Origin of the sequence: Erysipelothrix sp. strain 2 (EsS2-7-Brazil) (genome assembly GCF_016617655.1) — a bacterium.
GTDB lineage: Bacteria > Bacillota_I > Bacilli_A > Erysipelotrichales > Erysipelotrichaceae > Erysipelothrix > Erysipelothrix piscisicarius.
Genome location: NZ_SCFT01000010.1, coordinates 1 through 56,758, shown reverse-complemented (window position 1 = coordinate 56,758; position 56,758 = coordinate 1). Strand labels below are relative to the sequence as shown.

Sequence of the window (56,758 nt, the reverse complement as noted above, 5' to 3'; positions counted from 1 at the left end):
TCTAAGGGGGGAAACAGATGTATCATATTGCAATTGTTCATGAGTGTGAAGATGTTAGGCACCAGCTTTTCCAAAGTCTTTTACGGATAAAAAAACGCCATAGCATTAACGAGTGTTTCTTATATAAAAAATTTGTAGATCTTCAAACAGACCCATTATGTTTAAAGATTGATATTCTAATCATCAGTGTAGCCATACCCGATCAATTAGGAATCGAATGTATCCATACGCTTGAACGTTTGAATCCAAATCTTATCGTAATTTTTATATCGTCACTTGATGATGTAATGCATACGGTCTATGGAACTAATATTTATGGATTAATGTTTCAAGAAAATATAGAATCAACTTTAGAGGAAACATTACGGGCTGCGATTTTAAAAATTGAGAACTGTGATCAAAGCATCATCATTAAAACACGAGAGGGTATGGTAAGATTGGTACAAAATCAAATTAAAGCAATCATCTATGAGAAGCGTCATCCCGTTATTTATACCGATACAGAAACATATACGGTCATGAACCAATCTTTAAAATCAATAGAAGTAGTGTTAGATGCCGCACGTTTTGTACGGGCAAATCACGGGACGATTGTAAATGTAAATTATATTTCTCAACTGAATCCAAAAACATTATTTCTAAAGAACGATCCTGAGGCGATTGTTATTTCGCGGGGACGTTATCCAAAGATACTTAAGGTAATGATGAAACGCTAAAAATAGAAAAAACATGCATGGTGCATGTCTTTTAAACGAATGTGAGGGATAAAATAAGTCTGAAAATAAGTGTAAGTAAAAATGTTGGTAAGACACAAAGTTTAGATGTTTTAAAGTATAAAATAATCAGACAACTCGAAACGAATGTGAAGTAAGCGAGGATTGGTAAGACTTGATGGCTCCATAAAAGATTGTAAGATAAGCTTTGTAAGATTAGTAGGAGAAAACTCATCTGTATGACTTCTTGGATCAAACGAATGCAGTAGTATTTTTGAATACGAACTTGAATCATTGCTCGCATTTCAATCATATAAGAAATGTAAGAACTCACTGTCAAAATATGCAAGAGGGTTAACAGGAGTGAAGCAAGTGTGTTGACATAAGGGCTATTTTCAGTTGGCAGTAGACACAGCATACGAAGGTACTCATCTGAATCAATTTTTAGTGAAGATATAAATAATGAAACTAGATTAGTAATGATTAAAAACTTAGATCGTTGTAAGAATCCCATTTTTAAGCTCATAGTGTTGATCAAACTGGATGTTCTGAATCCCTTCGTGGGCACAGATGATGATGGTTCTGTCTTTAAGATCTTGATGTATGAGTTCGATAAAGACATCTACAGATTCTTGGTCTAAGCCTCGTGTAGGTTCATCAAAGAGAATGAGTGACTGACGTTCCATAATTGCTTGAATAATACCTGCTTTCTGACGCATTCCAATACCATAGCTTCGCATGGGTTTAGGATTGGTGATGTCAAGTTGCAGACGGTCACAATATTTTTTAATCGCATCATAGTCATACTTCTGTTTTAATGTATAAAGAAATTTTAGGTTATCTAAGAGGGGTCGCTCTTCAATAAAACTAGGATTTTCGATGAGAGCACCCACGTCTAAACCTGAAACACCTGAAATACTTCCACCATCAGGATTGATCAATCCCGCAATGATTTTAAGCAGAGTTGATTTTCCTGAACCATTTGCGCCTTTGATATAGATGGTTTGACCTTTTTGTATCGTAAGATCAACGGATTTAAGCACATTCTGATCTCGAAATGATTTGGATATATTGTGTAGTTGAATCATAAAAACTCCTTTCAGTTTAAAAAGTTAATAAGTAGTCGGTGAACAGCGATCGGTAGAAAGATTGCTACCGTTGTTAGTAGTAATGTCGTGGTTCGATTTCTAATGATTACAAGATAAGTAACAAGGAATGAATTTAGAATAAAGAGATTCGATATGATGAGCATATAGATTAGAAAACGATTTATATCACTTGTCATGTGAATAAAGAATAAAAATGGACCGATATGTATGGTGATTAAAAGAAAAGCTTTTAAAAGAAAAAAAATCAAGAGTTGTGTCAATAAAGAATCAATCGATATTCGCAATTGAAGAGTATTAAGAAGATTACGAATTTGATTGCTCATTTTTAAAAGTATCACTTGATAGATCAAATAAGTACTAATCCAAAAAAAATTATGACAAATGAGAATTTGAAGTGGATTCTCACTTTTTCGATACAGACTTTGTGCATTTAATATATTGAAGACAGTGATTGCAATATAGCAAAACTGATACCGCCTAGGTATCAAACAATCTAATCTAAATTTCAAATACGACGTTATCAGAATTAAACCACTCCTTTTTTTCTTAGATGATTACTTACATACAAATTAATCACTGTGAGTGCTAAATAGAATATTGAAGATGCAAGACCTGCAAAGATACGTGGTGTACGCATTTGAAACATTCCAGCTGAAAAGACATTTCCAATCATCGTAGTTGATAAAATTTTTGGTAAAATTCCTTCATAGCCAAAGGTGCGTAAACATACAGGACCTAAGACTCCCAAGAAACAGATTAATCCGATAATAAGTGTAGGAATAAGTCCAACATAGAGGTAACGATGTTTAATAAAACGGCTTAGACTAAAGAAGAACAATGAAATAATAATTGAGCCTAGAATTCTTAAACCTGAATAAACCACCTGATTTGATATAGGGTCATTTGTGAAAGGTAAAATTTGTAGGTGGTCATGCTCGATGGGTGCATTCAGTGGAAAAAGTGGCTGTTTGAAAACGTGTAGAAGCACCATCTCAGAAAGCATCATTGTTAATGCAAATAAAAGTGATTTTAAAATAACCCTAAGTATTTGTTTCAATAAGAACGCATTGTTTAATCGGATGCGTGCAAAGTCATCAAAATGATTGTTTATGATCGTGTAATCAAAGTTTGTTGCATAAAGAACAAGCATAAATGCATAGATTGTAATGTAAATAGCATTTCGACCATCAAATACAAAATAGAAATTAAGCAGTCCATTTGGAAATTGAAAGTGCTCTGTAACGCATATATAAAGAACCTGAACAAAAATTGGCACAGAAAAATAGAATACATTTCGTTTAATCATGGTTTCCTCCCCTTCATGAATAAGCGAGCACAATTGAATTGTGCTCTGAAAATTACTATGGTGAAAACTCGATGGTTGCTATATTCCAGTTTGGCTCATAATCTGAGGACGACATCCGTGCTGAAACATAGTATCCATTCCAGTCTTCATTGTTCGGCGAGTAAGAAAAATTCACAATACTTTGTGTTCGTTCACCTGATTTATCATAATAAGGTACAGGATAATATGTTTTGGAAGCTCGATAACCATAATGAGTTCCCCAAAGATCACCATAAGTTGTAAACCAAGTGGATGTACTAATAAAATGAATTTGACCGGACAAATTATCATTCTTTTTCAATCCATGTGTTGGACTGGACCACTTACCCCATGGTGGCATGTGAACATCCAACTTTGAACTCCAGTTTGATGCGTAAGCTACTGTGACAAATACGCTGAGTATAGCTACCGCTAAAAATGATGCTATTAACCGATTTATGGTTTTAAACTGTGACATGTTACACCTCCTTACCTTATTATTAAACCGTCTTAAACACGTAATTTCAACGCTCTTAATATTATTTAAGAAAACAGTATTTAAGGCTTCAAAACACAAAAAAAGCACACGCTTTCGCATGTGCTATATGATAATTATTCTTTATCCAATAATGGAATGTAACGAGGTGTATAGCCAAGATGATCAAGGTAACGTTCAAGATCTTTAAAGGCAATGGTATACGTAATCGAATTATCATTTGGGTGAATTCCAATTGTATCATCACGATCAATGGCTTCATCCACAATCACGGTAATTTCATGATTTTTATCCGCAATTACAGAAGCTGCAGTAAGGCTTCCAAATTCAACGCCAATTAATTCGCGCATCTCTTCACTGGTCGGGAAGGTTAAGCGTTTGGTTCCAAGTTGAGCTTGTAAGTCTTTTAGATCGGGATGTTTTTCATCATGCGCAAGAATTAAATAGAACTCATGTTCCGTTTTTTTCGGTTTCACAAGAAGATATTTAATTTGTGGGCCAGGAAGTTCGGGGATTTCAACTTCTACTGAAAAGATGGGTTCATGATGATCTTCACGATATTCAATATTCAGTTCGTGCAATAAGTCTGTAATCTGTTGTCCGTATTGATTTTTCATTCTATTGCTCCTTTTTCTATTTGTACTTCAATCGTAACGCAAATATAACGTGATTACAAGGAACATTCTTGCTAAGTGGTGTGTCTTGCGATGTAAATAAAATCTGCTATACTTATCATTATGTTTAGAAAATAATAGAGGTTTATGATATGCGTAAAGATTTTTATCGCAATGTGTTACCCGCGATGTTTGCATTCGCATTTTCGGGTTTATATGCCATTGTCGATGGATGGTTTATTGGTCAAAATGTAGGCGATTTAGGCATCGCTGGAATTAATTTAGCTTATCCGATTACGTCCTTTATACAGGCTTTAGGAACGGGAATTGGCCTTGCGGGTGCGATTCAAATAGGGATTGCTCTTGGCTCTCATGATCGACAAGAACAAGAACGGTTTCTCAAAACAACGGTGATCATGCTTTTGGGTGCTTCGATTGTAGCTTTTGTCTTGCTCTTTAAAACCTATCCTCAAATTTTAACGTTTTTTGGTGCGCAAGGACGTCTTCTTGATTATGCTGCAGACTACATTCGCATTATTATTCTGTTTTCGGTATTTCAAATTCTTGCGACCGGTTTGGTTCCCATTATCCGAAATTATGGTGGAACAATGTTTGCGATGGTTGCGATGATTACCGGATTTATCACGAATGTCATCTTGGATGGTTATTTTGTTTCGGTCCTTAAATTAGGAACTGCTGGAGCGGGTTATGCGACGATTATTGGCCAGGCGTTAACGATGCTATTATGTATCGGTTATATGTTTAAACATGTTCCATTTGGTGGTACACAAAAAATAAACATTACACGCGATTCAATCATTCAAGTCCTTAAGGTTTCACTTTCACCTTTTGGGCTCATCTTAGCACCGAATTTAATGATTATAGTATTAAACCAATCCGCCATTCAATATGGAGGGGATGTCGCTGCTGCAAGTTATGGTGTTATTTGTTATGTCGTCTTTAGCGTTCAACTCTTACTTCAAGGCATTGGTGATGGATGCCAACCTTTAATCAGTCGTTATTATGGTAATGACAGCATGGACAAAGTTCATGAGATTGTTTCCATTGCGATTCGATTTGCGTTAGGGGTTGCACTGACCTGTATGGGAATTCTATACAGTTTAAGATTTATGATTCCTGGATTTTTTGGTGCATCAGAAGAAGTTGCCTTGATGATTGCGGAAGTTATGCCTTTATTCTTGCTTGGATTAATCCCGATTGCATTCTTGCGTGTTTCCACATCCTACGCCTATGCGACACGGGATAATCATACTGCTTATCGCCTGATATACAGTGAACCGATTCTTACCACAATACTCTTGTTAGGGGTGCTTCCTCATGCCTTAGGTTTACAGGGGGTTTGGCTCTCGGTTCCCCTTGCGCAATACTGTGTTTTACTTTACTCCATGGTGGTATATTGGAAACAACTAAATCAACACAAACGAGATTTTCACGCATAGTCCAAATGAACTTGATATGATATTAGTGAGGTGAAAGATGAAACTCAAAACACACAAATGTATTATTAGGCCCTTTTGTAGGGAAGATTTTAATTATGCTAAGACATGGCTGAATGATTCCACGGTGATGCAGTTTATTGAACCGGTTATGGATGATGAAACAATAAAAGCGTTTTTAAAGACGTACTGTCTCATTGAAAATCCCCCTTTGTTTGCGATCGAAGATCGGGAAACTCAAGAAGCGATTGGGCATGTTATTTTTCATCAATTGGAGTCTGAGGATGTTGGGGATCATTTAAAGACGTATGAAATGGGCTGGATTTTACGACAGAGTGCTCAAAAGCAAGGGATTGGTCGTGAAGTGAGCGAAGCCCTCATTGAGTATGGTTTTAGAACGTTGGCGTTAAAGCGGATTATTGCCTATGCCATTCCTCACAATACGCCGGCCATTCATCTTTTAACAGATCTTGGTTTTACCGTAAAGATGCAAGATCAAGATCTCATTGAGTTTGAACTTGTATATCATTAAAAAGACCTCCTAGGAGGTCTTTATTTTTGTTTCAATTCAAGATATCGGGGTGTATACCCAAGATGATTGAGGTATTTTTCCACATCACGAACCTGTAAGGTTAAGGTGATGGTGTTGTTGTTGGCGAGAAGACCAATGGTATCATCGCGGTCAATAGCGGTATCAAAAATTGGGGTGACTTTATGATCGGTGTCTGCAATAAGTGAAAGCAATGTAAGTGAACCGAATTCAATCCCTAATAAATCTTTCATCGCTTCATTCGAAGGAAATGAGAGCCGTTTGGTTCCCAAGTCCTGAGCAAGCTGTTTTAAATCAGGATGTGTTTCATCGTGTGCGACGACTAAGTAATATTCATCCGTCTTCTTAGGTTGTAACAATAAATATTTAACTTGTGGACCTGGAATATCGAGATCATCGGATTCAACGGAAAAGATTGGTTTATGATGGTCTTCGCGATAGGGAATGTCAAGTTCATGGAGTAAATGATAGATTTCTTCTTGATATGGTTGTGGATTCATAGAAAACCCTCCTGTTTCTTTACAATCATCATAAGTGATTTTGAAAGAGGTTTCAAGGATTACCTTGAGAAGTATGAGATATGCGTGAACTCATTGCTTTTCATAAGTGTCTAAGCTATTATTTTCATACATATTGGAGGAGCGTTATGAAAAAAGTATATGGAATCATCTTGGTGATGTTAAGTTTTGTGCTGGTGGGGTGTGGCACGCATCCGCAAGGATCGGAACAAAAAGCAATTGACGCTTTTTTTGCGGGAAAAACTTATACAGCCTATATCTCGAACATGGAGTCATCGAGTTAATTGGATTCTTATCTAAATCCCTTGGATTATTCCTATGCGAATATGGATGATCTTAATGGTCGTGTTTACTATAAAGAAAATACAAAGGGTGATTTGGTCGTTGGTACCGTGACCATTTTAAACGGTCAAAATCTTAGAACGGAGAAGGTTCATATGTTGAATCATCGCAACAATACAGGGGGGCTTTTTGTGAAAATATCAAAAAGTCTAATGACATTGCCTTGAAGAAATTGACAGAGCTACCACCATTTTCGACAGGTTATGAGTTTCTTGAGTTAAAGAATGGTAAGCGTGTCTTACTTGAATACGATGAAGATACGAATTATGTTGACTCAATCTATATGTTTGACGAATTGATGGACCACTTATTAAGCATTTCACTGTCAAAGCATGATTTTGAAGACATTATTGATTTATCAAAAACACGAGGGGGTATCATTCGATATTTAGATCGTGATGCTCTGAAAGAACTTCTTCAAGATGAGAACAATCCATTTTGGGATGTTTTAAACAAAAATATTAAAGCAAGCCGTGATGCGTTCACAAGTTCGAATCAAAGTGAAACAAACTCAAATGGTATCCGTCGTTATTTCGTAGCGGATAATGGTAAGACTGCTGAAGCGTGGAAAGAATTTTTAGGCGGTTTTGACGTAAAAAGTATCGACTAGTATCTAAAATAGAAAAGAGGGGTTCTATGAAAAAAAACGGTGTGATGGTCGATGGCACAATCTATTCACCATCATTAGGATTTGATTGGAATTACAGTGTTTACTGTCCATATTTAGACAGTAATGAATCGTTTGGTTCACTCCCTGTTGTTTATCTCTTACATGGGGCAACTGGAAACCATCGTAATATGACGGAGCGGTTTTTATTGCCGGAGTTTCTGGATGAGTGTATGGAACTGGGTGAATGTCGTAAATGTGTTGTGATTTTTGTAGATGGCTTTAACTCGTTTTATCTAAACAGTCGTTGTTTTCAAATGGAGACGGCCGTGATCGAAGATCTTATTCCAACACTTGAAGCGCGTTTAGGACTTCATCCTACCCGAGAAAAACGCTTTATTGGTGGTTTATCTATGGGAGGTTATGGGGCAAGTAATTTAGCTTTACGCTATCCCGAGTATTTTTCAAAGGTAATGGCTTTATCGCCGGCAGTTTGGTATACCATGACACCCACGACCGTAACTTATGAGTGGCATGTATTCCGAAATCAAAATGATGTATTTGATCATGACCTTTGGAATCGTCAACATCCAAGTGCAATGCTTCCGTCATATCAAACCAAAAACCTCCCTGTGTCTTTTCTCGTTATGACGGGAGGTAGGGATGAGGCGGTACCGATTGCGGATGTAAAGCAGTTTGTCGCCGATTTAGAAGCCTATACAGAGGTCGATGTTCATTATCTTGATGATGGAGACCACTCATGGCCTTTTTGGGAGTATGGCACCTATTATGCGTTTAAACATTTTTTCTAAAACAGCTTAGGCTGTTTTTTTAGTGTGTTTAAAAAGGATTGATGAAACGACTAGGGTAAGCAATTCGTACGCTAGGGGAGCAAACCAAATTGAATTCGCACCCAATACGTAGGGAAGACCTACAACACACAGTGCCACTAGAACGTAGCCTCGTGACATGGAAATGATCATGGCTGGACGAATGCGTTCCAAGGCTGTGAAATAACCCGCAAAGACAATATTAATTCCAGAAATTAGAAAACCATAGCTAAAAATTGGTAAGGCTTTGACTGCAAGGGTAAACGGTTCGATGTTTTCCGCATTAATAAACCCACGAACCAGAACCTCTGGAAAAATCTGACAAAGGAGAAAGAAAGCAAATCCACAGACAACACTGACAAAGAGCGCATCGCTTAAAATCCAATCAATCAGTTTTGTTTCTTCTTGACCGTGATAGAAACTAACAAGCGGTTGAATGCCTTGGTTGATTCCAATCATGGTAACCGTAACAAGATTGGTTAGATACATCAAAACACCAAAGGCTGCAAGGCCATTGGAACCAAAATAGAAGGCAATTGCGAGGTTAAAGACAAAGGTAATAAATCCAGAAGAAAGCTCTGTTAAGGCATCTGGAATGCCGATTTGAATCATGGTTTTGATCGTCTTAATATTCCATGTAGGCTTAATGAATTTGAGTGTGGACTTCGAAGATTGGAAATACGATAAGAAGAAGATAAAGCCAAAGACTTGCGCAATACCGGTCGCAATCGCTGCACCTTGAATGCCCCATTGAAATTGAATTACGAAAAGATAATCAAAGATAATGTTCACAAAGGCACTTAAGATGATACCCAGTAACGATAAACCGGGAGCACCATCGGCTTTAACCAATACTTCAAGATAATAGGTCAACATAAAGAATGGACTAAAGAAAATCATGATCCTAAGATATTGAGAAACATAGTTCAGGGTATCGGGTGTGGCCCCTAGCACACGAATGAATGGATTGTGCATAAACCCCATGAATAGGGCTAAGATCAGTGCGAAAATCCCTAAAAACCAAAAACCAAGGGAAAAAATGACATTACTTTCATGAAAGTTTTTTTGACCGAAGTAGTAGGTGATGCGGGTTGATGCCCCAACCGCAATCATTAATGCAAACGCAAAGATCATATTAATGTAGGGCATTGAGAGGTTTACGGAAGCTAAAGCTTGAGGACCGACCCCTTTACCGACAAACATTCCATCAACCATGGTATATAAAGAAAAAAAGATCATCGCTCCAATTGAAGGAAGGATGTAACGGGATAGATTCTGACGTAATTGTTTCCGTGTGGGTATTGTATTCATAAAAGACCTCCAAAAAAGAAAATGTACCAAGAATGGCTCAATTTAAGGTCATCATACCATGTTTAACCTCAATGTATGGTAGAATAAATAGGATTTGGAGGACATTATGACATATACTACATTACTATTTGATATTGATAATACCCTGTTAAATTTTAAGGAATCCGAAACGATTGCACTTAAACAACTCTTTGAAGCGTTAAAGGTGCCGTATACCAAAGAAGTCTTGGATTACTACTACGATGTAAACCATCAGTTATGGGAAGCCCATGAACGTGGCGAGATTGATCAACAAACCATTCTTGACAAGCGCTTTGGTGTATCCCTTGCATCCTTTGATTTACCGTATACAGGTCGTGAGATGGATCAAATGTTTCGAACACTGATTGAAGAAAATAATATCTTTATGCCGGGTGCAATGGAATTGCTTGCGGCAGTGAAGGATGACTATCGTTTAGGCATTGTGACCAATGGGATTACCGATACACAATATAAACGATTGGATCACGCAAACATTCGTGATTGGTTTGGTCATATCTTTATTTCTCAAGAACTTGGGTATGCGAAACCGATGATTGAGTTTTTTGAAATCGTCGCCAAAGAAATGCAACCGTTTAATCCTGCCGAAACAATTGTATTGGGTGATAATATTAAAGCAGATGTTTATGGTGCCATGAATGCCGGACTTACAGGATGTTGGTATAACCCTGAAGGGAAAGCAAACCCCACGGATATTAAACCGGATTTTGAAATTAAGAACCTGCTTGATTTCCTCGATATTATTAAATAAGCGGTAACCGATAAAAAATATATTTACGAAAATAATTTTAATGAAAACTGTTTTCGATGGGATTTAAAATTAGAAAAATAAACCGAAGAACCACTTTATAGTGGTTCTTTTTGTATATGGTAATCATTTACAAAGTTAAAGATAGTATACACAAGTATGAAAGGGCTTACTCCATTGGTATTTGTTTTCAATAAATCATCTTGATTAAAACAATTTTCGATGCTATACTCCAAATGTAAGCGATACCAATAAAGTCGCAGAGGTGGAAAATGAAAAAACTATATTCAGCATTACTGGTTGCCTTTGATGAAAACGGAAATCTTTCCGAACAAGGATTACGTGAAATTGTCCGATACAATATTGATCATAATAACGTCGATGGTCTTTATGTCGGAGGAAGTACGGGGGAAAACTTCTTAATCTCTACTGAAGAGAAAAAACGTATCTTTGAGATTGCCTTTGATGAAACACAAGGGGCATGTGATTTGATTGCGCAAGTAGGTTCCACAAACCTTAAAGAAGCCAAAGAACTTGCACGTTTTGTAACGGATCTCGGATATAAAACAATTTCAGCGGTTACGCCTTTCTATTACAAATTTGATTTTGAGGAAGTTAAAAATTACTACAACCGCATCTTAGAAGATATTGATACAGAGATGATTATTTATTCAATTCCTTATCTAACCGGTGTATCCCTTTCATTGGATCAATTTGCAGAGCTCTTTGAAAACGAGAAAATTAAGGGCGTTAAGTTTACGGCTGCGGATTTCTATCTTCTTGAGCGTATGCGATCAACATTCCCTGAGAAATTAATTTATGCAGGCTTTGATGAGATGTTGTTGCCAGCGTGTGCATTGGGTGTTGATGGTGCGATTGGTTCAACCTTTAATGTGAATGCATTAAAAGCACGTCAAACGATGGATGCTGTGGACGCAGGGGATTTAAAAACCGCATTACAACTTCAAAAAGAGACCAATGACTTAATCAGTGCGGTCTTAGATAATGGCCTCTACAACACATTAAAATTAATCTTAGCGGAGGAAGGGGTTCATGCAGGTATTTGTCGCGAACCCATGAAAGCACCTCAAGATGCACAACGTAAACGTGCTATTGAGATTCACCAAATGTATGTAAAAGCATAAAGGAGGTTTGTCATGAAGCGTTACCGTTGCATTGATATCGGAGGCACTTCGATAAAACATGCATGTTATAACGAGTTGGGTGATGCATTAACTGAAACAGAAACCCTTTCTGTAAAGCAAACATCTGGCAATCATGAAATTGTTGATACCTTGCACCAAATTTTAAAACAGGATTTAGATGTCGATGGTGTTGCGATTTCTACGGCCGGTGTTGTGGATTTAGAAACCGGATCGATTCAATATGCGGGGTATACGATTCCCGATTACACGGGAACCCCGCTTAAAGAAATAATCGAATCAACTTATCACATTCCATGTTTTGTAGAGAATGATGTGAATTGTGCCTGTATGGGTGAATATTGGAAGGGTGCTGCACGCGGTGCATCATCTGTGGTATGCCTCACTATCGGTACAGGGGTTGGTGGTGCATTAATGTTTGAAGGAAATCTTTGGCATGGTGCAAGCGGTACGGCTGGGGAAGTTGGTTACATTCCAATAAAGAACGCATATTTTCAAGATTTAGCGTCCACAACTGCATTGGTTGAAGATGTGATGAGACATCATCCCAGTGATCAAGTTTTTGATGGACGATTGGTAATTGCCAATGCAAAAAGAGGGGATCTTATTTGTCAACAAGCACTTACACGATTTGTAGATCATTTAGTTCAAGGTCTTGCTACGATTCAATACTTAATCAACCCTGAGGTGATCGTCCTTGGTGGGGGAATTATGGCGCAGCAGGATTATCTTGAACCAATGATTCAAGCTGCACTTGAAAACGCCATGATCCCATCCTTTAATACCGCAAACATCCAATTTGCGAAACTTAAAAATGATGCCGGAATGGTTGGTGCACTCTATCATTTTTTAAGAAGAAAGGAAGGATAACATGGATATCCTCGATGAAATACAAAAACAATATGTCAATTTCTCTCAGAAAGAGAAACAAATTGCCATGTACATTCTGCAAAAAAATAATGAAATAAGAAATATTAATATTGGCAAATTGGCGGAACAAACGGGAACTTCCAGTGCAACGATTACACGCTTTTGTCGCAAGATTGGGTGTGAGAGTTTTGTTGATATGAAAATTCAAATTTCTGCTGCAGAACAAGATGGGATACCGCTTGAGTCTTCGGATATCTTTGATAGTGTTTATTCCTACTACAATCGAGTGATTGATCGTACCAAGAAAAACATCAACAAAGAAGAGTTGGAACGTGTGATTACAGCTTTAAAAGATGCTCAGAGAATCTTTATCTATGGCGTTGGGAGTTCAGGGCTCACAGCGATGGAAATGACGCAACGATTATTACGTATGGGGTTCAATGTCTCCGGTATTACCGATTCCCATATGATGTTGATTAATTCAACCATTACCAAAGAAAAAGATCTTGTGATTGGTATCTCCACATCGGGGAAAACCATTGAAGTCCTTAATGCTGTGAAAACAGCGAAGAATAATGGATCTAAAATACTGTCCATGACCAGTTTCTCAGAAAGTGAATTGGCCCATATTAGTGACTATCAAATGTTTGTATACAACAGTTTATTTATCGACAACAAACGTTTTGTGAATTCACAGTTTGCGATTATGTATCTTGTAGATATTATCTCCATGAAATTATTGGAAGATGATCAATACAGTTATGTAATGAGCCAGACGGTTGATGCGATTATTAAGAAAGCCAATGAGAAAACGGAAGAATAGGTTTATTTAAAGGCGTATTTTACGAAAATTTTTTTAATAAAAGTAAAATCCAAAGCGTGAATACGAAAATGAATTTCATAAATTATGAAATTGTAAATAATTTTATGAAAACGCTTGCAAAGATATAAATAGATGCTATTATGAAATTACGCACAGCATATCCAAATGCTTGATATGCATGTTAGAGGAGGAAAAGCATGAAACGATTTACGAAAGGTGTTATTACAACAGCAGCGTTAGCGTTATTGTTAACAGGATGTGGTAAAAAGAATGATTCTGAAGAAGTAACCATTAAATATTGGAACTTCCCAAACTTTACCAATGATCAAGAATTTCCAGATTCAGCAGATTACGATGCAGCACTTATTAAAGCATTTGAGGAAAAGAACCCAACAATTAAAGTTGAGTACCAAAAAATTGACTTTACAGATGGTCCAGCTAAAGTTGAAACCGCAATTCAATCCAAAACAAATCCTGATGTAATCTATGATGCTCCAGGACGTGTCATTGACTGGGCTTCAAAGGGTTACCTCAAAGAATTTGCAGATGTGGATACAAAACAACTGGATGCATCTGCAGTAAAAGCAAGTAGTCTTGATAATAAACTCTATCTTTACCCACAAGGGATTGCACCATTCTTAATGGCTGTAAATACCAATGTAACAGATAAGTTAGGGATTACAGATCTTCTTCCATTAGATAAAGAAGACAATCCAGGACGTAATTGGACTGTTGATGAATTTGAGACATTCCTAAAAGCAGTTAAAGAAAAAGATCCAGAAATGATTCCGACATTGCTTTATGCAAAATCAGCAGCAGGGGATCAAGGTCCTCGTGCCTTTGTTTCAAACTTATACGGATCATGGATTACAGATGAAGCAATCTCAGAATATACCATTAATAACGAACAAGGTGTTAAGGGTCTTGAATGGGTAGCTAAAGCTTCAAAAGAGGGATTACTTGGAAGTGGACAAGGTCTTGAATCAAAAGATGGTCAAGAATACTTCAAATCCAATAAAACCGCAATTTCAATTCTTTCATCTCCAGGACTTCGTACACAACACATGCAAGGTTCCGACATGAATGCACGTTTCTTACCTTATCCAAATGATGCGAAAGCACCTAAATATGAATTCTTAGTTGCGGGTCCTGCTGTATTTGACAACGGTGACGATGCAAAAGCAGCAGCAGCTCAAAAATTCGCAGACTTCATGATTAATGATGAAGTCTGGGGTAAACGTACACTTCTTGCAACAGGAAACTTCTCAGCACAACAAGGTCAAACAGGATTATACGATGATGCAGAACTTAAATTCGCAGAATCACTCACACCTCAATTTGGTCCTTACTACAATACCATTGAAGGTTATGCAAAAATGCGTCCTTACTGGTTCCCAATGTTACAATCTGTAATGAGTGGTGAAGCAGAACCGAAAGCCGCAGCGGATGCATTTGTAGAAAAAGCAAATAATACAATTAAAGAAGCACAATAGGTTATCAATCATAGTATGGGAGATGGATGTTTGTTTCATCTCCCATTTTTATTAGAAGGGGATATGTATGAAGGCATTAAAACAGAAAATTAAAAAGAAGCATATTGATACCAGTGGGTATTTATTCTTACTCCCTGCAATGTTATTCTTCGTGACATTCGTTTTATATCCCATGGTCAAAGGGATCTACTTATCATTTTTCAGATTTAGAGGACGTAACCAGGTCTTCTATGGACTCAATCATTACGCAAACTTAATGCATGATGATATATTCTTAAAATCAATGCGAAATACAGCGGTTATCACCTTAGTGGCGGTACCAATTGTGGTAATGTTGGCACTCTTTATCGCAATCCATATCTATAATAAACACGCTGCAGTTCGATCATTCTTTAGGGGTGTATTCTATATTCCTGCAATCTCTTCGGTTGTTTCCATTACAGTCGTATGGCTATGGATTTATAACCCGGATTTTGGAATCTTGAACTATATCCTAAAAAATGTAGGACTTATTAGTGAAAATGTACAATGGCTTGGAAATTCTAAGACCGCAATCTATGCAATTATTGCAGTCCTTATTACCACAAGTCTTGGACAACCCATTATTCTGTATGTTGCAGCTTTGGGAAACGTTCCAGAAGAGTTATTGGAATCAGCACGCATTGATGGTGCTGGAAACTGGGTTATTTTTAGAAAAATAATCTGGCCACTGATCAAACCAACCACACTCTATATTGTGGTAACAACAACCATCAACAGTTTCCAAATCTTCTCTCTGATTCAATTAATGACAGCCGGAGGACCAAACTACTCTACCTCAACCGTAATGTATCTGGTTTATGAAACGGCGATTATTCTACAAGAATATGGAAAGGCGTCAGCGATGGGAGTTATTCTTGCGGTAATTATCGCAATTATCTCGACCTTACAATTTAAATTCTTGTCCGATGACGTTAATTATTAGGGGGGAACATATATGAAGTTTAAAAAATTTGGACTCTTTAATATCATTTCAATGATATTCTTAGTCGCACTCACCATATTCTTTATCTTTCCATTCTATTGGATTGCATCCGGTTCATTTAAATTACAAGATGTTGCGATTGCCCTGCCACCCGAGTGGTTTCCTTTAAATCCAACATTTGATAACTATAAATTATTACTACAACCACTAACCGCTCGCTGGTTCTTTAACTCAGTGTTTGTGTCCTTAACAACGACATTGTTAGTGTGTACAACTGCTTCGCTTGCTGGATATGCCTTAGCGAAGAAAAAATTCCCTGGGGTTAAGCTGATCTTCGCAATCTTTATTGCTGCGATGGCTTTACCAAAACAGGTAATCTTAATACCGCTTCTACGTTTTATTACCGAACTTGGGTTAATGGATACGTATGCAGCGCTCATTCTTCCAGCAGTTGGATGGCCCTTTGGCGTCTTCTTAATGAAACAATTCTCGCATGCTGTTCCAGATTCTTTGTTAGAATCTGCGGACATCGATGGCTGTGGTGAAATTAAGAAATTCTGGCACATTGTACTTCCAATTGTAAAACCAGGGATTGGAGCGCTTGCAATCTTTACCTTTATTTCAAGTTGGAATGATTACTTCTCACAACTTGTCTTTACAAACTCGGAAGTTATGAAGACACTTCCATTAGGCCTTGCTTCCATGGCACAGTCTGCAGAGTTCTCATTAAACTACGGACTTCTAATGGCAGGGGCATTACTTGCATCCTTACCGATGATTGTTGTGTTCCTCTGTTTCCAAAGCTTCTTTACACAAGGTGTTACAGTAGGTGCTGTGAAAGGATAAGCATATGAAAAAGCATAGTATTTTTAAACAACTCGAGAAGGGTCTTGTCGTTTCATGTCAAGCCCTTCCCGATGAGCCTCTTTATCGTGAAGAGGGTGGGATCATGGTGTTAATGGCTCAAGCAGCAGCACGAGCAGGTGCTGTAGGAATACGAGCACAAGGGGTTACGGATATCAAGCAAATAAAAGCTGCAGTGGATCTTCCAGTGATCGGGCTTATTAAAAAACCTTATCCAAACTACCAACAATATATCACAGTAACCATGACTGAAATTGATGCGCTCGTAGCATCCGGTTGTGATATTATTGCCTTGGATGCAACCTTAAGACCGCGTGGCGATGGTAAAACCATCGAAACATTTATTCATGAAATTAAGACGAAATATCCAGACTGTATTTTAATGGGTGATATTTCAACGTTAGAAGAAGGGATGCATTGTGAAGCGATCGGTATGGACTGTGTGGGTACAACACTCAGTGGCTATACCGATTACTCACCCCAACTGGAAGGACCAGACTATCAACTGATGGTAGACTTAGTTCAAAACGTATCCATACCCGTGATTGCGGAAGGACGAATTCATGCTCCTGAAGCAGCGCGAAAAGCGATTGAATGTGGGGTTCACTGTGTTACTGTAGGGGGTGCGATTACACGACCTCAAGAAATCACAAATCGCTTTGTGAAAGCGATGAACGAAAACTAGAAGGAGTTGGTTTGATGACTTTAAGTCAATTAATTATCGGATGGTTCTATTATGGAATCGTGTTTATGGGTTTATCGGTATTAGCGACATTCCTGTTGAATAAAGTGACCTCCAAACGATGGTTACCACCTCTCATTATTAATGCGGTTTCGATTCTCTTGCTTTTAGCTCTTGCAGCGAAAGGTCTTGTACCATCGAACCAGCAAGCTTATGCACTTTATTTTATTTATATGCCCGTTGTTGCCGCAAGTGTCTTGTATAATGGATCCCTTGTCGCAATGGATCGCATTCGTATTTTTATGAAATAATTCTCCTAAAAAGGCAAAGTCACCACTTGCCTTTTTATTTTTGTAAAAAATACTTGATATTATAAAAACAGTTCATGTATACTCTAATGAAGTGGGAACGAATGGAGAAGGTTATGATTAATTTGTTTTTATATGTTGCCATTCTACATATTCTTGCAGATTTCCATCTACAATCCAATAAAATGTTTGAGAACAAGAGCTCATCATTTTCTTGGTTGATTGCACATATTGGGGTGCATGCAGTTGTATTTGGCGTGTTTGCGTTTATGTTTGATGGCGAAGCCTTAATGTATATTATGGCAATTGTTTTTATTCACTTTATTTTAGAGTTAATGAAAGCAATACTTGTTCAATGTGAATTGAAAGGGGTATGGGGTCGTACCAGTTTTGTGGAAGGTATCAGTCAATTGATTCATTTTGGAATTCTTTATGCATTTTCGGAATATTTCTTTAGACACCAATTCTTTACAGAGATTACGCAAATTCATACGGTCTTTGGAATGAATGCAACAGTATGTTTAAGTGTTGTTCTTGCAATACTTGTGTTGACAAGACCCATCCAAATTTTTGTTAAATTAAATAAAGGTTCTTTGAATCTTATAAATGTCTAACAGGCCAAGGCCTGTTTTTTAAAAGGAGAAATGTGATGATACGAAAAACACAAATGGATGATTTACCTGCGATTTGGCATTTAATGAATGATTTAGAGGATACAGAGTTTCCCTATGAAGCATTTTGTACTGCTTTTGATGCGGTCTATTCCAATCCCTCCATGCACATGTTTGTGTATGAAGATAAACAGGAGGTTGTGGGGTGTTTGAATATGCGAGTGGATGTGCAACTTCATCACAGTGGTTTGATTGCGGAAATTAATGATTTTGTGATGAATCCATCCTGTCGCGGTCAAGGTTATGGAGCGGCTTTACTGAATCATGCGGAATTATTTGCGATTGAAATGGGAGCACTTCAATTAGAGCTTACGACAAATAAAAAACGAAAACGAGCGCATGCATTTTATACAGCGCATGGCTTTGAATCAACCCATTATAAATTTGTGAAAATGCTTTAATCTTAGACGCATTGGTCTCTTGGAAGAGATGTGATACAATGACAGTTAGCGTAACCCGTAAAGGAGTTTTTGGTGATCATATTAATCAGTGCATGGTTGGATGCTTTTCGCAATGGACCCGTCCAACTGAATACCGGCATTTACTTATACATTGCATTGTTTATCATGTGTTATTTTATATACTTTCGAAAACAAGAACGTAGTGACTGTATTATAAACAGTCTGTTTTTTATCTATTTTTGTGGTGTTTTTGAAGTCGCACTGCTACCAATTCCGATGAATGATAAACAGATTATTGCGAATCAAGCACTCAAGTTTGGACTGAATTACAATACCCAGCCATTTTTTGTGGATCTTTTTGTTAGTCAGTATTCCAGTTATATGGATTATTTAATTCCAAATATTGTGATGTTGGTGCCGTTTGGTTTTTTAATGAATTATAAACTTAAAAAACCAAGTTTTATTAAAATTGTGCTATTAAGTATGACCTTCTCACTGTGTATTGAGATGACTCAACTTATGATGCAGTTAACGCTGTATACACGTCGTGTCGCGGATATTAACGATCTCTTATCCAATACCTTTGGTGGCATGATTGGCTGGTCCTTGTACATTCTATGCGCTCCTGCAATTGAAAAAATCTTCGCCCTAATACCCGAACGAAGATCTCATAATATTTAGACGCTTTGCGTCTTTTTTATTGCATGTGATGGAGGTCATTAACAATACCGCGAACACTATGAATTAAACCATCAAGTTTCGAAAGAGCATTGTTTATTTTTGTTTGCACCATATAATCCGCAAAAAAACCATCCATAAAATAATCTGCAAAGGTCCAAAAACCATTCAAATCACCAAGGTCATCAAAGGTACCGTGCACATCCCGTAATTCTTTACTGAATCGTTGTAGGAGAAACTGCGCATCATTCATATGTTGTTTTGCTTCATTAATACGGTTATGTTTGATCATTGTCACAAACATTCCTCCCCCAAACATATCAAACAGGCCCCAATCCGATGCTTTCTTTAATTGAGCACGTGATTGTTCCAATTGATACAAGAGTTGTTCTCCAGCTTGAATTGCTTCTTGAATTTCAACATATTGTTCTGTCATAACGCGACCTCCATCATTTATAGATTGAGTATATCGTAAGGGAAGCCGGAATAACGTAAAAGGTGCTTAACAGTCGTATTTACGTCCTAATTGACCCATTTACGTAAAAAAATGATTTCTGATAAGCGTCCTTCGTGGTTTATAAGCATGGCACCAACGAGTGAAAGCAGCCCTAAATCGAGAAATAAGTCTTTTAAATCAAAAGAGAATTGTGTTAATGATTGCGTGGTATATTGAATCCAATCAAAGGAACCACCCCATAAGGTTTGATCGAGAATGGATGCAAGGGTTGCGCTTAAAATAAGGGCAATGCTGATGCGGTAATGACTATCAAGTCGGCGGTTATCGATACCAACATGGTAAATTAAATACATTACAATCATGAGCAATATGAACACGCGCATCATCAGCATAAAATGAGCTGAAATACTAAGGTTAAATGTATCTTTTAAGAAGTGGTTTATCCAGCTTAAATCGGTGTTTATTTGTGGATGGATTTGCAGTGAATCGCCCCAGAGATAAAGCGTTGATTGATTCAAAGTCGAAGCAACATAATACTTGCTTCCTTGATCAACAAGAAGAAAGCCAAATACCCATAAAACAGTTTTCATAAGAATCCCCCCTATGCATGATAATTATAGGTTGGATGTGTGATATTTAGGTGCAAAAAAAACACTAAAGTGTTGTACTTTAGTGCTTTTAAGCCCCTTTAACTAAATCAAATGCTTTTTGTGTAATGGTATCAACGATCGATCCACGTGTTTCTTCTTTGACGTCTTGTGACGTTAAAGCGTGATTTAAATCGTTAACAACATCAAATGATTTATTACCAATCATGGTTTCCATTAATGATTTTACAACCTTAACACCGGTATCCATACTTAATTGTGATGTAATGGCCTGGATGATTACATCAAAGAATTGATTCCCTTTGTTGCTTTCTGTTTTTGTGAAATGGGAAAGGGCTTGGTTCATAAGATTTTGGACTAAATCTTCTTGACCTGTTTTCTTCAACATTTCAGTAACCATTGCGGAAGGATTGCTTGCAAGCCCCATCAATGATTTCACATCGAAGTTATCCATGAGTGCATCGGTTGTTTCATCTTGTGGTAAAAATTGCTTTACCAAATCTTTTAAATTTGCCATATTTTTCTCCTTGTTTTATCTATTATAACGGATAAAAACATGAACAATGAGTGAAACGCTTGAAAAATCATGAAATTATTACCCACCCTTTGTTTACAATCTGAATGTTAAACAAAAAGTTGCTATCATAAAGCTAATATTTGAGGGGATATTTATGAAGAAAATAACAAATGTTTGGTTTTTTCTTGAAGTGCTTTCCGCTATTATTACGTGGATTACAATACCGTAAGGAAGTGTTCTGGGGCTTTATTGTACAATCGTCGTTGTTAACGCTTTTGATGGAAAACAAGAAGTCTTGCGATGGGATTATCAAATGAGTGCAGTTTTAGATTTATTTGCGAATATGAAAAACCAAGTTTTAAAAAATACGTTTGCGAATGTTTACCAAGTGTCCACCATCGCTTTGGAATGGGCAATGATGATCAAACATTCATCCAAACTGTCTTCTGTCTCGCTTCGAGACTTATTACGGTTTTCTACGACACGTACAACGTTTGAAATTATGTATGCGACCACTTGGGATCAAAACCGACGCAATCCATAAAATATGAGATGATTATCAAAGACGGGTGAAATAAAACTTGATATAATGAGAGCGATTAAGGAGGGCTTATATGCAAAGATTTAAAATTAAATGGCTGTTGTTTGCAAGTGCGATGGCGTATGCGTATTATTCATTTTTCTATAAGTCACCTACTTCAGGGATTCCCATTGCGGTATTTACAATCTTACTTTCTTGGTTTTTTTTGGAATGCTATTTTGATTTTTTATATCAAAAACGTAAATTAACATTTAAGTTTAATGAACGCATGATTATTGGACTTTCGTCAATTTTAATCTTAGTGGGTATTACGGGAGGGGATTTGATGGGATTATCCCGTTTACACCTCTTAATCTTCTCAAGTCTTTGGCTGGGGTTGCTTTTATTCAGTGCGTTGTATTTATTGCGTCATGCTGCCATTGATCCCCGCACACGGGTTTTAAATCAATTTGTGGAGCAGATGCTTCACATGTCAGAATTTGGACTCCAATGCATGCATACGCTTTATCAGGCCATGGTTTTGACGGATTCCACGTTTCCCATTGACAACCTCATCTTAACAATCTATGCGGATTCCTTAAAATATGATCATCTTGATTTTGAAATTCCATCCCAAAAATTAGAACATTTTATGATTCAAAATGTTGCGCCTAATCACATCGAACAGCTTTTAAACCATCATGTGTTAGAGAATCACTTTGAATGGATACAAGCTGAGATTCAGCGTACGTTAAAAGATGTTTTAGAAGATGGAACGTTTGAAGTTACAGGAATCTCGCCGCTTTATCGCATCGTTGTCTTTGCTTATGCGTTTAATCAAATAATAATACTTGACCGATCCCAGATGGATGTTCGTGCTTATCAAATGCGGCGCCTTGATGATGCTCGCAATAAGAAACAGTATCATAGATTAATGCGTCACCGCGATGCCTTTGGTATTTTACAAGCATTCCGCGATACCCACATCTAAACTTATTCACCGCGCGAATCGAAATCGATAAATAAAGCCCTTATTCAAATTCAACTGAATAAGGGCTTTATGTTATGACTTATTTCTGATTATATACGAGAATAATTTCACGGTCATAATGACTTTCCGTCCAACCGATTAAGTGTTGACGGGATGTACGGTTGGCATGGGAGTGACCGAGATACTCAACATCCTCTTGATTAATAAATCGTTCCATTTGTTCTAAAGCATCGAGCGGTGCTTCGTTTTGATGACTATGGTCATGAAAAACTTTCGTCTTAATCATAAAGCCTCCTTAAGATTGAGCATTCACAGTTCTTAAAATATTTTCTGTACAACGAATCATCTCTTTCAGCGCTTCTTTGGCTTCCGTGATGTTGCCTTGAATTAAAAAATCAACGTAAAGATGATCAAAGAAATAATGAGAAATGGTATGAAATGGCGTCGTATCAAGGGTACGGGGGTTGCTTTGATCAAACGCTTCCAGTTCACATTCAAATTGGCGAGCTAAATCTTTTACATGCGCAAGATTTGCTTCTGCAGATTCGATTTTATGATATTTGGTAAATGTCATATAATAATTCCCGCTCAAAAGATCAAGAAGACCCCAATTTGATGCACCATCCATCGTTGCCAGTGCATTTTCAAGTGCCCGTTTTAATTCATTACCCACACGCATTAATTCATCACAATGACGTTGTTGCATGAAAATCACCCCTTGTATCTGTATTATACCATAAGATTTTTGCTGTTATTCACACAAGATTGTGAAGATATTGTTAAAGTAGAAATTAGGAGGATTGTATGGAAAATTTTAAAACAATACGTAATCGTCGCAATGACCGCTCATACAAGTGGATGGAGATGGAACAGAATGCGCCCAACCATGGTGTTGATGCATTTCCTTTTACAGTCGCGGATGTTGATATGTATCATCCCAAAGCCCTCACCGAAGGGTTAAAGGCTTATCTGGATGATATGGTCTTTGGATACACGGCACCAAGCATTTTGTATTATGAGGCCGTCATCAGTTGGTATCAAAGACGCCATCAATGGGAACTCAAACAAGATTGGATCTTTCAAGCACCCGGAGTTGTCGTGGCGATTAATCATGCCCTCAAAGCGTTTACTAAGGAAGGGGATGGGGTGATGATTATGTCACCTGTTTATTATCCTTTTAAACGGAGCATTGAGAATTTAAAACGTAAGGTGGTTGAAACCACGCTTGTCGAAGTGGATGATGTAATCGTCATTGACTTCCAAGATTTTGAAGCGAAAGCAGCAGATGCAAACACAAAAGTATTGTTACTGTGTAGCCCCCATAATCCAGTTGGTCGCGTATGGAGTGAACATGAACTCAAACAAATTGAAGCAATCTGTGATAAATACGATGTACTCGTTTTCTCAGATGAAATTCATGGTGATTTAATCATGCCCGGGTACAGATTTATACCTTATGCAACCTTAAGCAAAACAGCACGTCAACACAGCATCACCTTTGTATCCGCAAGCAAATCGTTTAATCTTGCAGGGCTCCACAATGCACATGTGATCATTCCGTCACAATCACTGCGAAATCAATATCAGGATTCAGTAACGCAAGATGGAGGATCTTTGAATACAAATGTCCTCGGGCTTGCTGCAACTCAAATTGCCTATACACAATGCGAATCATGGTTTGATGAATTTGTTTGTTTGATTGCAGCAAATCATCAACTGGTTAAGTCATTTATCGCGCGTGAAAACATACCAATTCGTGTATGTCCACTTGAAGGAACTTATCTTCAATGGCTCGATTTCCGTGATTCAGGATTGGCGGAAGCGGAGCTTATCGAAAAGCTTCAGGAACACGATGTGTTTTTGAGCCCGGGCTCAAAATTTGGTGAATCGGGTCAAGGGTTTATGCGTATGAATCTAGCCTGTCCCCAATCAATTTTAAAGGCAGGTCTTAAGCGAATCCAATCTGCAATTCAAGAGTGATGAATTCATCACTCTTTTTATGTATAATAAGATAAAGATTGGAGTTTTATATGAAAAATATTGTTGTTGTTGGAGGCGGCCCATCGGGGATGATGGCTGCAATTTCGGCGAAGAAAAATCATCCTCACGCCCATGTTATTTTATTGGAGCGTAATGAACGTTTGGGTAAAAAATTACGTATGACCGGTGGCGGCCGCTGTAATGTTACGGCGAATGTGAGTAATGAAGAAGTAATCAAACATGTTCCTAAAAACGGTAAATTTCTCTTTTCAAGTTTGACGAATTTTAATCCGCAAGATATTCAGTCTTTTTTTCCTGAAAATGGCTGTCCTTTAAAGATTGAAGATCATCACCGTGTTTTTCCAGAAAGTAACAAATCTCAAGATATAGTGGACGCCTTAAATCGAAAACTTCAAAATTCAGATGTGGAAGTACATCTTCATGCATTTGTAACCGGAATTGATACGGATCGGAATGTTGTTTATACGGAAGCAAAAAAATTCCCTTATGATCATCTGATTCTTGCGACGGGAAGCCGTACTTTACCCGGAACGGGTTCAGATGGTAACGGCTATGCCTTATCAGAATCGATTGGGCACTCAATTACGGACTTAGTGCCTGCTGAGGTTCCTTTAGTTTCCAATGATCTATTTGTTCAAGAGAAGACCTTACAAGGGCTGTCCTTCCATGATGTAACCATTCATGTTTATAAGGGTCAAAAAATTAAGCACAGTATTACGCATGATCTTCTGTTTACGCATTTTGGAATATCAGGACCTGCGGCATTACGGGCAAGTTTTTATGTCATGCGCATTCTCGATAAGGAGAGTCCTGTCAATTTAAGTATCGATTTCTTGCCCAATGTTTCACTTGAACAACTACAGCTTCATGAGGATTGGGAAGCATTTGTACAAGAAAAAGGCATTCCAAAGCGCTTAATCGCGTACTTCAAAACATTCTGTAAGAATGATCATGAGATAATTCAAACACTTAAGAAATTCCCAATGACCGTTTATGCTACACGTGGGTTCGCACATGCATTTGTTACGAATGGTGGCGTCAATCTTAAAGAAATTGATCCAAAGACAATGCGATCAAAAATTAATCCAACCATTTCATTTTGTGGTGAGTTGATGGATTATAATGCATATACTGGAGGATTTAATATTACATCCGCTTTTTCAACAGGCTATACAGCAGGGCTTTTTGCGCTCGAAGATTAGTACACTACGGTGTGCTTTTTCTTTGTTCAATAAAAGTATCGTAAAGGACAGTATATAGGTACAATAACAATTCATTCCATGCTATTATTATAGAAAAGGAGGTCCTATGTCACATCATCAGCAAAATCAAAATGATCATTCTGAAACTCTGAGCGCACATGTAAAGACACAAACCTTTTTGCCCAGCGAATCTAATAAGAATCGGACGCGTTGTGTGATTATCTTGTTGATTCTCGGTTTTATTTCTGTTGGCGGTTATTTTCTTTGGGATCATATCTATCGCATTACGAAAATTGATCCATTTGCCAATGTAAGTGTTCGATTTCAAGGGGATGAAGAAGGGGCAAGCGGCTACATTGATATCAATAAAAAATTAATTGAGTCCGATCCACAGCTCAATCGCGTTCACAAAGCGATTAAGTATTCGCTAGAACCAAATGAAAATTTAAAAATTGGCGATCGTGTTGTTTTAAAAGCGCGTGTTCCCGAGTCTACGCAACGTTTTATGGACTCCAATAAACTTGTATTTACAGCTACTGAAAAAGTATTTACCGTTCAAGAAATTCACAATGAGGTCGTGTTTGATCCTTTTGATGGTTTTAAATTGCGATTTAGTGGAACCAATGGTGAAGGCATTGCGGAATTGGATACATCAGGGGTTACGCTGGCTGATGATACGATGAAGGAATTGTTTTCGATGTTAGAGTATGCCATTGTCAATCCATCTGAATTATCAATTGGAGATTCTGTAACTGTTACGGTTAAACCTTCTACAGCAGGGAAAACGTTTATGTTAGAACATCAAATTATGTTGGCACAAACTAGTATGGCTTTTGATGTAGATGCGTTAGCGGTCGTACCTAAAAACATTGAGCACATTAATAATCTGGATGTGCTTCGAAGTGATGCGAAAAAACGTGTCGAGGAAACGGTTAATGCGGACGCGCAAGAAGTATATGTTTGTTATGGAATTCTCCCTAAGAACATCGCAAATGCACGTGATCGTGACTCGCAACAATCTTATGTAAATGGGACATTGATGTTTGTGTATCAGTATGAACATAAACATAAAGCATATGCGATTGCTTCAGGTTATACAAACTTGATGCTGGAAGGGGACCAAATTGATGAGTCGATGCTGATGCCGATGCAACCTGTCTCAAATCAACAATCCTTGGAAATTGTTTTGCTTGAGCTTCAAGATAACAACCTTACCTGTTCTCCAACGTCTTAATGCCTTCGGGCATTTTTTTATACGCAAACGGTTTCGATTTAAGATTGATTAATATATTTCAATGCTATACTTGCGTCGAAAGGAGTTAGCAATGAAATTTAAAGCAATATTACTTACAATAATTGGTTCGTTTTTAATCATGCCTGTGGCAGCGGATAATGCAATGGATGCAGCCGCACGTCAGCACTTACGTGACAAATATACGATTCATGAAGATAGTTTTAGACCTGTTATCCAACTGTTTGAAGATGGTTCGCAAGCGTTTGTCTGTGACAAGGTAGAATTGGACTACTATTTCACACTCTTACAAGATGATTTGGATGAAGGGATTGATAATTATCAGAATTATGCCTATCTCATTGATACAGGACGGGAGGATCCTGTAATTCGTACAAATCGTTATGATATGAGAGGTTTAGTCCGAAAACAAGCAATTTCTATGCCTCAATATGATGCGTCGTTACCGAATCGACTCCCGTTTAAAATTCGAAGTCTTAAAAAAGATGAGGGAACGACACAATGGTATGTGGATGTAAATGATGATTATCGAGGTGTTCAAAAAGATGGTAAAGGGATGGTGGGATATGATTTGTTCCTCAGTCCTTTCCATATTGAAAATGATGATCATAATAATTTGCTGTTTAAGGAACTTGTGGATATCGCGGTGACTGTTATTCGTCCAAGAGCAGGGCAAGAACCGGATGTAAAACGGTATACGCTCTCCAAGTCAAGACCATCGATGAGCTTTGAAGGAGGTCGCATTGAAGTGACTCTCGAGCAAGGAATGAAACACATTCGCCTTGTGGATGATGGCACCTATGGATACGGTCAATTAAAGTTTGAGGTGGAAGGAAGCAGCGCATCCGTTACCAAAGATCCAAGCAAACCTTTGAACGATTTACCCATGGGAATTCGAGCACGTTTTGATTTTTTTGATCAAAAACGTAAAGGGAAAGAATTTGATAAGCTGGATGAAGTTCGAATATTGGAAGAACATCAAACACCGATTGGTCAAATGGTTCATCATGTGTATAGCAATGATCGCAAACCGGGATGCAGTTTATCAGACTTAAAGGAAAAACATGATAAACGTGTGGATGCTCTTGTAAACCGAATGGTAAGTCGATTCAATCAACTTGATGAAAGTACCAAGCAAAGTTTGAGTGAGAAATATTCGGTCAAGACGAGTCAAGCGTTAGCTGATTTAATGGAGCACTATGATTTGAATATCTATCCATTTAATCCAAAGCCTAAAACCCTGATATCAATGACTCCAAAAACAACTGAGGATGTTTTGACTCAACCAACGGATTTAAACGATCCTGTGGGTCAATCCATCGGGGAACCAGATCAATCGAAAACATTACATGTTGAATCATCTACAAGACTTCAAAATGTAGCGCCTGCTCCTCAAGCGGGGGCAAGTGCAGTGGCTAAGCATACGATTCAAGCGCCACGTTATCCCATTAAGTTAACGGAGTCACTACCACCAGTCAATTCGATCATTGAACATCAGGATCACCTTGAAATAAAACCTGTTGAATTGTCCACAGAACTTCAACATGAAAGATTACGTCATCGAGTAGGGCCAAGACATTCTGTAACAGATACGGTGAAAACGACACGTTCACCCCTTAGTTTAGTAGAGCCAGAAAAAGGACAGTCAAGTAATCTTAAAGCAACCATCGCATCTGCAATGGTTGTATTGAAAGATGGGAAAGCAGGGAAGATTGAGCCTTCATCGCATTCGGATATGCATCACTTGGTAACTGAGATGTTAAAGCAAGAACAAAATTTCGAAGCGACTCAGTTGCCATTGGCACAACAAGGCGGTAACGGTGATACACAAACTCAAAATCAATTGGTGTCATTGGAACTTAAGCGTCCACTCGTTCGAAATGCGAATGCGAATCAATCCATTGCATCTCAACCGCATCAAAGTATACCAACAGCCACATTCAACATTTCGGGAGACAAGATGGGTGTTCAAAATCCAATGGAAACCGTTAAATCAGAAACTCATGCGAATCCACAACAGATGTTACCATCGCAATCTAACGCTTCAAAACAACAAGATCCCCTTTACAGTAAACCGAAGCACTTACCCGCTACGGGTGTGACAGAGCAATCTTCTTGGTTTCTAGGCTCCTTACTGTGCGTCCTAGGTATCTTGTTACGATCAAAACGATAAAAAAAAGACCCAGGAAGCAGGGTCTTTTTCATATTATTATATTATTTGTGCTATCGACTAAGACGGGATATAGGCGATAGCATTGCGCTTACTGATAGCAGTGTAATTAAGGAAGAGCGACGTAAACGTCTATCTGCTATCATAACTTAACCTTAACTATATCGGAGAATTAAGATTGAGTTGACCCTCTACGATTGGAAGCCGGTAGAAGGGCACTGAATTGTGATAAAGGAGAAATTACAAGTTGTAAGACACAGATTCAGTGTAATATTTGGAGAAATGTTTATACGAATGATTTGTGGAGCCTTCGTATAAATAATTATTTTACTAAGCAGCTAATACTGATTTAAGGTATTCAGCAATTTCTGCATCTTGACAGCTTTCAAAGAATAATTCTTTGAATTCAGGATAGTCAATTGTTTCTTTTAAGAAGTCTTGATCGATTTCTTTAAGGATTTTAATTAATGGTTGGTGTGTAACTTCTTTAACACCATCTAAGATTTTTTTGTTGCGTTGTTCAGGGATAACGCGATCTTTAGGGTATCCACCACCAAATGATTCTGAGAATAATTTTTCGAATGTGTAGTTAAGGTTTAATTCTCCACCCCAACCGAATCCTTGTGCAAATGGCATTGCAATACAGTTACCATCGTTTACTTGACCGAATAGGTAAGCGTCTAATGGGTTTGTAACGTGTCCACAAAGTACATTTGGGAATGAGTTACATGCTAACATAGCACCTTGACCTGTTCCACATCCTGTAACAACAAAGTCAACTGCTTTTGTTGTTAATAAGATTGAAGCAAGAAGACCGTTTTTAACATATGTTAATTGGTGTTCTTGTTCACCGTTGTACATACCGTAGTTTACAACTGTGTGTCCAGCTTTTTCAGCCTCTTGTGTTAATGATGCTAAGATAATTCCGTTTTTAGCAGCTTGTGAGTTTTCGTTAATTAATGCGATTTTCATATTTAATCCTCTTTCTAATAATCCACGTGATGTGTCCACCACGTGGCGTTCGATACATCGTTTTGGTTTTAAACTATGCTGGTTGTTTACCAATGTAAGCTAAGATACCACCATCAACATAAAGGATGTGTCCGTTTACGAAGTCTGATGCTTCTGAAGCTAAGAATACAGCAGGTCCCATTAAATCTTCTGGTTTACCCCAACGTGCAGCTGGTGTTTTTGAAATAATGAAGCTGTTGAATGGATGTCCATCAACGCGTAATGGAGCTGTTTGAGGTGTCTCAATATAACCAGGTCCAATTCCATTACATTGAATATTGTGTTCACCGTATTCTGATGCAATATTCTTAGTAAGCATTTTTAAACCACCCTTAGCAGCAGCATAAGCACTTACTGTTTCACGTCCAAGCTCACTCATCATTGAACAGATGTTAATGATTTTACCGTGTCCTTTTTCGATCATTGAAGGAAGAACAGCTTTTGACATGATGAATGGTCCATTAAGGTCGATGTCAATAACTTGACGCCAATCTTCTACAGACATTTCGATCATTGGTACACGTTTGATGATTCCAGCGTTATTTACAAGAATATCGATTGTTCCAACTTCTGTTTCAATTTGTTTGATCATTGCTGTAACTTGTTCTTCATTTGTTACGTCACATACATAACCATGAGCTTTAATGCCTTCTGCTTCGTATGCTGCAAGTCCTTTGTTTACAAGGTCTTGATTAATATCGTTAAATACGATTGTTGCGCCTGCTTCAGCATATCCTTGAGCTAAAGCAAAACCAATTCCGTATGATGCTCCTGTTACAAGAGCGATTTTTCCGTCTAAACGGAAGTTTTCCATTTTAAAGTTACTCATATTCAATTCCTTTCCTATCGTTGTACACGACCTGAACCGTCACCTTTAGCAAGTGTTTCCACTTCCTGAACAGTAACACGGTTGTAATCACCCTCTACAGAGTGTTTTAGACAGCTCGCTGCTGTAGCAAACTCAATTGCATCTTGAGGTGCATAATCATTGAGCATGGAGTAAATTAATCCAGCACCAAATGAATCGCCACCACCAACGCGGTCTACAATACGAACGTTATATTTCTTTGAGAAATAAGCTTGATCGCCTGTATAAAGCATTGTTGACCAATTGTTATCACTTGCTGAGATGCTTTCACGTAATGTGATTGCAACTGCTTTAAAGTTAAAGCGCTCGTGAAGTTGTTTTGCAACATCAATATAACCATCATGGTTGATTTCACCTGTTGTGATATCTGTGTTTGAAGCTGAAATTCCAAATACATCGTGTGAATCTTCTTCGTTAGCGATGACAACATCAACATACTCCATTAATTCACCCATTGTTTTATTTGCTTGTTCATTACTCCATAACTTCTTACGGAAGTTAAGATCACAACTTACAGTTAAACCGTGTTTTTTAGCTGCTTTTGCAGCTTGTAGTGTAATCTCGGCTACGTTTTCACCTAAAGCAGGTGTGATTCCTGTTGTATGGAACCAGTCGTATCCTTCAAAAATTGCATCCCAATCAAAATCTTCTGGTGTTGCTTCAGCGATTGCGGAATGTGCACGGTCATAAACAACTTGACTTGCACGTTGTGAAGCACCTTTTTCCAAGAAGTAGATACCAACACGATCGCCACCGCGTGTAATCTTGCTTGTATCGACACCGTAACGACGTAAATCGTTAACAGCGTTTTGTCCAATTGCATGTGTTGGTAATTTTGTTACAAATGCTGCGTCCACTCCAAAGTTTGAAAGTGAAACGGCAACGTTTGCTTCGCCACCACCGTAAGTCGCTTGATATCGATCAGCTTGCGAGAAACGGAGGTAACCTTCTGGAGCAAGACGAAGCATAATTTCTCCAAATGTAATTACTTTTTTCATTTAAATACCCTCTCTACATCTTTACGTCAGGATTAATCAAATGAATGGCAAATCCTGCGATTTCTTTATCTAAGTATGCAAAGTTGATTTTGTTTGTTTTCTTATTGCGAGTAATTGTATCTTCTACAACATGGATGCCTTTTTTCTCTAATTGATAAAGAGCACGTTCTGGGTAAGGTGTGTAAATTCCAAAGTGTCCGTGTTCACCACGTCCAACTGAGTTAAGGAATTCAAAACCGCGACCTGCGAAATGACTCTTAGGTTTTCCATAATACTTAAATCCAAACAAATTACATAATACTTCAGCATTTTCTTTGGCTTCTTCACTAGTGTTGTTATTGAAACCAATATGAATTAATTCATATGATAACAATGCATCCACTGCCTCACGGCTTAGGCGTTCAACAGTATCCCAATCTTTAGCTGCAATCGCATCAGCAGGCAACATGAAGCTACCACCAATAGCATTAATGCAAGGTAAAGCTAAGTAATCATGCATGTTCTTAGCATTAATTCCGCCTGTTGGCATAAATGTAATGTCAGCATACGGTGCACTGAGGTCTTTGATCTTCTTAGCACCACCACTTGATTCTGCAGGGAAGAACTTAACGTTTGTCAATCCATAAGAGATTGCTGTTTCAAGTTCTGATGCTGTAGAAATTCCAGGTAATACAAGAACATCATTTTCAACACACCATTTCACAACGTCATGATTAAATCCAGGTGTTACAATGAACTGTGCCCCAGCCTTGATTGCAGTTTCGGCTTGGGAAACTGATGAGACGGTACCCGCTCCAATTAACATATCTGGTAATTCTTTAGCGATGATTTCGATTCCGGGTAACGCAAATTCACTTCGGAATGTGATTTCCATACAATCGATGCCACCGTTATAAAGTGCTTGTGCCATTGGCAACGCATCTTCGATTTCAGTTATTTTAACTACGGGAACGATACCGATTTTTTCAACTCTATTTAAAACTTCACTCATATAGTAGTCTCCCTTTTATTTTGACCAATGTCCAGTCGGTCTCTAGCAAACCAGCTAAGACAATAATAGGTGAGTAAACCGGTTTTGTCAACTGGTTTACCAAAAAAATAATGTTTCGCCTATATATAAGGACTAAATTGTGAAAAAAATGATAATTTCACATGAAAGCGGTTAGATTTATTAAAAAAAACCGTTGACATGACAAAATTCAAGGGCTATAATGCGTATGTCCAGTAAACCAGTTTATAAACGTTTTTCAAGGAGGTACTTACATGGAAAAGCATATTAAGCAAGTGACCATTGAGCCAATCCGCGATATTGATATTTTCAAGAATGCAACACTGCTTACAAAAGAAGAAGTGAAGCAAGCAATTGAAGATACCATTAAAAAGATTGATCTCAATATGGAGCACATTGGTGAGCGCTTCCCATGGTCAGCAACAAAAGATCTGAAATATCCGATCATCGATAATATCGAATGGACAGACGGATTTTGGACCGGTCTATTGTGGTTGGCGTATGAATACACAGGTGATGAGAAGTATCGTGAGCTCGCAGATAAAAATGTTGATTCTTTCCACCATCGTGTTGTAAATGATATTGAAATTGATCACCATGATCTTGGATTCCTATTTTCATTATCATGTGTGGCAAGTTACAAACTAACAGGTTCTGAAAAAGCAAAAGAAGCTGCTATTTTAGCGGCTGATAAGCTCCTTACCCGTTGGCAAGAAAAGGGAGAATTTATACAAGCCTGGGGCGAGTATAATAATCCTGAGCATTACCGTTTCATTATTGATTGCTTATTGAACATCCCACTATTATATTGGGCAACAGAAGTTACGGGTGATGACAAATATGCGGATATCGCAGAGCGTCATTTCTACACAAGCTGTCAATACGTAATTCGTGATGATGCAAGTGCATTCCACACATTCTACATGGATCCTGAAACAGGTGGTCCAGTACGTGGAGCAACACGTCAAGGTTATAATGATGAATCATCCTGGGCACGAGGCCAAGCTTGGGGTGTATATGGTATTCCATTAAACTATCGTTATACACATGAAGACGAAGTGTTCCCACTGCATGAAGGAATGACAAATTATTTCTTAAACCGTTTACCAAAAGATTTCGTATGTTATTGGGATCTCATCTTTACAGATGGTGATGACCAATCACGCGATTCAAGTGCTGCAGCGATTGCAGTATGTGGTATGCTAGAAATGATCAAATATATGAAAAATGATGAACTTAAAACTGTGTATGAGGGAGCATCACACACAATCTTAAGATCGTTGATCGACAACTATACAAAAACAACACATGAACCAGGAAATCCAGTGCTTTATCACGGTGTCTATTCATGGCACAGTGGAAAAGGTGTGGATGAAGGAAACATCTGGGGCGACTACTATTATCTAGAAGCTCTAATGCGTCTTTATAAAGACTGGGAATTGTATTGGTAAGAAAGAGGTAAAATTATGAGTACTCCAAATATTGTAATGACACGTATCGATGAACGTCTCGTTCACGGTCAAGGTCAGCTTTGGATTAAATCACTTGGCGTTAACACCGTTATCGTGGCAAATGATGAAGCTGCACAAGATGTCATGGCTCAGACACTCATGAAAACTGTAATTCCAAAATCAGTTGCAATGCGTTTCTTCCCCGTTGACAAAGTTATCGAAGTTATTCATAAAGCGTCTCCACAACAATCCATTTTCTTGATTGTGAAAGATACAAAAGATGCTTTACGTTTAGTTGAAGGTGGTGTTCCAATTTCAGAGATCAATATTGGAAACATTCACAATTGTAAAGGCAAAGAAAAAGTTACACGTTCAATCTTCTTAGGTGAAGATGATAAAGACTGCCTAAGAAAAATGGTAGCAAAAGATATTGCTTTCAACACTCAAACAACACCTAATGGTGGAGACGGTGCAGCACCAGTTGACATCCGTAAATATATTTAAGCATTAAGGCAATAACTATTTATTTCTAAAAGGAAAAGAGAGGAATTTAATAATGAATATTACATTATTTCAAGCGATACTAATCGGTCTATGGACTGCATTCTGTTACGCAGGTATGTTATGGGGTATCTACTCAAACCGTGCTTTATTCTTAGCATTTGGTGTTGGGTTAATCTTAAACGGAAGTCACCCAGGTGCACTTCAAACAGCTTTACAAGTAGGTGCTATTTCTGAATTAGCATTTATGGGATTCGGTGTTGGAGCCGGAGGAACTGTTCCACCTAACCCAATCGGTCCTGGTATCATCGGTACATTGATGGCGATTACAAACTCTTCAATTACACCTGAAAGTGCATTAGCATTGTCAATTCCATTTGCTGTTGCAATTCAATTCTTACAAACATTTGTTTACACAATCCGCGCTGGTGCTCCTGAGAGTGCTGCAAAAGCATTAGAAAACAAAGATTTCAAGAAATTCCGTATGACTACAAACTTTACAGTATTACTATTTGCTATCGTAGGTTTCCTATTAGGATTCTTAGGTGCTTACAGTATGGAACTTCTAACACAACTTGTTGGATTAATTCCAGAATGGTTATTAAAAGGCTTAAACGTTGCTGGTGGTATGTTACCTGCAATTGGATTCGCAATGATCTTATCTGTAATGGTTAAGAAAGAATTAATTCCTTTCGTAATCTTAGGTTACGTATGTGCAGCTTACTTCCAATTACCAGTTATCGGTATTGCTCTAGTAGGTGCTATCTTTGCAGTAAAACAATACAATGATTCACAAAACACAGTAAATGTATCAGGAACAGAAGTGGAGGCAGGTAACGATGACTGGATCTAATAAATTAACAAAAAAAGATTATTTTAAAACAACAGCACGTTCATACTTTTTACAAAACGGATTTAACTACAGTAACTACCAAGGTCTTGGTTATGCTTTAGTTCTTTATCCAGCATTAAGAAAAGTACATACAAACGATGATGATTTCGCAGCAGCACTTGGTGCAAACTGTGAATTCTATAACACAAACCCTCAATTACTTCCTTTCATTACTTCATTACACTTAGTAATGGCTGATGAAGGACGTCCTGAGTCAGAAATTCGTCCAATCAAGATGGCTTTAATGGGTCCTCTTGCTGGTATCGGTGATTCCTTATCACAATTTGCGATTGCACCACTTTTCTCAACAATCTTTGCATCACTTGCAATGGATGGTGTTTCAATTGCTCCGCTTCTATTCTTAATCACTATTAACGCTGTATTATTCGGTATTCGTTACGGAATGGGTGTTTATGGTTATAAAGTTGGTACAAGCATTATTGATAAATTAAGTGAAAAGATGGAACAAATCTCAACAGCAGCAAACATTGTTGGTGTTACAGTTATTTCAGGTCTTGCAGCTACATTTGTTAAGATGAAAGTTGATATTTCATTCGCAGCTGGAGAAATCCAAGAAGGTGTTAAACAATCAACCGTTAACATCCAAGGTCTTTTAGACAAAGTTGCTCCTGCATTGTTACCAATGCTTTATACAGGTTTAATGTACTACCTAATTAAGAAAAAAGGTTGGAATACATACAAACTTGTTATTCTTACAGTAATACTTGGTGTTGCCTTAAGCTTCTTCGGAATCTTAGCTTAGTATTTAACTTTAGAGAGCTACTTCGATAAGTAGTTCTCTTTTTTATTCATAAGGAGAACATAAGATGGTAAAGAATTCTTTATATCAAACAATTGAACACAAATCGAACGTCCTTGATCTCAAACGCTTAAAATCAATGTATAATTTTAAGGAAAAAGAAGTGGTCGCTTATGCAGATCAACTGATGATGAATATCTTTACATTCACTCGTGATTGGGATATGGAACCATGTGATACACCTTACACCTTAAATCCATTTGGATGGACAACCACACCAAATGGCGATGATGAGTGGATATTTATGTTGAATCGAATGGATTATCTTCCGTCATTAGTAATGGCGACCGTTTTAACGGACGATTTAAAGTATATAAACCATGCCAAAGATCGAGTGTTGCATTGGATTGATGCACATACACCACTCACTTCAGGACCCTCTACACGTACTCTGGATACTGCGATGCGGATGAATAATTGGTTGGATTTATGCCCTTATTTAAAGGCGTATCATCTTTTAGATGAGGATGTCTTTGCACGCATTCAAACCAGTCTTGAAACACAAGCAAACTATCTTAAAGAACACTATCTAACCAAGTACACATTGAGTAATTGGGGTAGTATTCAAACCTGTGTTTTGGCCAAGTATTTGGGGTGGCTTAAACACGATGCCGATACAGACTTTAAAACATGGGTTCATGAAGAAATACAGACCCAATTTGAGATTCAAGTATATCCAGATGGTATGCATTGGGAACAGTCAACGATGTATCACGTCGAAGTTCTAAATTATGGACTCAAGGCGTTACCGTATGTGAAAGACCAAGAAGGATTTAAGCAAACACTTGATCAAATGGCATACGCGCTTTATTATCAAGCAACCCCACAGGGCGATATTGTGGCATTTGGGGATAGTGATCGAACGGTTTTAGGTGGCATTTTGGGGTATTGCGCTGTAGCGTTACAAAATCCAATGTATAAATCAAAAGCTCATGATGTGCTTGATTTTGAGGTTTGTTATGCGTACGGCGTAATGATGCAGGATGCTTTTGAGGCATTGGAAACGGAAGTTCCAGTTTCCTTAAACTACGATGGCGTGGATAGTGGTATCTTTACCACGCGAAGTGATTGGGGTTCGGATGCGCATTTCACTATGTTTACGAATGGGTCTTTAGGAAGTGGACACGGGCATGCAGATAATCTCCATGTTTCAACATATTTCCAAGGAAAACCTGTATTAGTTGATCCAGGGCGTTTAACTTATCGTGAAGATGACCCACGTCGCATGCACCTTAAAGGCATGGAAAGTCATAATACCGTTATTCTCGATGGAAAGCCTTCCGCAATTCCTGATACCTCATGGACGTATGCTTCTTTTTATAAACCACTTAAAAATTATGTGCGTCATGAGGGAAATTGCCATTACTATGAAGGCGTTGTGGTTTCGGATGCTTCCGTGCACCAACGCAAATTGATTGTTATTGATGATGGTATTTGGATGATTGTCGATGAAGTTAAAGCTGAAGGAAACCATGTTGCTACAACGAAGTATCACTTAGATGAATCATTACTGTATCAAAATGGTATAATAAAGTTTGAAGATGAATCGAAATTAAATGTATTGAGTACAAGTCCGATCACCGTGGCTTCAGATGTAATTTCATATACATACAATAAGGCATCAACACATTCTGTTTTAGTCCAAGAACAGGATTTTGTGGATGCATGTGTAAACGTGACACTCTTTGTAGATCCAAAGTGGACGGTAACACGTCTACCCATTCTTCAAAATGGCGAGACGCCCATCGCTGATGAACGAGGTTGCGCGTATGCTTTTGAAAATGATGATGAAGTGATTGAGGTTTGTGTGCTTCACGAAGAGATTTGGCAAGGGAAAAAAATTATGTACTGTAATGGAAAACCATTCCACGCGAAATGTGTTGTACGCTCAAATCGCTTCGGACAAAAGGTAATGCGCGCTTAAATCAAAGCGCTAACAACTTGTTAATCGGTTTACTTAGTAATATAATAAGTACGTTATGATGTAAAAAAAGAATAAGTTGATGAAAGGAATTAAACATGACTCAGGAAAAGAAGTTAACGATTAAAGAAATCGCTTCGTTGGCGGGTACATCGAAAACCACCATCTCATTTTTCTTGAACGGAAAATTTGATAAAATGAGTGCGGAAACACGCGAACGCATTGAGAAAGTCATTGAGGAAACAAATTACAGTCCCAGTGTGGTCGCGCGCTCATTAAATGCAAAAAGCATGAAACTCATCGGTGTAATTATCGGTGATATCACCAATGCATTTGCAAATCAAATTGTTAAAGGAATTGATGAAGCAGCAAAAGAGGGGAAATATCAACTTATCGTAGGGAATACCAACTACGATATCGAAAACGAAGAGAATTATGTCAATCGAATGCTTGCGATGGGTGTTGATGGGTTTATTGTTCAACCAACAACAAGTTTTCATAAATTGATTAAGAAAATTCGTTCTCAAAATAAGGAGATTGTTTTTATTGATTCACAGACGAATGTTCAAAACAACCCTTGGGTAAAAACGAATAATTATGAAGCTGTTTTAGAAACGACCGAGGAAATGATGAAACTTGGGTATGAAGAGTTTATTCTTCTAACCGCAGATCCAAGTATTCTCTCAACCCGTCAAGAACGTTCACAAGGCTTTATTGATGCACTTGCATTAAATGGCAAACAATGTAATATGCAAATTGTGTCAGACAATGTCACACCCGCAGAAATTACAGAAATTATCAGCAATAATATTATGTTAAACCGTAAAACATTGATCTTTGCAGCCAACTGTTGGCTCTTACCCATTGTTTATATGGGATTGAAAGAATTACGGAATTTGATTCCTACCACAATCGGTTTACTTGGATTTGATAATACAGAGTGGACTAATGTTGCATCACCATCTGTCACGACCATTGTCCAACCTGCATACGATGAGGGCTATCAAGCAGCACGGATTTTGATTGATCGGATCGAAGGTGGCTATATGGAAGCACCAAATCAAATTCTTAAATGTAATATTAACTGGCAAGAATCAACATGCCAAGGAGATCTTCTTTAGAGGTCTCTTTTTTTTACCTTAATTTATATTAAATGAGTTTAATAGCTAAGATTGAAAAGCGTGAGAATGCTATAATAGGAAATAAAGAGGAGGATGTTATGGAAAAATCAAACACTTTAAAATGGATGGTGCTTACCGCAATGATGACTGCACTGATTACTGTGGTCACGATGATGATAAAAATCCCTTCCGCAACCGGAGGTTATCTCAATCTCGGTGATTTTGTAATTATGATTTCAATGGCTGTAGTGCCGTTTCCCTATGCGCTCTTTGCTGCGGGAGTTGGAAGTGCTTTTGCAGATATTTTCGCAGGTTATGCCCTTTATGCGCCTTTTACCTTGGTCATTAAAGCAGGTGAAGTTGTGATTTTGTATGGCTTGAGACATCACCTAGAATCCTCAAGACGTTGGATTCCCTTCTGTTTGGCAGGGCTATGGATGATGGTGATGTATGGCTTTGTGGCTGTATGGATTGCGCAAAGTTGGGGTGCGATGCTTATTGCCTTCAAAGGTGATGTGTTCCAAGGACTTCTTGCGGCGGTCTTAGCGACCCTTTACTATCCAAGAATGGTTAAGCTTGTTTCAACCTTAAATCCTAAAAAAACACCTTGATCGTAAGGTGTTTTTTTTCTAATCTTTTTTAATTTTATTCCGTTTGGAACGAGCTGCAGCCTTCACATCCTCAAAGAATTCACTGAATTGCTCAGATTTCATGGTTGGAAATGAGCGAATCAGACGACGTTCAGTAAATTTGTATTCAGCTTTAAGTTCAGCAATACGTTCTTTGATTTCCTCGATACGCAGGGTGCTTTTTTCATTTAAACTATGAATAAGTTCTGACATTTCGGTATGCAAGACTTCCAATGATTTAAGACGTTTCTTAAGATTCAATACGGATGCAACCGATACAACGAAATCAATCGCAATTACGATGCCTAAGACCGTTGACGCGACACGAATGGTTGTTGGGTTCAATCGATCAACGATTTGCACGACACCCGGGTGAATCCACTCTACAAGAACGACACAAAGAATACCAAATAACGTGCTGTTTAAAAGACAAACACGTCCCTTAATATTGTATTTATAATGGGAGTAATCCCACCAACGCATCCCAAATGCTTTTTCCATAATATAACTGGTTACATATTCCAAAGCACTGGTTAATAGAAATCCTAAAACAAATACTAAAATTGGGCTCTCTAAAAAAGGTTTAAGGATACTGAGAACAAACAACGCTCCAAATCCGTAAATAGGTACAATCGGACCATTTAAAAATCCACGTTCCACAAATTTACCCTCTGGAATGGAACAATAAAGTGTTTCCATAATCCAACCTATAACACCATAAATTACCCAATATAAAAAGAATATTGGAATCATTTCATTCATACAATTACCTCATATTTCTAAACGATATTGAAAGTATACCATATTTTCAATTGGGGTTCGTTGAATCGCGTCTTTTATCCACAAATATTTCGAAAATCGCATAATTTGTTCTCTTTTTCCTATACTTTTGTCCTAAATTCCAATATGATTAAAGTAAGACGTGGGACTAGAGGTGACCTATGCAATTATTTATTAAAGCCTATGATGACACTGAATTGAATGTTTTAGTCAATGAAATCAGAAATCCAAAAGGGATTGTGATTATCAGTCATGGCTTTTTAGAACAAGTTGTTTATTATAATTCCGTTGCATACGGACTCAATCAACGGGGCTATACAGTAATTCGTTATGATATGCGCAGTCATGGGAGTACAAAGGCTCCTTTAGGAGATTTGAAGGACTATCGTGATTTGCTTTTAGATTTGGATACTCTTGTGTCGTATTCGCAAACAAATGCTTCTGATTGTCCAATCTATACTATGGGATTTAGTTTAGGGGGTCTTGTGACTGCCCTTTATGGCTTGGAATATGGACATCGTATTGATGGACAGATTTTACTGGCTCCAGGTTTTTGTGTCCAAGATCATTGGGAATCACTCAATCAATCTTCTATTTCAGTTTTAGCGTTGTTTACCGCCTTAATTAAAGATGATTTATGGCAGTTAAGCATGATTGAACAAGCATTGTCTAGAGCGCCATTTAAGCGTGTCACACAAGCGTTTGTTTTAGAGACACTTGTTCATGCACCGATGGTAATTCAGGCCAGGATGAGCATGTATGCGTGCCCCTGTCTTATTTTTCATGGTGATTGTGATTCAATTGTTCCCTTGGAATCGTCGCAAGCGTTTTATGAAACGATAGAAAGCAAAGCAAAAGCATTGAAAGTCCTTAAAGGTGTAGGTCATAATATATTTCAAAGTCAAAAAAAGGAAATGGTGATGGATGCAACGAATGCATGGCTCGAAAATTTGAATAGGGTGGGATAGTCTATGAAAAAAACACTAACAATACTAATCATACTGATCAATTTGTTTGGCTGCCAATTTGTATCATCACCCAGTGATGATGGCACAAACAAAGATTTTGAGAGTGCATTAGATACTGCTTTAGTGTCAATGATCGGTTCAACAGATCCATCAAGCAATTATCTTTTGGAACATCCAGAAGATTATGATGTGGACGTCGAACACTATGCGTTTCGACTTGGAAGTGAAGAAGATTTTGAAATGTCAAAAGACTTAATTAAAGATATTGAAAAGAATATTCGTAAATTTAAAGATCGAACGTTATCGGATCAACAAATCATCGATAAACGCGTGCTGCTCTATGAGCTTGAGCGAATGGCTTCAGGTTATCAACCCTTCCAATTCCAAGTGGATCCAGAATTGGATTCAATTCCTCAATACCTGGAAGGATTTACCTTCAGAACGAAAAGTGATATCATTGGATATTTTTCTTTGATTGATTCCATTCCGTCGTATTTTGATGAGTCCATCGCTTTTTATAATAAAACAGAAATGATGACCCAGTATGAACATGAAACGTTAACGGAATTTGCGACTATTATGAAAGAGCAGTCCTTATCGGATGACTTTTTCCTAATTAAAGGGTTTGATACAAAAGTAGAATCCGCACCATTCCTTAATCAATCAGAAAAAACAGTGTACATCGAGCAAAACCGAGAAATGATTCGCGATGTTTTCTATAATGCTTTTGTTACGTTAGAGAATGAACTTAAAACAATAAAGACGCGTCCCAATCGAGGGCTCGCTCATCTTGAGAATGGAAAAACATACTATGAGACATTAATTCCTTCCTTAAGTGGTCGAAACCAAACCATTCCCGAATTTCAAATGTGGATTAGTAATCGTCGTATTGAAGTTTATCAACGTTTAAAAGATGTGGAAAGCAGCAATAAACTCTTGGAGTACCAAGAATTTGAAGCCAATCAAACGTCACCTAAGTATCAAGATGCATATGCATTAATTGATGATCTTTATCTTAAGAGTAAAAATGATTTTCCTGAAATACCCGCAATTCCCTATAAAGTACATCAAATCGATCCTTCTTTAGAAGCAATCTCAAATCCCGCGTTCTACTACGTGCCGCCCATTGATAGTGAATTTGAGCATACGCAACGAATCTACATTAATAGCGCGTTTGATCCGGCAAACTTTACAACCTTTGCCCATGAAGCCATTCCAGGCCACATGTATCAAACTCAATATATGCGAAGCATTCAAGGGATGCATCCAATTCGGCTGTACATCCGCAATAATGCAATGACAGAAGGATGGGCTCAGTATGTTGAACAGCTCTCAATCCGTTATCTTGGGGGTCCAGAAGGGTATGAGGATTACATTCGCGACTTATATGAGTCGATGTACTTAATCTTATTGGAAGTTGATATTGGCATCCATTATAATGATTGGAGTCGTGAAGAAATGGGAGCATTCTTTGATTCCGTCTATGTAAATAACAGTGAATCCGAACGTGATGAAATCTATCGTCAAATCATCCTAGAACCCGGTAATATATGGAGTTATTACTACGGTGCGATGTCAATCCAAAGCATGAAAGAACGTGCGCAAAGAGAATTGGGAGATGCCTTTGATGAGAAAGCATTCCATAAAATTATTTTGGATTTAGGCAGTGCAAGCTTTGATACTATGGAGACAATTTTTAATGAGTATCTCCATGCGCAATAGAAAAAACACCAATACTTGGAACTAGGTCAGTTCCGTTCCAAGTATTGGTGTTTTTATTTGGCTTCATGTCGTAATATTGTGAAGAAATACATAAGTCCGACGGTCAAGATAATATGACTTAACCCTGCTAGACCTGAGATTGCTGCCGACATTCCCGAAGATAAGGAAAGATTTAGAACCTCGGTGATGCCACGAACGGAAAGCATTAGGGTTGTACTTATAACACCTAAGTTATAGGTAATGTAGAAGCGATTCCACTTTGGATTTTTATCAAGATCAAATTTAATAAAGAACAAAGCAACAATGAGCGATAAAATCATACCCAATACCAGTAAATGCGGATGAATGAGACTTAATCGTGTAAATCCCGTAAAACCTTGAAACTTCGTAAATTCACGGTAGAATACTCCACCAACAAGTCCTGCAATTAGATATGCAAAGGACGTATTAATCATCTTTTTCATAGAAACCTCTTTCTACTCATATAAGAGTCGTTTTAAAACTTCCGCAAGAAAGTCAATGTTTGGACTTCCTTTACGTAATGAGATAAAGATATGAAGAAATACAAAATCTAACAAACCATCTTGAGTAAACGAATCTGTAAATGCTGTGGGTTTGATTGTTGGATCTTGTTTCAAAACAACCAAAAGACCCGCACGAATATGATCAACATATTGCATGCCGACATGATGTCCCTTCATTTTTGCTTCTTGATTCATAATCTCCACATGACTCATAAATAAGGAATTGAACTCATCCATATGATGGCGTATCCGCTCATAGATTTGTTCAATAAAATTAACAAAACTGATATTTGTATCAACATTACAGATATCATCATAAAAAACTTGTTTCCAAAAATCTTCGATGACATCTAAAATCAACTTATTTTTTGATGGGAAGTAATTATAAACAGATCCAATGGAGACTTCTGCTTTTTGGGCCAAGTTCCGCATGTTTAATTGATCCAAGCCATCTTTAAAGACAATATCTTTCGCAACTTCAAGGAGCGATTCCTTACTTATTACTGCTTTTTTCATCTAATCACCTCATTACTGAACAGTGTTCATTATACTCCCGTCTTGATAGGGTGTCAACGAAATTGAATTCAGAAAACACCACCCTTTTACACTTACTATCTTATCATAAAGTTCTTAACGATTATCATGTTCGTCAAAAAATATGAGATTTTCACAAAACCGGTTCACCTAAATTTGAAAAAGGTGTTGACACAATGTAACCGTTAACATATAATTCGTTTGTAAACCGGTTTAGGACTAATCTTTAAATTTGAATGGAGACGAAAATGAAGAAACATATGAAAAAAGTGTTCACATTTTTAATGACGCTTGTTGTGTCATTATCGATGGTTGGTGTGCGCAGCGTTACAGCAGATCATAACGATATTGATAAAATTAACCGTAATTATCGTGAATACTTACTTGGGAATGAAACAATTAATAACGATGCAGTCAATGAAAAGAAAATTACATCAATCTACACAAACGGTAAAAAGGCAATGGAATCTATCGTGGGTCATGATGATGAATACATTTCAGGTTTAGTCTTGCGTGGTGGTGGCAAAACCGACCATGACTTGTCCACAAACTTACAAAAATCCTATCAACAACTTAATGCAATTGCCTTGGCTTACTCGATGCCAGGTTCTAAAAACGCTCTTTACCAATCCCCTGAAGCGTTAACGGCTGTTTTAGATGGTATTAAGTGGTTGGGAGATAACTACTTTAATAAAATGGATACGGGTTATTATGGCAACTGGTACAGTTGGGAAATTGGTGTACCACAGAGCCTTTCAAACATCATGTTTTTACTTAGTGATGAAATTGAAGCAGCGCTTCCAGGATTTATTCAAGAATCAGTTATTGCGATGGATTCCTATATCCGTGGCGATGCGAAACCGGGTGACCCTACCATTGGCGATGTAAACCTTGATGCACGTCAACATACGGGTGCAAACCTTACAGACATCACATTCAACCGCATTCTTCAAGGTGCTGTACTTAAGGACGAAGCACGAATTAGTAAAGCCGTTGAAAATTCGATGACCGTATTCAGCACCATCGATCCAAGTAACCTTCAACATGGTGTTACCGATGGTTTCTATGAAGATGGATCATTTGTACAACACTCAACCGTTGCCTATACGGGTTCATATGGAAAAGTATTACTCGGTCGTATTGCACAACTTGTAACAGTACTAGATGGTACAAAATGGCAAAATGATACCTTATTGGATACCGTGCAAGAGTGGATCTATCGTGGATTTGCACCAGTGATGTATGAAGGCTATATGATGGAAATCGTAAAGGGCCGTGCTGTATCACGTACCGGTTCAGGTTATGGTGATGCATCAAGTGTTATTGAAGCATTTGTGCAATTATCCCAAAGCCTCCCTCAAGCGGAACAACTGAAACTTCAAAGCTATATTAAATACTTAATTGAAAACATTCGTGCAACCATCAATCCTGCAACATTTGTATCAATTCAAAATATTGCAGCTTATGAAGCAATTGTTAAGAATCAAGACATTCAAGCGCTGAATCCATTAGAAATAAACGATCACTATGCATTTAACTTAATGGATAAAGCAATTCATACGCGTGAAGGTTTTGCCTTTGCCCTTTCAAGAAGCTCAAATCGCATTTCAAAATATGAATACATGAGTGGTGAAAACCTACGTTCATGGTTCCAAGGAGATGGTGCATACTACCTCTACCAAAGTGGAAACGATCAAACAAGCATGCACGGGATTAATTTCTATGCAACCGTTGATCACCATAAATTACCAGGAATTACCACGGTGAATGAAGTGCGTCAGACCATCCCAGAACTTTACGGAAAAGATTTCTATGACCGTGCTGAAGGGTTTGAAGCAGGATCCATTACGCAAAATAAATATGTCTACTTCCCATTGGGTACAAATGATTACTCAGGTGATGTGAAAATGGGAATCTATGGTGCGTCCGCAATGCAATTGGGTGATGATGAAGCGTATGCTGATGCGCAAGCAGGATTGCTCCCAGAAGACTTTAAAGTCTATAAAAATGCGGAAGCAAATAAATCATGGTTTATGTTTGATGATGAAATTGTCGCTTTAGGTTCAAACATTCATGATGAAAAGCAACGCGACTTAACAACAACCGTTGAAAATCGTATGTTTGGTGCTGACGATGTGATTCGCCTCAAAGGTGAAACAAAGGATGGAATCCAAACGTTAGAAAACGGTGTTCAAAAAGGATTGAAATGGCTTGCAATGGGTACCGAGGGCGTCAATAAAGACACCGGCTATGTATTCTTTGGAAACCAAGATGTAACTATAAACACATCAACTAATACCCAAAAATATTCTTACGTGCGTAATAAAACTGTGGGTGCTGCGGATAAAGAAGTAACTCAACAATTCGCAACCGTAACGTATGATCATGATGGTAACGAAACAAGTCAATATGCTTATGCGATTTTACCCAATGCAACTGCAGACCAAACGGAAGCGTATGCGAAAGCAAATCCAATTGAAATCCTTGCACAAGAGGATGGCGTTCATGCGGTACGTCAAAAAGATCTTGGTATGACAGGATACGCATTCTTTGATGAAGCAAATCATACGGTGGAAGATCTAAGCACAAGCAGTAAAATGATTGTGATGCGTAAAGGCTTAACCTTTGCAGTTCAAGATCCAACGCATCAACAAACCCACGTTTCATTTACTTTAGATGGAACTTATGATGTGGTATCAGGTAATGGTAATGCCGTAATTGAAAATGGCAAAACATACATTACCGTGAACACTGAAAATAAAAACGGTGTATCGCAAGATCTTCAGCTTGAAGCGGTGACGGTAACAACACCTGAAGAACCTAAACCAGAAGTTAAACCTGAAACACCGAAAACATTAACACTTGTGGATGATGCGTCCAATGTGGTGATTACCTATACGGAAGGTGATCTACCTGAAAACACAACCTTAAGTGTATCGGTAAACAATAACCTCGTCGTTGACGGATTAAAGAATACAGTCGGCTATGACATTACGCTTCGAAGTGATGGCAGTTCTGTACAACCAAAAAATCCAGTTAATGTTTCAATTGAACCGAAGAAAACTCTAGATCGTGCCACCCTACAGGTGTATCATGAAACTAAAGACGGATTTGAATCGCTTGCATGGGTTGCAGATGGAACACGTATTGCCTTTGATACAGCATCCTTCTCGCTCTTTGCCTTAGGCGAAAAAGATGTTAAGGTATTGCCATCAACCGGTGTTACACCTCAAAATGTCCTACCATTTGTCGGGGTTCTCGTTGTGGTTGGGGGATGCTTTATCCTTTACGGAAAACGTAAAAACAAAAAATAATATATCGAAAAAGCACATGTGTGCTTTTTCGTCTTATAGGAGGTAAGCAATGTATCAAAAAACTACAGGACCGCAGTTTTTAAAATACGGTCATGCAACCGATAAACCCAGCACCTATCCGGTCATTTCAAAAATTCTAGCAAATAAAAAACCCAATGCGCTTACAGCTGTCTCAGAGGCAACAAACATTCGTGTTGTGGAAGGCATTGCGGTTATCTTGGTTGAGGATGCGGAAGGAAATCGCGAACGGTTTGTTATTCATCGAACGGCAGTAATTCACCCTCACATTCGTTATGCTTTGATGCCAATTACCCAAAGTGCAATGGTTGAAATATCCTATCAAACTGAAGGTCAACCAACCATGATTGAAACCAGTTTGGAAGCGGAAATTGAATATGTTTCCATCAAACCACAATTTAGTGTCAGTGAAATCTATTCCTATTACTACAATGTAAAGGGGAAAAATTATCACTTTGAAGGTGAGGCCCATAAATATTGGGAACTTACGTATGTGGATGCAGGCGTTTTAACAACAGAAATTGAAGGTAAATCCTTTACATTAGAAAACCAAGAAATGATTTTATACTTTCCAGGTCAATTCCATACTCAATCGGTATTGGGAGAAAATGCATGTTCATACCTAACCATCATGTTCGATATGAATATGCTCCCCAAATCCATTGCACACATTCAAAATCGTGTTATGAGTTGTGGTAATGAACTGTATACGTTAATGAATCATTTTATTCGCCAATCCACCATTCTTGAACAAGAACAAAGTCCTTTTGCGAAAGATCTGATGGTTTCATATCTTCAAGAAATTATGATTCTTCTATTTCAATACGATGAACCAACAAGTAGCCACAACACATCCAACCCCATTCAAGTTAATTTTGAAAATGAAATGATGGATGAAATTTATACATATATTCAAGCAAACATTCATCGACCTTTATCCGTTGAAGACATCTGCAATCAATTTGCGATATCCCGTTCTGCTTTACAATTACTTTTTAATAAGTACTTTGATATGCCACCAAAACAGTATATCAATGAACAAAAACTTGAACGTGCGAAACATTTAATCCTTGAAGGCAAGTATCCGATTACGGATGTTGCTTTAAAACTTGGATTCAGTTCGATTCATTATTTCTCGCGGAAGTTTAAACAACACTTTGGCTTTGCCCCAAGTGAATATGCGCAAAAAATCTATACACAAGAAAAAGGTCCTCGCTAATGCGGGGACCTTTTGATGTATATAATTAAATTCCGTCTGAGAAATCGTCAGAAGCGTCATCTGCTTCGGGCATTTCAAAGAGTTCAACTTGGGAAGCACCTGTTTCAGCAAGTGATTTCGCAAAGTCGTAAACAGCGGGCTCACTTAAACGCATTAAACTTGCTTCAAGGAGCATTGGTAGGTTTGTTCCTGCAAGAACATGAACATCAGTTTGGTTCATTGCGATCATTACGGATTCTTTAAAAGGTGTACCACCTTTTAAATCTGTAAAGACAAGAACACCTTCACCTGTATTTACTTCAGCAATCGCTTCTTTAAGATCGCTTGATAATTTTTCAGGACCAGCTTCTTCTAAAAATAAAACACTCTTATATTGAGGTTGTGCACCTGCAATAAGTTCAACGGATGAAGATAAACCTTCTGCAAATCTTCCGTGACCTGTAACGATAATTCCGATCATAGTATGAATCTCCTTTTAAAATATACTATTCTTGAAAAGAATTTTATGTGAGGCCAATCCCATAAAATGGAGCAACTTCTCAAGGTAACAATACAAATAGCATTATAAATTATTAACCGTCTAACTTCAAGTCTAATTTGCAACTCTTAGCGTTCCACGGTATACTCATAAATAGATAAGAAGAAATAAAGGAGCGATACAATGACATTACCAAATTGTCCTCAGTGTACTTCCGAGTACACTTATGAAGATCGAGATTTATTCGTATGTCCGGAATGTGGTCATGAATGGAATGCCTTGAGCACTCAAGAATCAATGCTTGTAGTCAAAGATGCACATGGAACGGTGCTTGCGGACGGAGATGATATCGTCATCACTAAAGACCTCAAAGTTAAAGGGGCATCCAGTGCATTGAAACAAGGTACTAAAGTAAAAAACATTAAACTTGTGGAGGGCGATCACAATATAGATTGTCGCATCGAAGGCTTTGGTGCCATGAGTCTCAAATCAGAATTTGTAAAGAAAGCATAAGCTTTCTTTTTTATTCGAAAAAAAAAGACCGTTTCCGGTCTTATTGATGTTTTGAAAGGTCAAGTAAAGCAGCTGCAGCTTTATCAACAATGACAATTACATCATCGTGATTTTGAAGTGCACTTGCAGGACAGTCTTCAGTTGGTGTTCCTTCCATCATATTGTATACAGCATCTTTTTTCGCATCGCCATAAGCAAATAATACGATTTTTTGAGCTGACATAATGGATTTAATTCCCATTGAATATGCATAACGTGGAACGTCTTCTTTCGTTTCGAAGAAACGTGCATTGGCTTCAATGGTAGATTCTGTAAGTGATACTTTTTGTGTTAATCCTTCAAATGATGCCCCTGGCTCATTAAAACCAATATGACCATTGATTCCAAGTCCTAAAATTTGAACATCAATTGGATTTGAAGCAATAATCTCATCATAACGTTTGCATTCTTTTTCCGCATCTTCTTCTAAACCATTTGGTAAGTAGTTAATCTTAAATGGTTTTTTACTGAAGAAATGCTTGTTCATGAAATAATGGTAACTTTGATCATGATCTGCCCCAATACCAATATATTCATCCAAGTTAATTGAGATAACATTTGAGAAATCTAAATCACTTGCGGTAATTTTATCGTAGAATGAAATCGGTGTGCTCCCTGTAGCTAAACCGAATACATTTAATTTTCCTTCATTTAATTCTTTACTAATGAGTTCGAAACCTAACGCTGCTCCTGCATCGCTGTTTTCAACAACATATAATTTCATATTGAATAACCTCTCTTCTTTCTCCCATATATTATAAGGGTTCGAATCAATAAAGCAAACCAAAACAACAACAAAACTAATGTTTATTATAATTGTGTTACGAATTAAGAGTGCTATAATTAGATGGTAAACAAAGGTTACAAGGAGGAATTACGATGTTAATTATAAACGGACGTATATATTTAGAAGACCGCGTAATCGAAAACGGTTATGTGCTTACAGAAAATGAAACCATTAAGGCATTTGGTTTAATGGAAAATGTTCCCGCTTACTCGGGAGAAATTGTGGATGCAAAGGGAATGAATGTTTTACCAGGGTTCATTGATCAACACATTCATGGTGCAAACGGTGCTGATAATATGGATGGAACTGAAGAAGCAGTCGCAACCATTGCACGTTTCTTACCAAAAGAAGGAACAACTTCTTATTGTGCTACAACGATGACGCAATCCGTTGAAGCGGTAGACAAAGCTTTGGGTGAGATTGTAAAGTATGCGAAAAATCATAATAAACCTGGAGAAGCAGAAATTGTAGGGATTCACTTAGAAGGGCCTTTCATTTCCGCAAAACATATTGGAGCTCAAAATCCTAAATATGTTTTAAAACCAACACTTGAAGCATTTGATCATTTCTGGGATGTCTCAGAAGGGATGATTAAAGTGATTACGTATGCACCTGAAGAAGCAGAAATTGGATTTACCGATCACTTACGTTCGTTAAATGTTGTGCCATCTGCAGGTCATACCGATGCAACATGCCAACAAATTGAAGATGAAATTGAAAATGGTCTTTCAAACTTAACACACTTCCATAATGCGATGAAACCACACCATCACCGTGAACCCGGTGCTGTTACAGCGGGTTTTATGAATCCAACACTTAAAGCCGAAATGATCTGTGATGGTATTCATTTAAATCCGGATGTTGTGAAAGCGACATACCAAATTAAGGGTGCCGAAAACTTTATCGCGATTACAGACTCAATGCGTGCGAAAGGACTTCCCGATGGTAATTATGACCTTGGTGGTCAAGAAGTTATTAAAAAAGGGAAAGAATGCCGTATTGCAACAGGATCTCTTGCAGGTTCGGTAGCGGAAATGGACTTTGTAGTACGTAACATCAAACACTTTACGGGTGCACCTATGCATGATCTCGTGAAGATGTCATCAGAAAATGCTGCGAAACACTTAGAAATCTTTGGACGCAAAGGAAGCATTGCGATCAATAAAGACGCAGACCTTGTCATTTGTGATGATGATATTAATGTACAAACAACAATATGCCGTGGGGTTATTGGATACCAAAAATAATCCCATTAAGGATTCTTCGGAATCCTTTTTTTTATGAGTTGAATACGATAGAATAGGGATATGAAGAAAAAATATCAAATTATCGTAGGAATTCTCTTTTTCCTGATTACGGGATGTAATTCAGCCAAACCTGAAATGACCGAACCCATTATTCAAAATGACGTGACGCTGGAAGGCGTTGATTTAATCGATGATTACATGCGTGTCTTGAAGTTTTATGAACAGCGTGATGTGCTTTCAACTCATCGCATTGCATATCTCGAACTTAAAGATCATTTGGGAAGCATTCAAACCATGGAGGAATTGAAACAGTTTGAAGACAAACTAAATGCATTCGCTAAGGAATTGGATGATGTCTATCAAATGGACGAAGGAACCCGTGTTTATCGCAAAGGGCTGTTAATTGTTGATCGTGGTCATTGTTTACCGCCAACTTATGAACCTGGACCGCGCTATGAAGCTGAAAATCAATTTTTATACATGCAAGCAGCTGCTCTTAAAGAAGGTGTAGTTTTAAGAAAAATCAGCAGTTATCATACCCATGAATTCCAAAATCAATTGTATGAAGGTAATAAGGAACGGTATGGCATTGAACGAGCTCATCGTTATGGTGGTCAAGATGGTTGTTCGGAACACCGAAGTGGGTATGGATTTGATATCGGTGGTGATGACATTGAAACGTGGAATGAGATGGCGTTCGTTGAGACCCAAGCGTATCAATGGCTTCAAAACAATGCGTATCAATTTGGCTTTATTCTCCGATATCCAGAAGGAAAAGAAGCGGAAACAGGTTATGCATTTCAACCTTGGCATTATCGTTATGTAGGCGCAATTTCAGAAAAAATCATCAAGGCCAATATGAGTTTGGATGCATACCTCAATCAGTTTCCTTTTTAAAATTGTACCCATGAATTCCTTTGAATCTTTAAAAATGATGTGAATTTAAGGAAACAATCATGGTATATTTTACTAAAGGAGGTTTATTATTTATGGAACCTTGTAATAAAAAATTAGCCAATCTTATACCCGAAGGTGATCATGTGTTTGGTGAAGTTTTAAACCAAATTCAGCGTTTACGTACTGAAGCACAAGTGTATGAAAATAAACATTGGAATGATGATTTTGAAGCGTATTGTGATAACATCACAGAATTTATAAAGAAACAAAAAGCCTTATCCGGCACGACCATTCATGAATGTTTGGATATTATTAAAGCAATTCGAAAAAGTGGTCAGACAGCCCAACGTGTTGAAACGGGTCAAATTGCGGAAAAAGCATTGCTAGCAGATTATGACATGGACCTTGCATATCGAAATGATGAAGGCTACGACAAACTCTGCAATGCTTTACTGGTGATTATTGAAGATTACCAACAAACAACCTAAAAAAAGCCGAGACATCGTCGTGATGCTTCGGCTTTTTTTTTGAATTACTTCATTTGTTCGGTAAGGTCGATAATTTCATCAATCATCGCACCAATATGCTCTATTGTATGACGGAGCGGTGCATCGGTTGAAAGATCAACATCTACCATTTGTGCCAGTTCCAGCGGCGTTTTGGTTCCACCAGATTTTAAAACATCTTTCCATCGTTCGATATCTAAAGTACCGTTCAAGACTTTTTGACTGACTTCAGTTGCGATGGTTAATCCAGCACTGTAAGTGTATGGGTATAGACCCATATAGTAATGTGGTTGACGCATCCATGTGAGTTCCACATTAGGATTAATCGTGACAACATCACCCCAAAACGCTTCAAGTACCGATCGTTTCATCGCATTAAGTCCTGCTGTTGAAAGTGGTTTACCCGCATCAACGGCACGGTATACTTCACGCTGATAGGCAGCTTCAAGGAGGTGGGTAACAAAATTATGATAGTAGGTACGGCTGATCATCGTTGATAATACCCAACGTTTAAAGCGGGGATCATCCGATTGTGTCGTAAGATGATTTGCCATGATGAGTTCATTCATCGTTGAGGGTGCCTCGATAAAGTATAGAGAAGGGCGTGTATCATAAATATTCTGATTTTGTCCGGCAAGGTAGAAATGACCTGCATGTCCTAACTCATGAGCTAAGACAAAGACTTCACGCATACGTTCAGTCCAACTAATGAGAACATAAGGATGTGCACCATATGGACTTGAACAGAAAGCCCCGGTTGATTTTCCAATATTTTGTGGGAAATCAATCCAACGTTCATCAAATGCTCGATTTACCATGGCGAGATAATCTTCACCAAGAATGCTTAACCCTTCAAGTAATTTCTCGCGCGATGCTTCAATTGAAATATCGGGTTCAAACCCTGGATCTAATGGCATGAGTAAATCATAAAATGACATCGTATCCAAACCATGAACAGATTGGAGTAATTGCGCGTATTTACGCATATGTGGTGCAAGATGTTCAGTAATCAAATCAATTTGACGATCATACATATCTCGTGATACTTCTTGATCGAAGAGCAGATAATCGATGACTGAATCGAATCCCTTAAGGGTTGCAAGTGCTTTTTCCTTAAGAACTTGGGTTTGATACACTTCTGCGAAGGTATGTTGGTACTCCGCAAGTTTTCCATAGAACTCTTCAAATGCCTTATGACGTACATCGTGGTCAATTTCATATTCCCACTCGCCTTCAAAAAGGACAAAACTGTTTGGGTATGATTTGCCATTGACTTCAAAATCATCAAAACTCATATCTTGAAGTTTACCACGATTATAGATGCTGTAAGGAGCATCCAATGCAGCATTTAATGCGGTAACAGCGGCTTCTACCTCAGGTGAAAGCGCATGTGGTTTTTCACGAAGAATTTGTTTTAAGAACCCTTTACTAAAATCGTTGAGTTGTACTGCATTTTCGAGTGTCTCACTGTCGTTTCCCGAAATTTCAGATGTAAAGAACGCTAACTTATTTGAAATTTCAGTAGTACGAATTGCATAAAGACCATAACGTTGAATTGTTTCTTCATTGGATTGATCCGCAGAAGCACTGAGGCTGTTGTAAGTGCCTAGGTGCACCATTTTCTCATACATTGGTGCATAGACACCCAATGCTTCAACAATATTCTCAGGTGTGTTTAATTGCCCTTTATAGGTTGAGACAAATGTATCCACTTCTTTCTCAAGTGAATCAAATGTTCGATTGTAGTCATCTTCAGTTTTAAAAAGACCCCGTAAATCCCATGTATGTTCAGGATTCACATCACTACGGTGTACTAATTTTTGTGCCATAAAAAACCTCCTAATTTTGACTATTATATCAAAATTCGACGGAAATAAGAAAAAAGATGAGTGAAATCCTCATCCTTTTGGTATATAATTCATCACTTTATGATTTCGGTACAGTTCAAAAATAGACTTACGCGTGTTTGTGGCTTCACGAATGTCAGAACCCTTATCAATGAGTAATCCGAACACACGACGAATATCTTCTTCAAATTCATAATCAACAATTCCCAAATCAATATTAATCACATCCAAAACAGCTCGCATAAGAGGCGTATTTCCAAATGAATCTTGACCATGGATATCCGCGCCTTCATCAAGCAAGAGTTTAAGACAAGCAAGATGCTTGTCGAAAAGAACCCCATCGTTTTTAGGGCCATCTCGTTGAGGTCGGGGATAACGTGAATGATTCAAGGCTTCACTAATGGCAACGTGTAAAATGGGTTGTTGCCAATGTTCGAGTTCACCTTGAACCATAAAGTTAACATTATCCTTTGTTTCAATAATTAACTGAGCAATTTCAAGACGACTGTTTTGAATTGCTACTTGTAGTGGGGATTGCAAACGATCACCTGAAGGGTGAGATACGACGTGTGGGTCGTTGATAAGGATTGTCTGAACTGAATCAATGTCATTATGATGAATTGCTTCGATCAATTCATTCAAAATATCAATCCTTTCTGCCTTAATCATAGCACACTTCTAGGTTTAAACCAAAAAACACCCTCCACGATGGAAGGTGTTGGTTGGAACTGACCTAGTTCCTTGGGACTAAAGAAAAAACCAAGTTAGGATGAAGTTAACCGATAATTTACGGGAGATTGATATCCTAGCTTTTCTTGTATTCGATTTTCATTGTAATATTTTAAATAGTT

63 protein-coding genes are annotated in these 56,758 nt (G+C 37.9%); 40 read left to right on the top strand and 23 right to left on the bottom strand.

Going from position 1 to position 56,758, the window contains the following annotated elements; genetic code table 11:
- Window positions 1-17 precede the first annotated feature (17 nt).
- The gene (locus tag EPJ90_RS05935) at window positions 18-716 is read left to right on the top strand and encodes a LytR/AlgR family response regulator transcription factor (protein ID WP_200542802.1); all 699 of its coding nucleotides are present in this window, start codon (window positions 18-20) and stop codon (window positions 714-716) included.
- A gap of 488 nt (window positions 717-1,204) precedes the next feature.
- On the opposite strand, the gene EPJ90_RS05930 is transcribed toward EPJ90_RS05935, so the two are convergent.
- From EPJ90_RS05930 to EPJ90_RS05915, 4 genes are all read right to left on the bottom strand, one after another.
- Window positions 1,205-1,801, bottom strand: coding sequence for an ATP-binding cassette domain-containing protein (locus EPJ90_RS05930; RefSeq protein ID WP_200542801.1), 597 nt, complete (start codon window positions 1,799-1,801; stop codon window positions 1,205-1,207).
- Window positions 1,802-2,348: 547 nt separating this feature from the next.
- Window positions 2,349-3,128, bottom strand: a complete 780-nt coding sequence (locus EPJ90_RS05925) for a hypothetical protein (RefSeq protein WP_161637597.1) — start codon at window positions 3,126-3,128, stop codon at window positions 2,349-2,351.
- Between the two features lie 55 nt (window positions 3,129-3,183).
- Window positions 3,184-3,624, bottom strand: a complete 441-nt coding sequence (locus tag EPJ90_RS05920) for a hypothetical protein (RefSeq protein ID WP_200542800.1) — start codon at window positions 3,622-3,624, stop codon at window positions 3,184-3,186.
- A gap of 134 nt (window positions 3,625-3,758) precedes the next feature.
- Window positions 3,759-4,259 carry a YbaK/EbsC family protein gene (locus EPJ90_RS05915; RefSeq protein WP_161637595.1) on the bottom strand — a complete coding sequence of 167 codons (501 nt, stop codon included), beginning with the start codon at window positions 4,257-4,259 and terminating at the stop codon, window positions 3,759-3,761.
- Between the two features lie 149 nt (window positions 4,260-4,408).
- Here EPJ90_RS05915 and EPJ90_RS05910 point away from each other — a divergent pair, with 149 nt between their 5' ends.
- Window positions 4,409-5,716, top strand: a complete 1,308-nt coding sequence (locus EPJ90_RS05910) for an MATE family efflux transporter (protein ID WP_200542799.1) — start codon at window positions 4,409-4,411, stop codon at window positions 5,714-5,716.
- 37 nt (window positions 5,717-5,753) lie between these two features.
- Window positions 5,754-6,245: a GNAT family N-acetyltransferase gene (locus EPJ90_RS05905; RefSeq protein WP_200542798.1), complete on the top strand. Its 492-nt coding sequence runs from the start codon at window positions 5,754-5,756 to the stop codon at window positions 6,243-6,245.
- 20 nt (window positions 6,246-6,265) lie between these two features.
- On the opposite strand, the gene EPJ90_RS05900 is transcribed toward EPJ90_RS05905, so the two are convergent.
- A complete protein-coding gene (locus EPJ90_RS05900) occupies window positions 6,266-6,763 on the bottom strand; it encodes a YbaK/EbsC family protein (RefSeq protein WP_161637256.1) in 498 nt (165 codons plus the stop codon).
- A 146-nt stretch (window positions 6,764-6,909) separates the two neighbouring features.
- Between EPJ90_RS05900 and EPJ90_RS08615 the strand changes: the two genes are divergently transcribed.
- The 4 genes from EPJ90_RS08615 to EPJ90_RS05890 are packed head-to-tail and all read left to right on the top strand — an operon-like array spanning window position 6,910 to window position 8,542.
- Window positions 6,910-7,065 carry a hypothetical protein gene (locus EPJ90_RS08615; protein WP_244660389.1) on the top strand — a complete coding sequence of 52 codons (156 nt, stop codon included), beginning with the start codon at window positions 6,910-6,912 and terminating at the stop codon, window positions 7,063-7,065.
- Window positions 7,066-7,290 carry a hypothetical protein gene (locus EPJ90_RS08610; protein WP_244660388.1) on the top strand — a complete coding sequence of 75 codons (225 nt, stop codon included), beginning with the start codon at window positions 7,066-7,068 and terminating at the stop codon, window positions 7,288-7,290. It abuts the gene before it with no gap.
- The gene (locus EPJ90_RS08605) at window positions 7,287-7,733 is read left to right on the top strand and encodes a hypothetical protein (RefSeq protein ID WP_244660387.1); all 447 of its coding nucleotides are present in this window, start codon (window positions 7,287-7,289) and stop codon (window positions 7,731-7,733) included. Before EPJ90_RS08610 ends, EPJ90_RS08605 begins: the two co-directional genes overlap by 4 nt.
- Before the next feature lie 26 nt (window positions 7,734-7,759).
- Window positions 7,760-8,542: an alpha/beta hydrolase gene (locus tag EPJ90_RS05890; protein ID WP_200542797.1), complete on the top strand. Its 783-nt coding sequence runs from the start codon at window positions 7,760-7,762 to the stop codon at window positions 8,540-8,542.
- A gap of 6 nt (window positions 8,543-8,548) precedes the next feature.
- Here EPJ90_RS05890 and EPJ90_RS05885 read toward each other — a convergent pair whose 3' ends face one another.
- Window positions 8,549-9,871 (bottom strand): MATE family efflux transporter, encoded by a 1,323-nt coding sequence (locus EPJ90_RS05885; RefSeq protein ID WP_200542796.1) that lies wholly within the window; start codon window positions 9,869-9,871, stop codon window positions 8,549-8,551.
- A gap of 106 nt (window positions 9,872-9,977) precedes the next feature.
- Here EPJ90_RS05885 and EPJ90_RS05880 point away from each other — a divergent pair, with 106 nt between their 5' ends.
- The 12 genes from EPJ90_RS05880 to EPJ90_RS05825 all read left to right on the top strand — a co-directional run bounded on the left by EPJ90_RS05880 (window position 9,978) and on the right by EPJ90_RS05825 (window position 19,578).
- Entirely contained in the window at window positions 9,978-10,661 is a 684-nt protein-coding gene (locus EPJ90_RS05880) for a YjjG family noncanonical pyrimidine nucleotidase (protein ID WP_161637260.1), read from the top strand.
- Window positions 10,662-10,930: 269 nt separating this feature from the next.
- A complete protein-coding gene (locus EPJ90_RS05875; RefSeq protein WP_161637261.1) occupies window positions 10,931-11,803 on the top strand; it encodes an N-acetylneuraminate lyase in 873 nt (290 codons plus the stop codon).
- Between the two features lie 12 nt (window positions 11,804-11,815).
- Window positions 11,816-12,691 (top strand): ROK family protein, encoded by an 876-nt coding sequence (locus tag EPJ90_RS05870; RefSeq protein WP_200542795.1) that lies wholly within the window; start codon window positions 11,816-11,818, stop codon window positions 12,689-12,691.
- Window position 12,692: 1 nt separating this feature from the next.
- Window positions 12,693-13,514: a MurR/RpiR family transcriptional regulator gene (locus tag EPJ90_RS05865; RefSeq protein WP_161637263.1), complete on the top strand. Its 822-nt coding sequence runs from the start codon at window positions 12,693-12,695 to the stop codon at window positions 13,512-13,514.
- Between the two features lie 197 nt (window positions 13,515-13,711).
- On the top strand, window positions 13,712-15,007 hold the full coding sequence (locus tag EPJ90_RS05860) for an ABC transporter substrate-binding protein (protein WP_161637264.1): 1,296 nt from the start codon (window positions 13,712-13,714) through the stop codon (window positions 15,005-15,007).
- A 67-nt stretch (window positions 15,008-15,074) separates the two neighbouring features.
- Complete coding sequence (locus EPJ90_RS05855) at window positions 15,075-15,971, top strand: carbohydrate ABC transporter permease (RefSeq protein WP_161637265.1); 897 nt, start codon at window positions 15,075-15,077, stop codon at window positions 15,969-15,971.
- Window positions 15,972-15,983: 12 nt separating this feature from the next.
- Entirely contained in the window at window positions 15,984-16,817 is an 834-nt protein-coding gene (locus EPJ90_RS05850; RefSeq protein ID WP_123171223.1) for a carbohydrate ABC transporter permease, read from the top strand.
- A 4-nt stretch (window positions 16,818-16,821) separates the two neighbouring features.
- Entirely contained in the window at window positions 16,822-17,520 is a 699-nt protein-coding gene (locus tag EPJ90_RS05845) for an N-acetylmannosamine-6-phosphate 2-epimerase (RefSeq protein WP_200542794.1), read from the top strand.
- Window positions 17,521-17,534: 14 nt separating this feature from the next.
- A complete protein-coding gene (locus EPJ90_RS05840) occupies window positions 17,535-17,828 on the top strand; it encodes a hypothetical protein (protein ID WP_161637267.1) in 294 nt (97 codons plus the stop codon).
- A 113-nt stretch (window positions 17,829-17,941) separates the two neighbouring features.
- Window positions 17,942-18,439 (top strand): DUF3307 domain-containing protein, encoded by a 498-nt coding sequence (locus EPJ90_RS05835; protein WP_200542793.1) that lies wholly within the window; start codon window positions 17,942-17,944, stop codon window positions 18,437-18,439.
- Between the two features lie 35 nt (window positions 18,440-18,474).
- A complete protein-coding gene (locus tag EPJ90_RS05830) occupies window positions 18,475-18,897 on the top strand; it encodes a GNAT family N-acetyltransferase (protein ID WP_200542792.1) in 423 nt (140 codons plus the stop codon).
- A 72-nt stretch (window positions 18,898-18,969) separates the two neighbouring features.
- The gene (locus EPJ90_RS05825; protein ID WP_200542791.1) at window positions 18,970-19,578 is read left to right on the top strand and encodes a VanZ family protein; all 609 of its coding nucleotides are present in this window, start codon (window positions 18,970-18,972) and stop codon (window positions 19,576-19,578) included.
- A 16-nt stretch (window positions 19,579-19,594) separates the two neighbouring features.
- On the opposite strand, the gene EPJ90_RS05820 is transcribed toward EPJ90_RS05825, so the two are convergent.
- From EPJ90_RS05820 to EPJ90_RS05810, 3 genes are all read right to left on the bottom strand, one after another.
- Window positions 19,595-20,011: a hypothetical protein gene (locus tag EPJ90_RS05820; protein WP_161637270.1), complete on the bottom strand. Its 417-nt coding sequence runs from the start codon at window positions 20,009-20,011 to the stop codon at window positions 19,595-19,597.
- 86 nt (window positions 20,012-20,097) lie between these two features.
- Window positions 20,098-20,622, bottom strand: coding sequence for a signal peptidase II (locus tag EPJ90_RS05815; protein WP_161637271.1), 525 nt, complete (start codon window positions 20,620-20,622; stop codon window positions 20,098-20,100).
- Window positions 20,623-20,710: 88 nt separating this feature from the next.
- Complete coding sequence (locus EPJ90_RS05810; protein ID WP_125164232.1) at window positions 20,711-21,157, bottom strand: hypothetical protein; 447 nt, start codon at window positions 21,155-21,157, stop codon at window positions 20,711-20,713.
- A 313-nt stretch (window positions 21,158-21,470) separates the two neighbouring features.
- On the opposite strand from EPJ90_RS05810, the gene EPJ90_RS05805 reads away from it, so the two are divergent.
- A complete protein-coding gene (locus tag EPJ90_RS05805) occupies window positions 21,471-21,701 on the top strand; it encodes a hypothetical protein (RefSeq protein WP_161637272.1) in 231 nt (76 codons plus the stop codon).
- 70 nt (window positions 21,702-21,771) lie between these two features.
- A complete protein-coding gene (locus EPJ90_RS05800) occupies window positions 21,772-22,668 on the top strand; it encodes a hypothetical protein (protein ID WP_200542790.1) in 897 nt (298 codons plus the stop codon).
- A 79-nt stretch (window positions 22,669-22,747) separates the two neighbouring features.
- Here EPJ90_RS05800 and EPJ90_RS05795 read toward each other — a convergent pair whose 3' ends face one another.
- Together EPJ90_RS05795 and EPJ90_RS05790 are read right to left on the bottom strand one after the other, a co-directional pair.
- Window positions 22,748-22,954 carry a hypothetical protein gene (locus EPJ90_RS05795; protein ID WP_125164235.1) on the bottom strand — a complete coding sequence of 69 codons (207 nt, stop codon included), beginning with the start codon at window positions 22,952-22,954 and terminating at the stop codon, window positions 22,748-22,750.
- Window positions 22,955-22,963: 9 nt separating this feature from the next.
- On the bottom strand, window positions 22,964-23,374 hold the full coding sequence (locus EPJ90_RS05790; RefSeq protein WP_161637274.1) for a hypothetical protein: 411 nt from the start codon (window positions 23,372-23,374) through the stop codon (window positions 22,964-22,966).
- A 98-nt stretch (window positions 23,375-23,472) separates the two neighbouring features.
- On the opposite strand from EPJ90_RS05790, the gene EPJ90_RS05785 reads away from it, so the two are divergent.
- The 4 genes from EPJ90_RS05785 (at window position 23,473) to EPJ90_RS05770 (ending at window position 29,296) form a co-directional block, all read left to right on the top strand.
- Complete coding sequence (locus EPJ90_RS05785) at window positions 23,473-24,648, top strand: MalY/PatB family protein (protein ID WP_200542789.1); 1,176 nt, start codon at window positions 23,473-23,475, stop codon at window positions 24,646-24,648.
- Between the two features lie 50 nt (window positions 24,649-24,698).
- Entirely contained in the window at window positions 24,699-25,871 is a 1,173-nt protein-coding gene (locus tag EPJ90_RS05780; protein WP_200542788.1) for an NAD(P)/FAD-dependent oxidoreductase, read from the top strand.
- Window positions 25,872-25,977: 106 nt separating this feature from the next.
- Window positions 25,978-27,105: a hypothetical protein gene (locus tag EPJ90_RS05775; protein WP_200542787.1), complete on the top strand. Its 1,128-nt coding sequence runs from the start codon at window positions 25,978-25,980 to the stop codon at window positions 27,103-27,105.
- Window positions 27,106-27,196: 91 nt separating this feature from the next.
- Window positions 27,197-29,296: a hypothetical protein gene (locus EPJ90_RS05770; RefSeq protein WP_200542786.1), complete on the top strand. Its 2,100-nt coding sequence runs from the start codon at window positions 27,197-27,199 to the stop codon at window positions 29,294-29,296.
- 327 nt (window positions 29,297-29,623) lie between these two features.
- Here EPJ90_RS05770 and EPJ90_RS05765 read toward each other — a convergent pair whose 3' ends face one another.
- The 4 genes from EPJ90_RS05765 to EPJ90_RS05750 form a co-directional block, all read right to left on the bottom strand.
- The gene (locus tag EPJ90_RS05765; RefSeq protein ID WP_125164240.1) at window positions 29,624-30,265 is read right to left on the bottom strand and encodes an RpiB/LacA/LacB family sugar-phosphate isomerase; all 642 of its coding nucleotides are present in this window, start codon (window positions 30,263-30,265) and stop codon (window positions 29,624-29,626) included.
- A 73-nt stretch (window positions 30,266-30,338) separates the two neighbouring features.
- Window positions 30,339-31,133, bottom strand: coding sequence for a gluconate 5-dehydrogenase (locus EPJ90_RS05760; RefSeq protein ID WP_003775084.1), 795 nt, complete (start codon window positions 31,131-31,133; stop codon window positions 30,339-30,341).
- A 14-nt stretch (window positions 31,134-31,147) separates the two neighbouring features.
- Window positions 31,148-32,170: a sugar kinase gene (locus EPJ90_RS05755; protein WP_161637279.1), complete on the bottom strand. Its 1,023-nt coding sequence runs from the start codon at window positions 32,168-32,170 to the stop codon at window positions 31,148-31,150.
- A gap of 13 nt (window positions 32,171-32,183) precedes the next feature.
- A complete protein-coding gene (locus tag EPJ90_RS05750) occupies window positions 32,184-33,161 on the bottom strand; it encodes a bifunctional 4-hydroxy-2-oxoglutarate aldolase/2-dehydro-3-deoxy-phosphogluconate aldolase (protein WP_123171239.1) in 978 nt (325 codons plus the stop codon).
- A gap of 272 nt (window positions 33,162-33,433) precedes the next feature.
- Here EPJ90_RS05750 and EPJ90_RS05745 point away from each other — a divergent pair, with 272 nt between their 5' ends.
- The 7 genes from EPJ90_RS05745 to EPJ90_RS05715 all read left to right on the top strand — a co-directional run bounded on the left by EPJ90_RS05745 (window position 33,434) and on the right by EPJ90_RS05715 (window position 40,496).
- Window positions 33,434-34,630: a glycoside hydrolase family 88 protein gene (locus EPJ90_RS05745; protein WP_200542785.1), complete on the top strand. Its 1,197-nt coding sequence runs from the start codon at window positions 33,434-33,436 to the stop codon at window positions 34,628-34,630.
- 15 nt (window positions 34,631-34,645) lie between these two features.
- Window positions 34,646-35,134, top strand: a complete 489-nt coding sequence (locus EPJ90_RS05740; protein ID WP_200542784.1) for a PTS sugar transporter subunit IIB — start codon at window positions 34,646-34,648, stop codon at window positions 35,132-35,134.
- A 52-nt stretch (window positions 35,135-35,186) separates the two neighbouring features.
- The gene (locus EPJ90_RS05735) at window positions 35,187-35,984 is read left to right on the top strand and encodes a PTS mannose/fructose/sorbose/N-acetylgalactosamine transporter subunit IIC (protein WP_200542783.1); all 798 of its coding nucleotides are present in this window, start codon (window positions 35,187-35,189) and stop codon (window positions 35,982-35,984) included.
- Entirely contained in the window at window positions 35,971-36,786 is an 816-nt protein-coding gene (locus tag EPJ90_RS05730) for a PTS system mannose/fructose/sorbose family transporter subunit IID (protein WP_161637283.1), read from the top strand. Before EPJ90_RS05735 ends, EPJ90_RS05730 begins: the two co-directional genes overlap by 14 nt.
- Window positions 36,787-36,850: 64 nt before the next feature.
- Window positions 36,851-38,767: a heparinase II/III domain-containing protein gene (locus EPJ90_RS05725; RefSeq protein ID WP_200542782.1), complete on the top strand. Its 1,917-nt coding sequence runs from the start codon at window positions 36,851-36,853 to the stop codon at window positions 38,765-38,767.
- A gap of 95 nt (window positions 38,768-38,862) precedes the next feature.
- Complete coding sequence (locus EPJ90_RS05720; RefSeq protein ID WP_200542781.1) at window positions 38,863-39,885, top strand: LacI family DNA-binding transcriptional regulator; 1,023 nt, start codon at window positions 38,863-38,865, stop codon at window positions 39,883-39,885.
- 98 nt (window positions 39,886-39,983) lie between these two features.
- Complete coding sequence (locus EPJ90_RS05715; protein WP_200542780.1) at window positions 39,984-40,496, top strand: ECF transporter S component; 513 nt, start codon at window positions 39,984-39,986, stop codon at window positions 40,494-40,496.
- A gap of 18 nt (window positions 40,497-40,514) precedes the next feature.
- Here EPJ90_RS05715 and EPJ90_RS05710 read toward each other — a convergent pair whose 3' ends face one another.
- Complete coding sequence (locus EPJ90_RS05710) at window positions 40,515-41,276, bottom strand: putative ABC transporter permease (RefSeq protein WP_161637286.1); 762 nt, start codon at window positions 41,274-41,276, stop codon at window positions 40,515-40,517.
- A 179-nt stretch (window positions 41,277-41,455) separates the two neighbouring features.
- Between EPJ90_RS05710 and EPJ90_RS05705 the strand changes: the two genes are divergently transcribed.
- Together EPJ90_RS05705 and EPJ90_RS05700 are read left to right on the top strand one after the other, a co-directional pair.
- Window positions 41,456-42,262, top strand: coding sequence for an alpha/beta hydrolase (locus EPJ90_RS05705; RefSeq protein WP_200542779.1), 807 nt, complete (start codon window positions 41,456-41,458; stop codon window positions 42,260-42,262).
- A 3-nt stretch (window positions 42,263-42,265) separates the two neighbouring features.
- Complete coding sequence (locus tag EPJ90_RS05700) at window positions 42,266-43,984, top strand: DUF885 domain-containing protein (protein ID WP_200542778.1); 1,719 nt, start codon at window positions 42,266-42,268, stop codon at window positions 43,982-43,984.
- A 53-nt stretch (window positions 43,985-44,037) separates the two neighbouring features.
- Here the strand turns inward: EPJ90_RS05700 and EPJ90_RS05695 are convergent, their stop codons facing one another.
- Together EPJ90_RS05695 and EPJ90_RS05690 are read right to left on the bottom strand one after the other, a co-directional pair.
- Window positions 44,038-44,448 carry a DUF2871 domain-containing protein gene (locus EPJ90_RS05695; RefSeq protein ID WP_200542777.1) on the bottom strand — a complete coding sequence of 137 codons (411 nt, stop codon included), beginning with the start codon at window positions 44,446-44,448 and terminating at the stop codon, window positions 44,038-44,040.
- A gap of 12 nt (window positions 44,449-44,460) precedes the next feature.
- Window positions 44,461-45,024: a TetR/AcrR family transcriptional regulator gene (locus tag EPJ90_RS05690; RefSeq protein WP_161637289.1), complete on the bottom strand. Its 564-nt coding sequence runs from the start codon at window positions 45,022-45,024 to the stop codon at window positions 44,461-44,463.
- A 266-nt stretch (window positions 45,025-45,290) separates the two neighbouring features.
- On the opposite strand from EPJ90_RS05690, the gene EPJ90_RS05685 reads away from it, so the two are divergent.
- Both EPJ90_RS05685 and EPJ90_RS05680 read left to right on the top strand, forming a co-directional pair.
- Entirely contained in the window at window positions 45,291-48,356 is a 3,066-nt protein-coding gene (locus EPJ90_RS05685) for a polysaccharide lyase 8 family protein (protein ID WP_200542776.1), read from the top strand.
- Between the two features lie 49 nt (window positions 48,357-48,405).
- Window positions 48,406-49,593: a helix-turn-helix domain-containing protein gene (locus tag EPJ90_RS05680; protein WP_161637291.1), complete on the top strand. Its 1,188-nt coding sequence runs from the start codon at window positions 48,406-48,408 to the stop codon at window positions 49,591-49,593.
- 25 nt (window positions 49,594-49,618) lie between these two features.
- Here EPJ90_RS05680 and agaF read toward each other — a convergent pair whose 3' ends face one another.
- Complete coding sequence (gene agaF / locus EPJ90_RS05675; RefSeq protein ID WP_161637292.1) at window positions 49,619-50,053, bottom strand: PTS galactosamine/N-acetylgalactosamine transporter subunit IIA; 435 nt, start codon at window positions 50,051-50,053, stop codon at window positions 49,619-49,621.
- A 201-nt stretch (window positions 50,054-50,254) separates the two neighbouring features.
- Here agaF and EPJ90_RS05670 point away from each other — a divergent pair, with 201 nt between their 5' ends.
- Complete coding sequence (locus EPJ90_RS05670) at window positions 50,255-50,584, top strand: zinc ribbon domain-containing protein YjdM (protein WP_200542775.1); 330 nt, start codon at window positions 50,255-50,257, stop codon at window positions 50,582-50,584.
- Between the two features lie 40 nt (window positions 50,585-50,624).
- Here the strand turns inward: EPJ90_RS05670 and EPJ90_RS05665 are convergent, their stop codons facing one another.
- Window positions 50,625-51,347 (bottom strand): glucosamine-6-phosphate deaminase, encoded by a 723-nt coding sequence (locus EPJ90_RS05665; RefSeq protein WP_161637294.1) that lies wholly within the window; start codon window positions 51,345-51,347, stop codon window positions 50,625-50,627.
- 155 nt (window positions 51,348-51,502) lie between these two features.
- Between EPJ90_RS05665 and nagA the strand changes: the two genes are divergently transcribed.
- The 3 genes from nagA (at window position 51,503) to EPJ90_RS05650 (ending at window position 54,042) form a co-directional block, all read left to right on the top strand.
- Window positions 51,503-52,657, top strand: coding sequence for an N-acetylglucosamine-6-phosphate deacetylase (nagA, locus tag EPJ90_RS05660; protein ID WP_161637295.1), 1,155 nt, complete (start codon window positions 51,503-51,505; stop codon window positions 52,655-52,657).
- Window positions 52,658-52,717: 60 nt separating this feature from the next.
- The gene (locus EPJ90_RS05655; RefSeq protein WP_200542774.1) at window positions 52,718-53,554 is read left to right on the top strand and encodes a M15 family metallopeptidase; all 837 of its coding nucleotides are present in this window, start codon (window positions 52,718-52,720) and stop codon (window positions 53,552-53,554) included.
- 92 nt (window positions 53,555-53,646) lie between these two features.
- Complete coding sequence (locus tag EPJ90_RS05650) at window positions 53,647-54,042, top strand: hypothetical protein (RefSeq protein WP_200542773.1); 396 nt, start codon at window positions 53,647-53,649, stop codon at window positions 54,040-54,042.
- Window positions 54,043-54,086: 44 nt separating this feature from the next.
- Here the strand turns inward: EPJ90_RS05650 and pepF are convergent, their stop codons facing one another.
- From pepF to EPJ90_RS08700, 3 genes are all read right to left on the bottom strand, one after another.
- Entirely contained in the window at window positions 54,087-55,889 is a 1,803-nt protein-coding gene (pepF, locus tag EPJ90_RS05645) for an oligoendopeptidase F (RefSeq protein WP_200542772.1), read from the bottom strand.
- 69 nt (window positions 55,890-55,958) lie between these two features.
- A complete protein-coding gene (locus EPJ90_RS05640; protein ID WP_200542771.1) occupies window positions 55,959-56,576 on the bottom strand; it encodes an ankyrin repeat domain-containing protein in 618 nt (205 codons plus the stop codon).
- Between the two features lie 95 nt (window positions 56,577-56,671).
- Window positions 56,672-56,758: IS3 family transposase (locus EPJ90_RS08700; RefSeq protein WP_330932732.1), on the bottom strand; the 87-nt coding region annotated here is incomplete at its 5' end.

What these genes read in the sequence shown, in the direction of transcription:
- EPJ90_RS05720 (WP_200542781.1), top strand. Translation starts at nt 38,863, where the DNA reads ATGACTCAGGAAAAGAAGTTAACGATTAAAGAAATCGCTTCGTTGGCG.
- EPJ90_RS05930 (WP_200542801.1), bottom strand. Translation starts at nt 1,801, where the DNA reads ATGATTCAACTACACAATATATCCAAATCATTTCGAGATCAGAATGTG.
- pepF (WP_200542772.1), bottom strand. Translation starts at nt 55,889, where the DNA reads ATGGCACAAAAATTAGTACACCGTAGTGATGTGAATCCTGAACATACA.
- EPJ90_RS05690 (WP_161637289.1), bottom strand. Translation starts at nt 45,024, where the DNA reads ATGAAAAAAGCAGTAATAAGTAAGGAATCGCTCCTTGAAGTTGCGAAA.
- EPJ90_RS05775 (WP_200542787.1), top strand. Translation starts at nt 25,978, where the DNA reads ATGTCACATCATCAGCAAAATCAAAATGATCATTCTGAAACTCTGAGC.
- EPJ90_RS05685 (WP_200542776.1), top strand. Translation starts at nt 45,291, where the DNA reads ATGAAGAAACATATGAAAAAAGTGTTCACATTTTTAATGACGCTTGTT.
- EPJ90_RS05790 (WP_161637274.1), bottom strand. Translation starts at nt 23,374, where the DNA reads ATGCAACAACGTCATTGTGATGAATTAATGCGTGTGGGTAATGAATTA.
- EPJ90_RS05865 (WP_161637263.1), top strand. Translation starts at nt 12,693, where the DNA reads ATGGATATCCTCGATGAAATACAAAAACAATATGTCAATTTCTCTCAG.
- EPJ90_RS05770 (WP_200542786.1), top strand. Translation starts at nt 27,197, where the DNA reads ATGAAATTTAAAGCAATATTACTTACAATAATTGGTTCGTTTTTAATC.
- EPJ90_RS05910 (WP_200542799.1), top strand. Translation starts at nt 4,409, where the DNA reads ATGCGTAAAGATTTTTATCGCAATGTGTTACCCGCGATGTTTGCATTC.
- EPJ90_RS05905 (WP_200542798.1), top strand. Translation starts at nt 5,754, where the DNA reads ATGAAACTCAAAACACACAAATGTATTATTAGGCCCTTTTGTAGGGAA.
- EPJ90_RS05860 (WP_161637264.1), top strand. Translation starts at nt 13,712, where the DNA reads ATGAAACGATTTACGAAAGGTGTTATTACAACAGCAGCGTTAGCGTTA.
- EPJ90_RS05800 (WP_200542790.1), top strand. Translation starts at nt 21,772, where the DNA reads ATGCAAAGATTTAAAATTAAATGGCTGTTGTTTGCAAGTGCGATGGCG.
- EPJ90_RS05885 (WP_200542796.1), bottom strand. Translation starts at nt 9,871, where the DNA reads ATGAATACAATACCCACACGGAAACAATTACGTCAGAATCTATCCCGT.
- EPJ90_RS05935 (WP_200542802.1), top strand. Translation starts at nt 18, where the DNA reads ATGTATCATATTGCAATTGTTCATGAGTGTGAAGATGTTAGGCACCAG.
- EPJ90_RS05810 (WP_125164232.1), bottom strand. Translation starts at nt 21,157, where the DNA reads ATGGCAAATTTAAAAGATTTGGTAAAGCAATTTTTACCACAAGATGAA.
- EPJ90_RS05670 (WP_200542775.1), top strand. Translation starts at nt 50,255, where the DNA reads ATGACATTACCAAATTGTCCTCAGTGTACTTCCGAGTACACTTATGAA.
- EPJ90_RS05815 (WP_161637271.1), bottom strand. Translation starts at nt 20,622, where the DNA reads ATGAAAACTGTTTTATGGGTATTTGGCTTTCTTCTTGTTGATCAAGGA.
- nagA (WP_161637295.1), top strand. Translation starts at nt 51,503, where the DNA reads ATGTTAATTATAAACGGACGTATATATTTAGAAGACCGCGTAATCGAA.
- EPJ90_RS05830 (WP_200542792.1), top strand. Translation starts at nt 18,475, where the DNA reads ATGATACGAAAAACACAAATGGATGATTTACCTGCGATTTGGCATTTA.
- EPJ90_RS05755 (WP_161637279.1), bottom strand. Translation starts at nt 32,170, where the DNA reads ATGAAAAAAGTAATTACATTTGGAGAAATTATGCTTCGTCTTGCTCCA.
- EPJ90_RS05805 (WP_161637272.1), top strand. Translation starts at nt 21,471, where the DNA reads ATGAGTGCAGTTTTAGATTTATTTGCGAATATGAAAAACCAAGTTTTA.
- EPJ90_RS05820 (WP_161637270.1), bottom strand. Translation starts at nt 20,011, where the DNA reads ATGACAGAACAATATGTTGAAATTCAAGAAGCAATTCAAGCTGGAGAA.
- EPJ90_RS05870 (WP_200542795.1), top strand. Translation starts at nt 11,816, where the DNA reads ATGAAGCGTTACCGTTGCATTGATATCGGAGGCACTTCGATAAAACAT.
- EPJ90_RS05735 (WP_200542783.1), top strand. Translation starts at nt 35,187, where the DNA reads ATGAATATTACATTATTTCAAGCGATACTAATCGGTCTATGGACTGCA.
- EPJ90_RS05715 (WP_200542780.1), top strand. Translation starts at nt 39,984, where the DNA reads ATGGAAAAATCAAACACTTTAAAATGGATGGTGCTTACCGCAATGATG.
- EPJ90_RS05925 (WP_161637597.1), bottom strand. Translation starts at nt 3,128, where the DNA reads ATGATTAAACGAAATGTATTCTATTTTTCTGTGCCAATTTTTGTTCAG.
- EPJ90_RS05850 (WP_123171223.1), top strand. Translation starts at nt 15,984, where the DNA reads ATGAAGTTTAAAAAATTTGGACTCTTTAATATCATTTCAATGATATTC.
- EPJ90_RS05785 (WP_200542789.1), top strand. Translation starts at nt 23,473, where the DNA reads ATGGAAAATTTTAAAACAATACGTAATCGTCGCAATGACCGCTCATAC.
- EPJ90_RS05725 (WP_200542782.1), top strand. Translation starts at nt 36,851, where the DNA reads ATGGTAAAGAATTCTTTATATCAAACAATTGAACACAAATCGAACGTC.
- EPJ90_RS05640 (WP_200542771.1), bottom strand. Translation starts at nt 56,576, where the DNA reads ATGATTAAGGCAGAAAGGATTGATATTTTGAATGAATTGATCGAAGCA.
- EPJ90_RS05665 (WP_161637294.1), bottom strand. Translation starts at nt 51,347, where the DNA reads ATGAAATTATATGTTGTTGAAAACAGCGATGCAGGAGCAGCGTTAGGT.
- EPJ90_RS05710 (WP_161637286.1), bottom strand. Translation starts at nt 41,276, where the DNA reads ATGAATGAAATGATTCCAATATTCTTTTTATATTGGGTAATTTATGGT.
- EPJ90_RS08615 (WP_244660389.1), top strand. Translation starts at nt 6,910, where the DNA reads ATGAAAAAAGTATATGGAATCATCTTGGTGATGTTAAGTTTTGTGCTG.
- EPJ90_RS05875 (WP_161637261.1), top strand. Translation starts at nt 10,931, where the DNA reads ATGAAAAAACTATATTCAGCATTACTGGTTGCCTTTGATGAAAACGGA.
- EPJ90_RS05760 (WP_003775084.1), bottom strand. Translation starts at nt 31,133, where the DNA reads ATGAGTAACTTTAAAATGGAAAACTTCCGTTTAGACGGAAAAATCGCT.
- EPJ90_RS05795 (WP_125164235.1), bottom strand. Translation starts at nt 22,954, where the DNA reads ATGATTAAGACGAAAGTTTTTCATGACCATAGTCATCAAAACGAAGCA.
- EPJ90_RS05835 (WP_200542793.1), top strand. Translation starts at nt 17,942, where the DNA reads ATGATTAATTTGTTTTTATATGTTGCCATTCTACATATTCTTGCAGAT.
- EPJ90_RS05765 (WP_125164240.1), bottom strand. Translation starts at nt 30,265, where the DNA reads ATGAAAATCGCATTAATTAACGAAAACTCACAAGCTGCTAAAAACGGA.
- EPJ90_RS05750 (WP_123171239.1), bottom strand. Translation starts at nt 33,161, where the DNA reads ATGAGTGAAGTTTTAAATAGAGTTGAAAAAATCGGTATCGTTCCCGTA.
- EPJ90_RS05745 (WP_200542785.1), top strand. Translation starts at nt 33,434, where the DNA reads ATGGAAAAGCATATTAAGCAAGTGACCATTGAGCCAATCCGCGATATT.
- EPJ90_RS05740 (WP_200542784.1), top strand. Translation starts at nt 34,646, where the DNA reads ATGAGTACTCCAAATATTGTAATGACACGTATCGATGAACGTCTCGTT.
- EPJ90_RS05730 (WP_161637283.1), top strand. Translation starts at nt 35,971, where the DNA reads ATGACTGGATCTAATAAATTAACAAAAAAAGATTATTTTAAAACAACA.
- agaF (WP_161637292.1), bottom strand. Translation starts at nt 50,053, where the DNA reads ATGATCGGAATTATCGTTACAGGTCACGGAAGATTTGCAGAAGGTTTA.
- EPJ90_RS05650 (WP_200542773.1), top strand. Translation starts at nt 53,647, where the DNA reads ATGGAACCTTGTAATAAAAAATTAGCCAATCTTATACCCGAAGGTGAT.
- EPJ90_RS05655 (WP_200542774.1), top strand. Translation starts at nt 52,718, where the DNA reads ATGAAGAAAAAATATCAAATTATCGTAGGAATTCTCTTTTTCCTGATT.
- EPJ90_RS05915 (WP_161637595.1), bottom strand. Translation starts at nt 4,259, where the DNA reads ATGAAAAATCAATACGGACAACAGATTACAGACTTATTGCACGAACTG.
- EPJ90_RS05780 (WP_200542788.1), top strand. Translation starts at nt 24,699, where the DNA reads ATGAAAAATATTGTTGTTGTTGGAGGCGGCCCATCGGGGATGATGGCT.
- EPJ90_RS05880 (WP_161637260.1), top strand. Translation starts at nt 9,978, where the DNA reads ATGACATATACTACATTACTATTTGATATTGATAATACCCTGTTAAAT.
- EPJ90_RS05700 (WP_200542778.1), top strand. Translation starts at nt 42,266, where the DNA reads ATGAAAAAAACACTAACAATACTAATCATACTGATCAATTTGTTTGGC.
- EPJ90_RS05855 (WP_161637265.1), top strand. Translation starts at nt 15,075, where the DNA reads ATGAAGGCATTAAAACAGAAAATTAAAAAGAAGCATATTGATACCAGT.
- EPJ90_RS05705 (WP_200542779.1), top strand. Translation starts at nt 41,456, where the DNA reads ATGCAATTATTTATTAAAGCCTATGATGACACTGAATTGAATGTTTTA.
- EPJ90_RS05845 (WP_200542794.1), top strand. Translation starts at nt 16,822, where the DNA reads ATGAAAAAGCATAGTATTTTTAAACAACTCGAGAAGGGTCTTGTCGTT.
- EPJ90_RS05680 (WP_161637291.1), top strand. Translation starts at nt 48,406, where the DNA reads ATGTATCAAAAAACTACAGGACCGCAGTTTTTAAAATACGGTCATGCA.
- EPJ90_RS05890 (WP_200542797.1), top strand. Translation starts at nt 7,760, where the DNA reads ATGAAAAAAAACGGTGTGATGGTCGATGGCACAATCTATTCACCATCA.
- EPJ90_RS05840 (WP_161637267.1), top strand. Translation starts at nt 17,535, where the DNA reads ATGACTTTAAGTCAATTAATTATCGGATGGTTCTATTATGGAATCGTG.
- EPJ90_RS05900 (WP_161637256.1), bottom strand. Translation starts at nt 6,763, where the DNA reads ATGAATCCACAACCATATCAAGAAGAAATCTATCATTTACTCCATGAA.
- EPJ90_RS05695 (WP_200542777.1), bottom strand. Translation starts at nt 44,448, where the DNA reads ATGAAAAAGATGATTAATACGTCCTTTGCATATCTAATTGCAGGACTT.
- EPJ90_RS05920 (WP_200542800.1), bottom strand. Translation starts at nt 3,624, where the DNA reads ATGTCACAGTTTAAAACCATAAATCGGTTAATAGCATCATTTTTAGCG.